Origin of the sequence: Paraglaciecola chathamensis S18K6 (assembly GCA_000314955.1) — a bacterium.
GTDB classification, from domain to species: Bacteria; Pseudomonadota; Gammaproteobacteria; order Enterobacterales; family Alteromonadaceae; genus Paraglaciecola; species Paraglaciecola chathamensis.
Map to the genome: position 1 here is coordinate 1 of BAEM01000062.1, position 53,348 is coordinate 53,348.

A 53,348-nucleotide genomic window follows, 5' to 3' on the forward strand; every position below is an offset into this window, starting at 1 on the left:
AGACGGTCACTTATTAATGCGGATTGGTATTAACTTTCAAAAAATATAATCGCTACCTGTAATTCTTTCTTTAAACGTGAGTTTATTTCTCACCTGTTTTGTAAAACGTTGCACTGCAGCGCTTTATGCTTTCGCTACCTGCTGAATTAAAAAATCTCATTGATTACTCTCTAAACGCCCTACCGCCTTTCTAGGCCATGACCTTCCTCGGCTCGCTTGGCACAAAAACCGTCACAAGCTTAAGCAAAAATTTAATTAAAAACAGTTGGGACGATAATTGCTTTTAGCTCTTATAGGTTTCGAGCTCTTCGTCCTATGTAGGCTTCACAGGATATAACGTCATCTTAATAGGGTGAGAATGAAGGTTCGTACAGATGAGACTCTCGTCTCGTATCAAATTGAAAAGGAGAAGTGAATATGAGCGCGACAAAATACGTTACCGTTGAAGGGCATCAAATAGCATATGAAGAAATGGGGGAAGGCACACCTCTGTTACTGATACACGGTATCCCTACCAATAGGTCATTGTGGCGAAACGTCATGCTAGAACTCTCTTCTCAATATCGTGTTATCACTCCAGATTTACTCAACTATGGTGAGTCTGACATGCCACAAGATACTGATGTCTCTATTAATGCCCAGAGCCGGATCATGAGCAAGTTTATGGGTGCGCTTGGGATCTCCAGAGCCGACATTGTAGGACATGATATTGGTGGGGGCGTGGCTCAACTAATGGCCGTAAAACACCCTGCGAAAGTAAACTCAATCGTGCTTATAGACAGCGTGTGCTTCGATTCTTGGCCAATACCTGAATTTGCTCCCTTGCTGGAGCCTGGTGTTGAAGAAAAAACCAGCCCCGATGAGCTGATCGATATATTAAATGATTTCATGCCTAAAGGCGTGCACGACCAAAGTGTCATGACAGATGAATTAGTACGAATGTATGTAGGACAATGGAGCAGCGAACAGGGAAAAGCAGCGATGTTCAACAATATGCGCAGGCTCAACAAGGAATACACCCAAGCCATCGCTGGCGAGTTAAAGCGCTTACCTCACCAAACATTAATATTGTGGGGCGACAAAGATAATTTTCAAAAACCCCAATACGCACCACAGTTAGCAGAAACTATTCCAAATGCATCGCTAGTATGGCTGGTAAACGCTGGACACTGGTCAATTGACGAGCAGCCTGAAAAGGTAACGAAGTTGATTAGCGATTTTTTGCAAAGTAACGATAAATAACCGTTCATTGCTGCAAATTAGGGAAAGCTGCTCTTAGTATAGGACTCAGAGCCTAGGTTCACTGTTGCATTTGGCTATCGATACATTTGGTGTCGACACATTTAGCCACAGCATGCTTCAGCGAACTGGCTGCGCAGCGCAAGCGATTAACACTTATCCGGCTCTCATACATAATAAATCTCTCAGGCTAATGCTTTTGAACTAAGCTGTAAATTCGTTTCTATCCAAGGACGGTTTAGCTATGTCAATTTATACCCGCTTAGTTTTGATTTATTTAATATGTATTCCGCTCTCCTATGCGTTTGCGCAACATAAACCTGAAATCGAGCTCGCTAATCGCTTTAATGACTCTGTTAACGTAGCTGAATATTTAGTAAGCGAGAAATTAGATGGCATTCGAGCTCGCTGGGATGGCACCCAGTTGCTCACCCGCTCAGGTAACCCTATATCCGCACCGCTATGGTTTGTTGAGAGATTACCTAAACATGTTCTCGACGGTGAGCTGTGGATAGGCCGTCAGCGTTTTGAGAGAACCGCTTCTGTCGTACTCAGTCACGAGCCAAGCGACGGCTGGCGGGAAATAAAATTTATGCTGTTTGATTTGCCCGGCTACACAGGTCCGTTCAGTGAACGCTTGCGAATGCTCGAGGTGTTAGCAATACAGGCAAACTTGGGTCATATGCAGGTGATCCCCCAGCGTAAGTATTCCAGTCATTCAGCGCTAATGGCGGCGCTAGATGAAGTTTCTCTTGGTGGCGGTGAAGGCTTGATGTTACATCATCAAGATGCGCTATATACTCCTTTGCGCAGCAACAATGTGTTAAAGCTTAAAAAGCATCGCGATGCTGAAGCTATTGTATTAGCGCACTTACCTGGAAACGGTAAATACCAAGGTATGATGGGCGCTATTCGCGTGCAAATGAGTAATGGCAAAGTGTTTAAAATCGGCAGCGGGTTTTCCGACCAAGAGCGTCGTTCCCCTCCCCCTGTCGGCTCAGTAGTGACCTTTAAGTATTATGACCTAACCGTTAACGGGATCCCTAAATTTGCCAGTTATATTCGGCGAAAACCAAGGCAATAACACCTAGCATGTTACATAAATGGTTGTTCACACTTAATTAGTCGTTATAATCTCAGCAGATTATTTATCAGCAACGATAAGCAGGGTGACCCCCTGACGTGGAGAAAATAGTGAAACGTAAATTTTTATTGTGCATGTTTTTAGGCTTAGCATCAGTTTTCACGGCTAATGCAGCAGTTAACAGTGATGACGAAATAAAATCACGCATTGCCCCAATAGGCAAAGTACATGTTGCCGGTGCTAAAGCAGAAACTGCTTCAGCGGGTGGACCACGTTCAGGCGCGGACATATACGGTACAGCTTGCGTGGCATGTCACAGCTCTGGCGTTTTAGGAGCTCCTAAATTCCAAGATGCTGCTGACTGGGCACCTCGCTTAGAAAAAGGTTTTGATACCGTGTGGCAAAATGCCATTAACGGCATCAATGCCATGCCTCCTCGCGGAACATGTGCAGATTGTTCTGATGATGAGATAAAAGCTGCTATTGAGCACATGACCGAAGGTTTGTAAGGCTCTTTTTACTAAAAATTGTTCATAAAAAGGCCACCTTAGGGTGGCCTTTTTGTAACGAATGGTTTATTTTGGCGCTATAAAAATAACTAAAAATAGACTGTTTGTGCACGCGTTCTCTAACCATACCTCAATTAATAATATTTCCGATAACTTATCCATAGATGAGTTACGTGAACTGATACCTCAGTTACAACAACTCACTGAGAAATATAAGCACTCGGAAGCGATACAGAAATCGCTATTTGATATTTCTGAACTAGCCAGTTCAGTGGGTGAATTGTCACGTCTGTACCCCGCTATCCATGAAATTATTGGCCGTTTCATGAATGCGCAGAATTTCTATGTAGCATTTTATGATCAAATAGATGAACTCATTGATTTTGTTTATTTTGTTGATCAGTTTGATGAAGTCACGCTGCGCCAAATCCCCGCCTCTGAATTAATGGAAGGTTTTACTGGCTATATATTACGCACTGGTAATCATCTTTTTTTAACCGAAGAAACGCGCGAAGCCCAACTTAAACAAATCAACGTAAAACAAATTGGTTCTGGGCCAGTAGACTGGATCGGTGTTCCGTTAAAACGCGGTAACCAAGTTATTGGCGCTATGGTAGTGCAAAGTTACGACAAATCTATTCGCTACAACCAAGAAGATTTAGACATACTATTGTTCGTTTCGCAGCATATAGTCAACACGGTAGATCGAGTGAAAAGCCGTGAAATGAATGAACAAACGATCCGCGAACGCACAAAACAACTGCAAAGCATCAACGAAGAACTACAAGAAGAAATCAACGAACGACAAAAAGTAGAAACGCTGCAAAACGCCCTGTTTGAAATCTCTGAGCTATCCGCTTCCGTAGATGGCAATATGGCTGATTTTTACGCTTCACTACACGAAGTTATCGCTCGACTTATTAGTGCACCGAACTGTTACATAGCAACAATTAGTTCAGACAAAAAGCGTCTCGAATTCCCTTACTACTCAGATGAAGTCAATACGCTTATTGCATCACGAGAAATCGGTTTAGGTTTAACTGAATTTGTATTACGTACTGGTAGTGCAGAATTGATTAACCCCTCTAGGGTCAAGGAGCTAACAGCAAAGAACGAGATTGACGCTGTTACTGCTCAAAACATGCTTGAACAAAACAATTCTTGGCTGGGCTCCCCCTTGGTCGTCGACGGTGAAATATCAGGTGTGATTGCCATTCAAAGTTACAGCCAAGATGAACACTACTCATTGCGTGATTTGGAATTATTACGTTTTGTTTCCCATCATATTGCCGTAGCGTTAGAGCGAAAGCGCTCTTCTGATGCCATTCAGAGGTATAACCAGCAACTTACCGAAATGGTTAAAGAGCGTACCGAAGAGCTGAATAAAACAAATCAGTATCTGCAAAAGCAAATTGAAGAGCGTAAAGCAATTCAACAGAAGCTGGTGCATGACGCTCATCATGACGCGTTAACCGATTTACCAAACCGGACAATGTTTAACGCGCGACTGAGTCAGGCTTTAGCGAATAAAAAGCGTTATCCGCAGAATAATTTTGCTGTCGTATTCATCGATTTAGATCGTTTTAAACAAATCAACGACACCATAGGCCATCATGCGGGGGATTCATTTTTAATTGAAGTCGCTAGTCGCATCAATCACTGTATTCGTGGCCACGATCTACTGGCTCGTTTGGGTGGGGATGAATTTGTCATCTTGCTGGATAATTTCGAATCGCCAGATGATGTTGAGATCATCTCGAATCGGATTATTAACTCTATAGCAGCCCCGTTTGTTTTAGACGGCCGAGAAATATTCTCGGGTGCCAGCATCGGCATTGCTTATCTTGAAAGTGGTTATCAAACTGCCAGTGAAATCGTGCGTGATGCAGATGCAGCCATGTATCAAGCCAAATCGCAAGGCCGCGGCCAATACGTGGTATTCGATTTAACCATGCGTAAAAAGTTACTTGAAGAGCTTGAAATAGAAACTGAATTTCGAAAAGCCCTTAAAAACGAAGCCTTCGACGTGTACTCGCATCCCGTGTTTGACATGAGCAGTGACAATCATATTTATGACGAATGCAGAGTGCGTTGGGTCAACCCCAAGTTGGGAGTGATGGATCGCGACAGCTTTTGGCAAATTGCTGAACACAGTGGCTTAGTGGTTGAAATGGATAACTTCATGCTCAAAGCTGCATTTGCCATGTTGAGTCAAACGCTTACCTCTTATGCCGGAAAATCGCACTACAAAGTAGCTGTCAATCTCTCCATTCATTACCTGACACACACCGAAGCAGCTGTTCAGTTAATTCAAGATATTAGAGAAAAGCAGATTGATCCGAAAAGACTCATTTTTGAATTTGATGAGAATGATTTAAATCGTCGAGCACAGTTTAGCTTGCCCGCCATTAAACATTTAAAACGCTCTGGCATTAAGATAGTGCTAGATAACTTTGGCAGTGGCTTAGCATCGTTAAGCTATTTGTATTCTTACCCCTTTGACTTTGTCAAAGTAGATCACCGCTTTGTGAAAACCGTTCCTCGTTCAGAACGCAACCTCAAATTAATCCAGTCTGTGTTGGCTATGTCTGAGCAGTTAAAATTCAAACTTATTGTGTCGGGAATAACAGATAAAGAGCAAGCAGATTTACTCAACTCGGTGGGCTGCCAGTTGGGACAAGGGCCTTATTTAGAGCCCCCGTCTCAAGTAATACTGCCTGATTAGCACTACTTTTTATTCATCATATCCCGCAAATTAGCAATACCTGTTTGCCCTTTTTGCTGACGGGCCTGTGCGCTGACTTTTGGTTTTTTCAATTCCCAGTGCACGTCATCAGCGGGCAGTTCGTGTAAAAAGCGGCTGGGCTCTGGTTGAATCACTTCACCGAATTGACGACGCTCTTTCGCTAAGGTGAAAAATAGCTCTTTCTGAGCTCGAGTTATCCCCACGTACGCTAAGCGACGCTCTTCTTCAATGTTGTCTTCATCGATACTGCTTTGATGGGGCAAAAGGCCTTCTTCCATACCCACCATAAATACATATGGAAACTCCAAACCTTTGGACGAATGTAATGTCATCAGCTGTACCTGGTCGGTTTCTTCAGTGTCTTCTCCACGCTCCATCATGTCACGCAGTATTAGTCGATTAACCACTTCTTGCAGGCTCATAGGCGCATCAAGCTCGCCGCCTTCAAGCATATCGCTGACCCAACCAAATAAAGTACTGATGTTACCCATACCCATCTCAGCAGCTTTAGGGCTCGTGCTGGTCTCGTAAAGCCATTCTTCATAGCCCATGTCTTTAATCATCTGACGAATAGCAGCAATGCTGTCACTGCGCTTTACTTCATCTGAGAGTTCTACAATCCAGCGCGCGAAACCCTCTACTGACTCAAGAGACTTTCCTGATATAACTGTGCTGAGCATAGGTGAACAGGCTGCTTCAAACATGCTGGTACGGTTTTGGTTGGCAAAATTACCTAGCTTTTCTAACGTCACTCGACCTATACCCCGTGTTGGAGTATTGATCACTCGCAGCAGCGCGTTGTCATCATCTTGGTTCACCAACAAGCGCAAATAGGCCATAATATCTTTGACCTCAGTGCGCCCAAAAAACGATGTTCCGCCATTTATTTTGTAAGGGATACGGTTGGCCATAAGCACTTTTTCAAACAGTCGAGATTGAAAGTTGCCGCGATACAATATGGCGTAATCTTTAAAACTGGTGCCCTGCATAAACTTATGTGCAATAAGCTCAGCCACAACCCGCTCAGCTTCATGTTCTTCATTTTTCGCTGTGATGATGCGCAGCTCGCTTCCATAGCCCAGTTCAGAGAAAAGCTTCTTTTCAAACACATGCGGGTTATTTTGGATCAAGATATTGGCACAATGCAAAATACGCCCAGAGGAACGATAGTTTTGCTCTAGCTTTATAACTCGCAAATCTGGGAAATCTTTGCTCAACAACACTAGATTTTGCGGCCTAGCTCCCCGCCAAGAATAGATCGATTGGTCATCATCCCCAACCACGGTAAAACGAGCGCGCTGACCCACCAATAAGCGTACTAATTCGTATTGGCTAGTATTGGTATCTTGATACTCATCCACCAGCAAGTAGCGGATCCGGCTTTGCCACTTTTGACGTACCGTTTCATTGTGCTTGAGCAGCAAAGTGGGCAACAAGATCAAATCATCAAAATCTAATGCGTTGTAGGCGCGTAAATGGTTTTGATAGCGCTGATAAAATTCAGCAAATTCTGCGTCTCCAGCAGAAGATGTACGCTTAAGTAATTGCTCTGGCAACAGCAGATCGTTCTTCCAATTCGAAATGCAGCTTTGCAGTAATTGCAGTTGGTCCTTGTCGCCGCCAAGCTCTACATCGGTTAAATCTTTCAGCAATGCCATGCTGTCTTTGTCATCAAACAGTGAAAAACCTGCTTTTAGGCCTAGAGTTTTGACTTCCGCTTTTATGATCCGCAAACCTAATGTATGAAAGGTTGACACCTTTAAGCCCCGGGCCTCTTTTCGCCCTAAGGTTTGCGCCACTCGCTCTTTCATTTCGCGAGAAGCTTTATTGGTAAACGTTACCGCCGCAATATAACGTGCAGGGATGTCACATTCGCGTACAAGATAAGCAATTTTATTGGTGATAACGCGAGTTTTACCACTGCCAGCACCCGCTAACACTAAGCAAGGGCCAGAGATATAATTTACAGCGTCATTTTGGCCGGGATTTAGTTTCATGCAATTCACTTTTGTTTTGGGCAGGGAATTGTAATATCAAACCCCATGCAAAGGCGAATGATCCGCGGGAAAATATCATCCGTTAAAGAAGGTTGATTGATTCACTAAGATGAGCGTTTTTATACTGCTAAGCGTTTAGGTATTCGCTACAATAAACCATCACCACTATCATGGAGCCATTGATGCTTGATCCAAAAAAATTAGAGGATATTGCCAAACAAATTACCGAAGCGATTCCTCCTGGTGTAAAAACCATGGCTGAAGGCGCTGAGTCGAAGGTAAAGCAAGTGCTACAAAGCCAACTGAACAAGTTAGATTTTGTTAGCCGTGAAGAGTTTGAAATTCAAAGTAATGTGCTTATTCGCACCAGAGAAAAGCTCGCTGTACTAGAAGCTAAACTCGAGGCCTTAGAAAAGGGCTTGCAAGACAACAAGACCGACTAGCGACCTTTTTGCAGTTGAGCGAGCTCGTTTTTAAGGGTGTTTACGACAACGAGTAAGTCTTCAGCTGAATTTTCAGTTTCCTGAGCTCCACTCATAGTGGACTCAGAAATTGATGTTATTTTAGTGACTTGTGATGCCACTGAACGCGTTTTCGTTGATTGCTCAGTGGCTATTATGAAATTTCGCCACTCATATCACTCTCTCCAGTGCCCCGGATGCCAAATTAAGGTATTAGATAAAATAGTGTCCAGCTATGCCAATGGCGATAGCCATGCCCACGTAATTATTGTTTAAAAACGCGGTAAAGCAGGCTTGTCTGTCTCGTTCATAGATCAAACGTTGTTGATAAACAAACAGCGCAACAGCGACCAACACGCCTAAGTAAAATGGCAACGTAAAATGCAGATATTGTCCCAGCGCGAGTAACATCAGAACAACGCTTAGTTGTAGCAAGCCAACAATCAACCTATCGTATTGTCCGAACAATATCGCAGTTGATTTCACCCCAATTTGCAAATCGTCATTTCTATCAACCATGGCATACTCGGTATCGTAAGCCACTGTCCATAAAACGTTGATACTAAACAGCCACCAGGCTATGCCAGGTACGGCTTCATTAACCGCCATAAATGCCATTGGGATCGCCCAAGCAAATGCGGCACCAAGCACCACTTGTGGTAAATGGGTATAGCGTTTCATAAAGGGGTAAACGGCAGCTAACCCGAGAGCCCCTATCGATAGAACAATGGTTTGCCAATTTAAGGCCAGTACGAGCAAGAATGCCACCCCTACTAGGGTTGCAAATAATCCTAACGCCTGCTTCTCGCTTACCACGCCGCTGACCAAAGGCCTGGCATTTGTTCTTGCCACTTTGCCATCGACTTTGCGATCTGCGTAGTCGTTGATCACGCAGCCTGCTGAGCGCATAACAAAAACACCCGCGACAAAAATAGCCGTAATCCACCAAGGTGGTAACCCTTGTGCTGCAATCATCAAAGCCCATAACGTCGGCCATAACAACAAGTAACTGCCAACGGGTTTGTCTGCCCGCATTAATAGCCAAAAACCGCGCATGACTGGGCGAGTTAATAATTTATTGGTCAAGATTCAAATCTCTGTATGCGGGAGCCTGAGGTAAAAACACTTCGGCGACCATCATGGCATGTTGCTGAAAGCGAAATACGGAGCGACGGCCCCAAATGTTCGCGAGTGGCGCGTCCCCATATTCGGCGATAAAGGTGTCATTAGGTTGAATGCACGTTAGTTGAAAGGGCTGGCGCTTGAATCGGTCATCGTTAAAAATCAGATGGCCTAAAGGTTTGTCACCTAAGTTTAAGAAATCCGCTTCACATAATGCTTGGGGAATAATCGAGCGGGCAAACACCCAAGGCTGGTTATCACCATGTAGAATCACCTCACGGATTTGCCATTGCTGTGCACATTGGGATGCAAAAGGCGTTGCTAACTGCTTATATTCATCTGCATTAGCGACACCTTGTTTTTGACTGACCACCTGTACTTTGAAGTCTTGGCAATGGCCTTGTAACCTTTGTGTTAGCGAGCCTGTATTAAGTAACCAACTTTCAAGTTCCAGATTAGGGATAAGCGCCTGTTCTTGATTAAACCAAGAAACGCCATCTAGTGACAAACCGTATGAGTGAGAAAGAGTATTTAGCATAGCCCCACATAATATCAATTGACGAAGCTAGACTAAAGAGTGAATAAATAGTTTTAGCGATTCCGTGAATTCTTGGTAAGCTATTGACACTAAGGAAATTAATATACCGGCCAGTTGAAGAGGTAGAAATGCGCATTGTCAGATTATTTGCTACTTGCCTAGTGCTACTTAGTACACTGCTATCGCCTTCTTTTGCGCAAGAAGCGCCAAGCAAGCAATTTGCCTATTTTGGCCTAGAGCCTGATATCGTGACGAATTATTTAGGCAACAGTAATCGTAAGTTAGGCTACGTGCGCATTACCATCGAATTGATGCTTGAAGATGTGAACGATTTAGAAAAAGCAGATCATCACTCTCCCTTGCTACGCGCCACCGCCATTGAAATCCTTGGCCGTCAACCGGAAGAGCGAGTCAAATCTCTTACTGGTCGTGAAGATATTCGACGCACTTTTTTAGATACCATGCGTAAATTGATGAAGGAAGAAACGGGCTCGAATATGATTAAAGACGTTATCTTCACCAAATACATCTATTACGGTTAAAATCATTTAAGGGCGCTTCAAAAATCGCTCGTTGCTTACCTGCACCCAACCTACCTCAGTAGCAAAACAGAGATAGGTTTTAGCCCTACCCTTTTTTGCTCGTAAAACGGCTTAATATAAATGCAAAAAAACAACCACTTATCAAGCCAACTGTGTGAGCAGTATTGGCCATACTGACCCAAAGAATATCGGCATAGCCCACTACCAACCATACCAATAAAAAGCCAATTAACGGTTTAGGCATCATGAGGCCCCAAGACGGCCGCAACCACCCTAACCACCACACGCAGCCAACCAATGCATAAACCACACCTGATAAACCACCGAAATTTTCACCGCTGACTAACAATTGGCCAATGTTTGATAATAAAGCTGAAAACAGAAACAGCATGACCAGTGTCGCACGACCTAGCAGGCGCTCTATTTGACCGCCGAGAGTCCACCACCAGAGTAAATTAAATACGATGTGTAGTACCGAAAAATGAATAAGCGCTGGGCCGATTAAACGCCACCATTGGTGATTTTCCAACAGCTGTGGCAGAGGCTCTATTGCCAGCACCTTGTATGGCCAAAAAAAGCCGACCATAGCCAACAAATACACCAGCAAACACGTGAGCAAAATACTCGTGGTGACGGGTATATCGCGCAGCTGCTGCCACATACCGTTTAAAGAAACACCCGAGTTTCTGTCGCTTAACGTCACCGTTTGGCCGCTATCCCACGCCGCTTGCTGATATTTTTTGTCCTGAGGGAATTGAATAAATTCACTGGCGATATCGCTGGCAACATCCTTGTCTGACTCATTGAGAAGTTGCACAGCGTGCTCGCCACTTTGAAAAGAGTATTGCGCCACAATACCCTGACTATTCAAATAGTTAGTTAGTAATCGAGCAGCGCGTTCTTGATTAAAACTAACCAGCAGGAAAGGCATGGACATGCGCTATTCACCACTAACGAAAGGCAAGCTTTGACGCCAGGCTTCAAAGCCTCCGTCCATGCTATACACTTCTTCAAACCCTTGATGAATCAAGAACTGAGCAGCTTGTTGACTACTGACACCGTGATAACAGCAAACGATAACCGGCGTATCAAAATCCGTTTTCTGGGTGAAGTTTACTAACGTTCCATTGGTTAAATGCACTGCGCCTTCAATATGTCCTGCTACAAACGATTGTTCGTCACGAATATCCACCAACCGAGCTTGTTTCGCTGCCAGTTTTTGCTGTGTGTCCTGCACTGAAATGTGTGCGAATTGCTCCATTGTTCTACCTTTTGATTACCAGTTTAATATGACTTTGCCTGAATGGCCTGAGCCCATGGTATCAAATCCTTGCTGAAACTCATCGATATTAAATTGATGAGTAATAATCGGTGCTAAATCTAACCCGCCTTGAATAAGACTTGCCATTTTGTACCAAGTCTCAAACATTTCTCGGCCATAAATCCCTTTAATCACCAGCCCCTTGAAAATCACCTTATTCCAATCAACGGCAACATCTCCGGGGGGAATACCAAGCATGGCCACTTTACCGCCATGGTTCATCTTGTCTAACATATCGCGAAATGCTGCTGGCACACCTGACATCTCAAGTCCGACATCAAACCCTTCGCTCATGCCAAGGTCATTCATGACGTCTTTTAGGTTTTCCTTGGCAACATTCACCGCACGGGTAGCACCCATCTTACGCGCCAAATCTAAGCGATATTCATTGATGTCGGTAATGACGACGTGGCGGGCTCCAACATGCTGAGCCACCGCAGCGGCCATAACGCCTATGGGACCGGCGCCTGTAATCAATACATCTTCCCCGACTAAATCAAATGACAGTGCGGTGTGTACCGCATTACCAAATGGGTCAAAAATCGCAGCTAAATCATCTGAAATATTGTCTGGAATTTTAAACGCATTAAACGCTGGAATAGACAAATATTCAGCGAATGCGCCCGGACGATCAACCCCGACGCCTGATGTATTGCGGCATAAGTGACGGCGACCTGCGCGGCAATTTCGGCAATGACCACAGGTTATGTGTCCTTCACCTGAAACACGATCACCGATTGAAAAACCTCGGACTTCTTCACCGATTTCAACCACTTCTCCCACATATTCATGCCCCACCACCATGGGAACAGGGATCGTTTTTTGCGACCACTCGTCCCAGTTATAGATGTGCATATCAGTGCCACAGATAGCGGTTTTACGAATTTTAATCAATAAGTCATTGTGGCCTACAACCGGCAATTCACTGTCGTGAAGCCAGATGCCTTTTTCCGATTTGAGCTTGGCGAGGGATTTCATTTAATCACTCCTAACTCTTTTCCTACTTCGATAAAAGCATCAACCGCGCGGTCAATCTGTTCGATACTATGAGCAGCCGACATTTGCGTACGAATACGCGCTTGATCCTTTGGTACCACTGGGAAAGAAAAACCGACAACATAGATGCCGCGTTCGAGCATTTTGTCAGCCATATCACTGGCTAATTTTGCATCCCCTAACATCACCGGAATAATAGCGTGGTCTTTACCTGATAGCGTAAAACCTGCTTGCTCCATGCGGGTGCGGAAATGAGTGCTATTACGTTTTAACTGAGCTCGTAACTCGTGCCCCTCAGCTAACATATCAAACACTTTAAGCGATGCTGAAACTATAGGCGGCGCAACAGAGTTAGAAAACAAATAAGGACGAGAGCGTTGACGCAGCCAATCAACCACCTCTTTTTTACCCGACGTGTACCCGCCCGAAGCACCGCCTAGCGCTTTACCTAAAGTACCAGTAATAATGTCTACACGGCCCATCACGTCACAGTACTCGTGGCTACCTCGTCCTTGCTCACCCACAAAGCCTGTGGCATGACAGTCGTCGACCATCACTAAAGCACCGTATTGATCGGCTAGGTCACAAATACCAGCTAGATCAGCAATAACACCATCCATGGAAAACACCCCGTCGGTTGCAATCACTATCGTTTGCGCACCTTCACTCTTGGCTTTTTCTAATTGGACCGCCAAGGCTTGCATATCGTTATTGGCATAACGGTAGCGCTTTGCCTTACACAATCGCACACCATCAATGATACTGGCATGATTAAGAGCATCGGAAATGATCGCATCGTCTGGGCCTAAGATGGTTTCAAATAACCCTCCATTTGCATCGAAACACGAGGGATACAAAATAGTATCTTGCATACCTAAAAAGGCGCTAATTTTATCTTCCAGCGCTTTGTGTATGTCTTGAGTACCGCAAATAAAACGTACCGAGGCCATACCGAATCCATGGCTGTCCAAACCTTCTTTTGCAGCGTTGATTAGCTCTTGGTTATTAGCCAAACCAAGGTAGTTATTGGCGCAAAAATTCAGTACTTGCTGGTTATCACTCACTTGAATATCAGCACTTTGTTGCGACTGGATAACCCGCTCAGTTTTGTAAAGACCTTGCGCTTTAGTATCGCTAAGCTGCTGCGCTAAGCGATCGTAGAAGGCTTGTTTCATGAACTGTCCTCGAAAAATAGTAAGATGCGCGAATATTAAAGCATAATGAGGGCCCGACGCGAATAATCAATTCAATTATCGCCGTAAAGGATCGCAGAGAACGTCATCGTTGTTTTACATTACTTCGTGGTTAAAATGACAAATCGAAACGCTTCCACACTCCGTCATTAAGTTTGCTAGGCAATGCTGGATAAAGTTCTTCTTCCAATACGGGCTTGGAAATATAGTAGCCTTGGGCTATGTCGCAACGCATGGTGCTTAAGGTACTGAGCTGCGTTTCGGTTTCAACACCTTCCGCAACAACTTTCATTCCTAGTTTTCGAACCATAGCAACAGTGGATTTTACAATTTGCTTGTCTGCACTACTGTTTTCCATACCTGCAATGAAGCTTCGATCGATTTTAATAATATCCACGGGCAACTGGGATAAATAGGCCAGAGAAGAATAACCGGTGCCAAAATCATCTATGGAAAAGCTAAAACCAAGCGCTTTTAGTTGATGCATTATGCCTTTGGTTTGTTCGATGTCAGCAACAACGGTACGTTCGGTCAACTCTAACTCGATTTGATCAGCTCCCTGATCACTTTGCGCTAATTGCTCTCGCATAAAATTGATGAGATTAGGATCTAAAAACTGACTAGCAGACAAATTTACAGCGATGCGATAGCCGCTCATACCCAGGCTTTCTAGATGAGCCAAAATGCTAAAAGCTCGCTTGATCCCCCAATAGCCTAGGGTAATCATGCTCTCTGAATTTTCCATAATAGGAATAAACTCATCAGGCATAATGTAGCCACTTTTCGGGTGAAGCCAGCGAATTAGTGCCTCAAACCCAACGAGCTTACCTGTGGTAATATCGATTTGTGCTTGTAATGCGAATTTAAACTGCTCTTGCAATAGGGCATCTCTGACATCATGCTCGATCTCAATATGCCTCATTACTTGGGTGCTCATCCCCTCATTGAACAAGGTGTAACGATCACCGCCTGCATCCTTTGACGCGTACATCGCGATATCAGCTTGACGCACTAAATCATCTACCGTGACATTTTGCCCATCGCACGAAGTAATCCCAAGACTTACTGAGGTGTAAAAGCGCTGAGCACCTATCTCCACTGACTCGCGAAACTTAGCAACTAACTTTTCAGCGAGGGTGATGCCGTTACTGACCTCATCAATTTCCTGTAACACGATGACAAACTCGTCTCCACCAAAACGACTAATCACATCTGACTCTCGCAAATTACTACGCAATCGCTGGGCAGCTGCCATTAAAAATTCGTCTCCGATACCATGGCCGTAACTGTCATTGATTTTACGAAAGTTATCAAAGTCCAATAAAATGACCACGAGCGACCCGGGAGCGCGCGATAAAGCTGCAATTTTTTTACGCAACACAAAGTTAAGCATATTGCGATTTGGCAGGCCCGTGAGTCGGTCGTACATTGCGATATTTTCCAGTTCACGGGTGTTCTGTTCTATTTTTCCATCCATGGACTCTAACTGTTCACCCAACAAATTTGTCGAATGTTGCACGTCATCTATCTCATCTAAAAACATACGACTACGGGTAAACTGCAAGGTATTAAACTCATCGTATTTTTTTTGCGCTAATAACGGTAAGCGTTTCGCGACAATGAGCAAGCGCCTACGTAAACGCTCCGCCATCACAAAAAAGGCTAAAATGCACAATAAAACTGTGATGGCAGAGATAATAATCACTCCCTTTTGATAACTTTCGTGTCTGGCCCACTCATCGCTGATATCGTGCACAGCCAATAGGTAGGCACTGTCCGCTTGAGTGTCATCAACAGGCAGTAAATTCAACAGGAATGCTTGTTGGCCCATGACTAAGCGATACCCTTTGTCTAGCACCATATCAAATGAGACTGTTTCAGGGATTAACTTGAGTAACGCACTAATTTCTTGTCGCTTAATATAGGAAATCGGCGACTGTATTTGCGCGTCGCGAAGCGCGGGCGCCTCGGACGACTTATCTCTCGCCACTAGGGCTAACTCTGCCAATGTAGAGCGATTCAGAGCAGCCATCATTTCCAGTAAAGATGTACTGGCGGTTAACACCAGCAACTCGCCACTGGCGGATAAAATAGGCATGCTAATTAAATGAAAGCATGATTGTTTACACAAAATATTAGTAATGGAGGATTGATTAACTAGCGTTTGCTGAACACTGGTTCTCACATAATCTGGCACATGCTCATGGTTGGCAAATATAACGCCTTGCTGATGATCAAATAACCAAAGACTGTTCACTTGCCAATTTAACTGCAAATAGTCAAATTCTTCTCGAATAAACTCAGCGGTAGCCTGAGGGTTATCAGTGATATCTTCATGCAGATGAATAAACGATTCAAACCACAACTCAATTCGATTGCTTAGCATCTCTCGAATAAGATGCATTTGACTTAAATCTTTATCGTGTAGCGCTTGTTGCTGACTTAAATAATCTTGGTCATTTTTGTCAATCCAGATGAATGTCAAAAGGACACTGGCAATCAGTAAAAAACCGATCAGCAGGCCCATGATCTTCCATGGCAAGCTAACAAATATACGCATCGTTAAAACCAATAAATAATTTGCAGCGCCCAAATATCCCAATACTTGGAATCATTGGCCACAGTATCAGGAATAAAAACAGGTGCTAAACGCGCACGCCCTTTCACTTTATGAAACTCACCTCGAATTCGCCAATTGTTGGCGAAATCCCAAGACGCACCTAATGTGAGCTGATCGCGAAAGGCAAAATAAGCTGGTACAGCCCCGCCACTTGCTTGCTGGTATGCACTGCCATTACGATCGCGGTTATTCGCATCGAAAGTATCTATTGTGGCTAGTAACGTCACATCTGGGCTGACAAATAGTCGCCCTTGCACATACAAGCCTTCAGCAATGGCATCTGCGTCACGCTGATCAAAGAAAAAGCCCTGAAAATCAGTTTTTTCACGCATGGCTTCAGCGTTAATATCCCAATATTCGGCGCTGTAAGACAGACTAAGCATAAAGCGCTCTAAAGCTACTTTTCCATCGGTAAAGATATCGTTATCACCAGCGTCGTAGCTAAAATCTGTTTTTAGCAAACTTCCACCTAATGACAATCCAGTGCCTAGCGGGCTAAATGAAACGCTAAACTGCGTATCAAAATCATGATTAAGTTCACCAGTGGCCAAGGTAGACATTAAGTTTTCTGTTTGTTCTTGTTTGATTTGGGTATTGCCATAGCTCCAACGAATATCCCACTCGCCTAGGGAATTAAGATGCTGAGCGGTCAGAGAAATACCATCGCTTCCCAACGACGCATTGCGAAATGCATCAAAGTAGGACGATTGGGGTAGCACAATCGAGGGCATCGTATGCGGCACGTCTCGAGTGGCGGAGTATAACCAATGATAATTTTTATAACGGCCAAAGTGAGCGTTGATGTTCCAGCGCGGGGAGTTAAGCACTTGGTAATCCAAAAACAGATAATCGATACGCACCCCCTCATCAAATCGATTGCCGCCATTGATGTATATCCCTTGTGCTGACACCCGAAGTTTTTGATTGATACGATAGGAGGTGTTCAGGCCTACTTCTGTTAATCGATATGACACATCACCGTCATCATTTATATAATTACTGTCGTTAGCCTGAATAACACCCTGGGCACCAAACCCGTGCCACACAAGGTCGCCAGCAAGGGTTAATCCTGAAAATGTTAAACTGGATAGGAATAAGAGAAGAAACACGTTTTTTTGCATCATCTTATCCCTCTTTACTGATTTTTAATTCGCGCATACCTGGCGGTAGCGAACCAGAAATGACATAACCAATGGCTCCAGGCTCTTGACTCACCATATCAATCATATCTTGGCTATCGTCCACCAAAATCGGCTTCTCTCCTAACCCCGAATAAGCCAATTTATTCCACATTCTTTCAAGTTGATAAGGAAACATGCCGAGCACATTCTTGCAAAAGTGCTGATGAATAGGGTCTTGCTCGTGCAATACATATACTTTAATTGCTGAACCGTCTTCCCAGGTGGTTTGGCGCATTGAAAAGATCCAGCGCACGCGGCTCTCACTTAAAGCGTTAATATTGACGTTATCGTTCACAATCACGCGTACTTTGGCTTGGTCAGCGTAAGTATGGTGTACCCCAAATAGCATCACTAGAGCGAGCAACAGGCGAAAGCCGATGCGGCGAATATTCAGCAAAAAATACTCCTAATTAAATACCATTTTCTGAGAGTCAAAAACAACTGAAAGCACAACTCCTTGTAATTTGAATAAGTTACAGAGTAAGTATTACTTGTTATTGTCTTTTATTACAGGAAATTTTTTATCCTATTCAAGGTATTGCACGTACTTCAATGCTCTCAAGCTTAGTCGAAAATCAACGAAATACTGTTAAAATGCCAACTGAACCTATTTGATGGTAATAAGATGAAGTCCAGTTTCACTCCCAATACAAAAGAAATATTAAGCCTATGGGGCTACACCTTGCTACTGAGTATTTTGTTACCCTTTGTATTTTTACATTTTTGTTTTCAATACGTCACTAAAAAACCCACCTCTCCAGGGGCTCGAATTCAGCGATTCGGCGTAAAATTGCGTACGGCAGAAACGGGGGGGCTATTATTTCACTGTGTATCTGTAGGTGAAGTTGTTGCGGCAGCGAACGTCATAAATGCTATTCGCAGACATCAACCGTCTATCCCCGTGACCATTACGACCACCACGGCTACAGGGGCTAAACAAGTGACCAGTTTGTTTAAAGACACAGTAACCCACTGCTATTTACCGTTAGATTTGCCTTGGATGATGAGCCATTTACTAAAACAAGCTGCGCCTGCCCACGTTATCATTACTGAAGTGGAGCTTTGGCCGAATATGATTGACCAATGTTGGCGCAATGGGATCCCTGTATCGGTAATTAATGCGCGTATGACCAGTAATTCTATGCGTAGTTACGAAAAAATTTCGGCACTTTTTAGCCCTATGCTGCACAAACTATATAAAATATGTGCGCAAGGTGATCGCGATTTCAAAAACTATCAGCAACTTCGCACTCCAGAGCAAACGTTGCTGCTGACCAATAACATTAAATTTGAGCAAACGGTGCACCCAGAAGCCCACCAACTAGCCAGTGAATTTGCCCAGATGTTTAATCTTGTTGACCGAGCCATTGTGGTTGCCGGTAGTTCTCATGCGCCAGAGGAGGCGGTCTTGCTAGAAGCTCATAAAACCGTGCTTCAACAATATCCTAAAACGCTCCTTATTATTGTGCCTCGTCATCCTCAGCGCTTTGATGAGGTATATCAAATTTGCCAATCAAGTGGTTTACGCTGCATGCGCAGCTCTGACCAAAACCCATGTGATGAAGACACACAAGTTTTGTTAGTCGATGAAATGGGTAAACTACAAGCCTTGTACGCATTGGCAACAATCGCGTTTGTCGGGGGCAGCATTGCTGATAGAGGGGGGCACAATGCGCTTGAACCCGCCGCATTTGAAGTGCCAATTTTAATGGGCCCCCACCGCTATAACAATCCAGCTATATGCCAAGTACTCAGTGATGGCGGTGCATTATTTGAAGTGAATAATCCCCAGCAAGTCAGTCACAATGTTTTGCAATGGTTAGATGATGACGCATCTCGAACTCGCGCTGGGCAAGCCGGAAAACAGGTTTTACAAGAAAACAGTGGCGCGCTGAGCGCCACATTAGAGGCATTGGGTTTTAGCTAAAACCGCAAAACAAGGTTTACTGCAAACCTCTAAACAAATCGACTAAGGCTTTCGCTTCACGTTCCACCGTGTAATGCGCTAACACCCGTTCGCGCCCCGCCAAGCCTTTTTGCTTTAACACTTCAGGGTCGGATAATAGCGAGTCCATTTTAGCCGTTACTGCTGGCTGGTCATTAACAGGCACGACATGGCCGTCAACGTCTTCACGGATAATTTCCTCCCATGCGCCAGCTTGGGTTGCTAATACAGCGGCGCTGCAGCTCATGGCTTCAAGCACAGTTAAACCGAACCCCTCGTTATCACTCAAGGCAGACACCATAGACAGCGCACTAAAAATCGGCGGTATACGCTCGAATGGTAATTCACCGGTGAAAATAATCCGCTCGCTCAATCCCGCTTTATCAATTTTTGCTTTTAGTTCGTCCACAAACTCTTGATGACTAGAAGAAATAGCGCCCACCACAACAGCGTTGTACTCAGGATACTTAGGCAATACTTCAATACACGCATTTACAAATAGATGAACCCCTTTTTGTTTGCGTACACGACCTAAAATACCAATACCGTACTTACCACCGTACCCCAGATCTTGCCATGCTTGCTCTTTATTGGCCGCAGGGGCGAAGTTTTCAATTTGAATACCGTGGGGAATAATGGCGTCTGGCGGATCAGCCAAGTATTTAGCCGATGACTTACTGATAGCGACAACAGCATCCATCTGGCGCGTTAGCCATAAGGTTGAGCCAGAGCGATAACGCTGGGCTGCAGAACTAAACACCATTTTAATCTTGGCACCAAATACATATTTCAGCAGCACCGCTTGGATCATTTCATCCACTCGGCGAGCGTGAAAAACACGATACTTGCCGTTGCTTAATGGCTTGCGGCACATTTTGACTACCTGCCAAAACGTCATCGCTTGGCTTGCGTCAGGTAAATAATGCTTTCCCATAACACGCAAATTAATCAACTTTTGTTGATAAGACATGACCTGCAACATGGTTGAGGTTACGCCCGAAAAATTTGAATTCGAATTTCCCAGAATCAACTCAACTTCATCTTGCTTACTAATTTTCGTCACATCATGCTCCATAGTTAATGCTTACTCACTTGATTAATATTATTCGTTACACGGGTTGTGCTGCCACTTAGTGCATAAGCTCGCATTCAAGGGGGATACAGGTATACACTATGCCAAATTTTGCAACGCACTTTGTGTTAAATGCCAAACATTCAGCAAACATCGACAAATCGCAGCACCATTATATTTGATGCTGAAATATTCGCAGCCCCTGATTTAAATATTTTTGATGGCCAATATTGGCAGGCAAAACAACAACTCACTGGCAGCGCCACCGGCCGTGGTACTACGTATTTTTTTAAGCATGACAACCATGAATACGTATTGCGTCATTATCGCCGCGGTGGCTTAATCGGCAAACTAATCAAAGACAGTTATTTGTTCACAGGGCTGTCACGTACTAGGGCGTGGCGGGAGTTTACCCTGCTTGAACAAATGCATCGACTTGGGTTACCGGTACCTGAACCCGTTGCCGCACAAGTCACACGGCAAAACGTGATGTACAAAGGGGATATCATCATCAAGCGCATTCCTAACAGTCGAGACATGTTCAGTTTTTTGTGTGATGCCCCACAACCGGATACCACTTGGCAGGCCATAGGCGCCTGTATTCGACAATTCCACGACCACAATGTTTACCACCATGACTTAAATATTCACAATGTCATGCTCGACGACAATGGGAAAATTTGGCTTATCGATTTCGATAAATGTGCCATTCACGCCAGCAATAATTGGAAGAAGGCAAATTTAGATCGCCTTCTGCGCTCATTGCACAAAGAGCAAAACAAACAACAAACCTTTTATTTCAATGAGCAAAATTGGCAGACGTTATTAACTGCATACGGCGAGCCAGCGTAATAAAGTTAACCTACAGCCGTGCTGGGGATTGATATGATGAATAGTCATTACAAAGCAGATTACAATCTAACGTTGAATTGTTACACTCGATTTTTTGTCACCTGCCGTTTAGGATTGAATAAATAGATGTCACGTTATTGGATACTCGGCTGTTTGCTGATCGCGTCACAAGGATGGGCAAAGGGTCTATCTCCCTATCTTCCTCTGCAAATTTCACCCGAAATTGAATCTCAAATAGAGAAAGTGATGGCACTCACACCTGGCGCCCCGCTTACCAAGCCTTATAAAGCAGCTGATGTTATGCGCCGCAACAAACTGATTGCGTCGCGTTTTCCTGAGCTTCATCGCTCTGTAGACGCATACTTAGCGCGGTTTAAAGACACATTAGCCTTAACTCATGTCAGTGCTTCAGTTTCTGCAGGTGAGGACGAAAGTAGCCCAATACCGAATCAAAGAGGCATCAAGCGCAACTCGAGCTATCAAGTTTCAGCTTCTGGGGTAGCGTTTATCTCGCCCTATGCCTACGTGGCTGGTGGTGCCGTATATGCCGATGGCGAAGATGCCGTGTTATATAACACCCATGTTGCCTTCGGTTATGAATATGCGCAAATTGAAGCTGGCTACCGAGAGCATTGGTTCTCGCCTATGCAGGATTCAGCACTGCTTAGCAGCACCAATGCCAAACCTAGCGTGTCCGTCACGCTTAGCAATGCGACTCCTATTACTGACTGGGATATTCGCTATGAAGTCTTTTACGCGAAACTTGATGACACCATAGGCATTAGCCAACAAGGTGAGCTTTTTAATGGTGAACCCAACTTGTTGGGGCTACACCTCAGCATATCCCCTGTTGAAGCTTGGACAATAGGCTACAGCCGCACATTAAAATATGCTGGGGCTAATAACAATTTAAGTATCGGCGATGCATTTCAGGATCTGTTTAGCCCCTCCGGTGAAGACAACACCCCCAGCCTTAACCCACAAGCGCTTGCAAGTGACCAAAAAACGGCTATCTCTAGCAAGATAAACCTGCCTTTTGCGTTTCCTGTATCTGTATACGGTGAACTCGCTTTTGACCATGCTCCAGAGGTTAACGAACAAGAAACTGATGACAAAGCACTTGCGTTTGGAGTCTATTTCCCTATGGTAACCAACGACATATCATTACGTTATGAGTTTACCCGTTTAGACGAGCTTTTCTACCAGTCCGGTTTTTATACCGCGGGTTACACCAATGAAGGGCAAGCGCTTGGTCACTGGGCGGGAGATCTTTTTCCCTTGCAAGAACAAGTACAAAAAACCACACATTCGTTGAATATGAATTGGAGATTCGCATCTGATCAGGTTATCGATGTGACACTAAGAACTGCAGACGGCGATTCTAATTCCAACGCGCAACAAGCATTTAAAGAGCTAACAGTTCGATACAGCTACGCAACGCAATACGGTTTCTGGGGCCTTGATCTTGATGTAGGCGAAGACCGTTTTGGCGAACAATTTAAACGAGTAAGTGCATTTTACCGCTGGTAAGCATTTAACGAGGCGGCAAAAGCGGCCATATTGATAAGGTATAAAATTATGCACACAAAAGCTGTCTACCCGGGCACATTTGATCCGATTACTAATGGTCATGCGGATTTAATTGAGCGCGCTGCTAATATGTTTGCCCACGTCATTGTTGGTATAGCAGCAAACCCAAGCAAAAAACCTTTGTTTAGCTTGCAAGAACGGGTTGAATTGATAAAAAAAGTGACAGCACATCTACCTAACGTTGAAGTGATCGGCTTCGAAGGTTTGCTTGCTGACTTTGCGGATAGCCAAGGTGCCACAGTGCTCATCCGCGGCCTTCGCGCAGTATCTGATTTTGAATATGAATTTCAGCTGGCCAACATGAACCGTCGTTTAAACCCTAATTTAGAAAGTATTTTCTTAACGCCAGCAGAAGAAAACTCTTTTATTTCATCAACACTGGTTAAAGAAGTGGCGCTGCACCGAGGGAAAGTAGACCAGTTTTGTCACCCTGCGGTACAAGCTGCGCTGAAAGAGAAGCTACAGCAATAACTTAGCACACTATATTTCTACACGACTTCGCGCTTACCTTGTTAAGCGCGTGACCAAGGATCCAATTGAGAAAACATGGCAAAACATTACCTTTTTTACATATCTGAAAATTACTCATTTCAAATACTGCGCCCGTTGCAAGATGAGATACACCGAAGAGGCGACACCGTCGCTTGGTTTGTAGAAGGTAACAACGTTAATAAAGCTTATTTCCAACCACAAGAAACACAATTACCCAATGTGCAGGCTGTCATCGATTATCAACCTGTTGCCGTATTTGTTCCTGGCAACATGGTGCCTTCATTTATTCCCGGTTTAAAGGTGTGCGTACGTCACGGTTTTATCGGTTTTAAAACGCGTAAAAAAGATGGTTTAAATTATTCATTTATCATTCGTGATTGCTTTGATTTGTATTGTACTCATGGTCCGTCAATGACCGATACGTTTAAACTACTTGAGAAAAAACATCAGTTTTTCAAAGTCGTCGAAACCGGTTTTTGTAAAATGGATCCGTTCTTCAATAACCCTCCTAAGATCGACAAAACAGACCCGCGCCCTGTTGTGTTATTTTCATCGACTTTCTCACCTAGAATGTCCCAAGCAGAAGCACTGTTGCCAACCATAAAACGTTTATCTCAAGATACGAAGTGGCGCTGGTTAGTAACCTTCCACCCTAAAATGGCGCAAAGTACCGTAGATGCCTACAAAGCGGCTCAGCATGATAATTTGACCTTTGTTGAAACTGACAATGCGATGCCATTGATGTTAGAGGCCGATTTAATGCTGGGAGATAACTCATCCATGCTGGTTGAGTTCTTGATGCTGAATAAGCCAGTAGTAACGATGAAAAACCAATACCCCAAGCCGCATTTTATTAATGTGACCGACCCAGCCGATCTTGAGAAAAGCATTGAATACGCATTAACAAGACCTGCAGAATTGATGGAGAAATTGGGCGACTACGCAGCGCAAACTCATCCTTATACAGATGGGCAATCAAGCGCACGCATAGTAGATGCCACTCAAAACATGCTCTGTAACCCCCCTAAGCTAAAGAGAAAGCCATTTAACTTAATTCGCAGTATTAAAATGCGTAAAAAACTCGGGTATTGGGGCAGATAAGAGCTCAGACGCCAAGCTTAAGGCTATTAGGTTTGGCACTGCTCACAAAAGAAAGTATTACGCTGCCCTAGGGTAACTGACTGTATTTCACTCGCGCAGACTTCACATGCTTTACCTTTGCGCCCATACACGCGCAGGTGCTGTGCAAAGTATCCAGGGTTGCCATCGGCTTGCGTAAAGTCTTTTAAGGTCGTACCGCCCTGCTCTATGGCTTTCGCCAAGACGTCTTTAATAATGTCACCGAGCGCGAGGTACGTTTTTTTGCTGACTTTTTTAGCCGCTTTTCTGGGATCAATGCCGGCTATAAACAAGGCTTCATTCGCGTATATATTCCCAACCCCAACGACCACTTTATTATCCATAATAAAGTTCTTTACGGCCACACTCTTGGTGCGGGAAAGATCATATAAACGCTGCCCATCAAAGTCCGCTGTTAGTGGCTCAGGGCCGAGGGCCGCAATCATGCCTATCTCTGGTTCACTGACATCTTGCCACAAGCAAGCACCAAAGCGCCGCGCGTCGTTAAAACGCAGGCACACACCGTTGGTTAATACGACATCAAGATGATCATGTTTGATAACGGGGGTATCACTGTTCACAATCCGCAACTTACCCGACATGCCTAAGTGCAAAATAATGCTGCCTGCATCCGTATCAATAAATAAGTACTTAGCGCGGCGTCGCACATCATTGACCCGCAGCCCTTCGGCTAGATGTACTTCATCAGGTACCAACCAGCGTAATTGCTTGTGACGCACAACGACCTGCTTAATTTGCTGGCCAATTAAGTGAGGGCTAATGCCTAAGCGGCTGACTTCAACTTCGGGTAATTCAGGCATTTGGGGTATCCGTTAAAAAGAGCTGTGACCAGGTCATATTGGTAATTTTATATAACTGAGCGCCTTGGGTTGGGTATTGTACAAGCATATCTTCCCCTACCTGAAAAAACAGGTAGTGCCTAGGCGCACTTTCTCCCGCTAGCCATAGATTAACCTGTGTAGCTCCCGTCAGCGTTGCATTACCAATGGGGGCAAGTTCAGCGTTTTGCCACGCTATAACAAGGTCTGTAAGGGTCTGATTGTCAATAACGGTTTGATTCTCACGCGTTACCTGGTTTTCTTCGCTAACTAAGTCGTTTGATGGCGGTACAAAGCGCCACCCCCTGCCTACTCGCTCAATAGTATAAGCGTGGGTCACAATGCTAGTGAGCATGGCATCATGGGGAATAAGTACATCGATAGCTTCATCTGTAGCGCCCTCATTTGAAAAGAGGTTTCCGCTTAGATTAAACATTAAGATAAGCAACAGCATGGAAATAATCAGGACGTTATTCCAAGCGCGAGAGGTGAGTCGGATCATGATGAAATAAAGTAAAGTGGCAGTGTCATCTACTGATTATGTCATGTAATGCACAACACAAAACAGTCTATTTGATCGCTTTACATGGAGAAATATAACGCAAAAAACCCGACATAAGCCGGGTCTTTCGGGAGACAAAACAAGTATTAATTACTTAATTTTGGCTTCTTTAAACAAAACGTGCTGACGTACTTTAGGATCAAACTTTTTGATCTCCATTTTGCCAGGCATGTTACGTTTGTTTTTATCTGTGGTGTAGTAAAAACCGGTACCAGCAGAAGACACTAACTTGATTTTATCACGCATAATCTGTGTTCCTTAAATTTTTACGCCATTGGCACGGATATCAGTCAATACTGAATCAATACCTTTTTTATCAATAATACGCATACCTTTAGCAGATAAACGCAATTTAACGAAACGGTTTTCGCTTTCAACCCAAAAACGGTGGGTTTGTAGATTTGGCAAAAAACGACGACGAGTCGAGTTTTTAGCGTGTGAACGGTTGTTACCTACCGCTGGACGCTTGCCTGTCACTATACATACTTTGGACATCGTATTTGTCTCCAAACAATTCTAAAAATACTTAGCTCCGACAAGCATGCAAATACGCGTGCCAGCTTTAGCTATCAACAAGAGGGCGCATTTTATACAGCAAACTGCGAATTAATTCAACGATTAACTGAGAAAAACCCTAGTCTTTTATTATGCCATAAGCAGTACGGGTTAATTTATTGGATTTCGTGGTCGCGCGAATTGCTTTATTTTTAGCGATCATTTCTGGTTTAACATAACTGTGATCATGCTCTAGGTGCAGACAAGCCGCGGAATAGCGAATTTGAATACCACGTACACCTCGATTCATTAGACGCTCACCAAGCTCCCTATCTTGGCCACCATACTGCATTCGCTCATCAAAACCATTTACAGCAAAAATATCTTCGCGCCAGCCCGATGCATTATGCCCGTTCCAGGTAGGTTTAGCAGGCGTGACTGAATTTAATATGACGCGCTTCCATTGCAAGGTGGTCAATTTTCCGAGTTTTCGATTACGTTTGACGCCATTTTTCACTAACCAATCTCGCTCAAACGCTTGGCCCGATGCAATATGTTGCTGACTGATTAGATCACTGGTAGGCATCGGGAGTTTAAAATAACCACCCGACAAAAATTTGCCCGGGCGGGCGTGCGCTTTATGCACAGCAACAAAGTCTCGACGAGGAATACAATCTCCATCGGTAAACAGCACATAATCACAGGTACTGACGAGCAATGCTTTATTCATAATGCGCGACTTTTGAAAGCCTTCGTCCTCTTGCCATACGTGTTTGATATCTAAATCTGAGCTTTGAGAGAAACGGTCAATACAGGCTTTTGTATCAGTAGTTGAACCATCATCTGCAATAATTAACTCAAAATTTTTATCTGTTTGATAATGAAATCCCCACAGCACTTTTTCGAGCCAAACAGGTGAATTGTAGGTGGTAAAAATGACAGATATTTTCATGGTAAAACCGCTTTAAATGATAAGATTGCTCCTGACATCTAAGCTTGTTTTTTTGACAACCTTATGACCGCCACATGACACTTTTGTGGTAATTGCGTCTCCTTAGACCAAAGCTAAATTAAGCCCCGCTCAGCGAACGAAACGGCAACGCCGTCACCCACCACCAGATGGTCAAGCACTTTGATGTCTAGTAGGCCCATGGCGCTTATAATACGTGCTGTAATGTGCTCATCCGCTTGGCTTGGCTCGGCCACGCCTGATGGATGGTTGTGAGTCAAAATCACTGCAGCTGCGTTATCTTCTAATGCTTGTTTCACTAACACACGTGGGTAAACCGACGCACTGTCTATGGTGCCAAAGAACATTTTTCTGAATTTGATCAGCTGGTGCTGACTATCGAGTAATAGCATCCCAAAGACTTCATTGGGTTCGTCGCGTAATTGAGATATCAAAAAATGTTTGGTTTGTTGGGCGCTGTTGAATACCGTTTCACGTTGGAGTTGTTCGGCGAAAAAACGTTGGCTTAACTCAATCGATGCTTGCAACTGAACAAATTTCGCTTCACCTAACCCCTTGGCTAAACAGAAATCTTGCTGACTTGCGCTTATCAAGCCACGCAATGAACCGAAGGTATTTAACAGATTGCGCGCCAAATCAACGGCACTGAGGCCTTTAATGCCAGTACGCAAAAATATTGCCAGCAGCTCAGCGTCAGACAACGCACTCGGCCCCTGGGTGAGTAACTTTTCTCTTGGTCTTTCGTGGGCTGGCCATTGGGTTATTTTCATACGTCCCTGTCTTGTTAAACGTTTCTATTTTGCGCCAACCACACGCACAAAATGCGAAATAAGTGAAAATTAAGCCTAGCAAAAGCGGTCTATTCCAGCCAATAATGGCCCCATAAAGTGAGTAATATAGTAAAATGATCCCTATGCAATTAGCCCAAAAAAAGATACTGCTTGGCATTACAGGTGGTATAGCAGCCTATAAAACCCCAGATTTAGTCAGAAAACTTACTGCGCTTGGTGCACAGGTGCGCTGCGTGATGACTGCATCTGCTGCTGAGTTTGTTAGCCCGCTAGCCTTACAGGCTGTCTCAGGCCACCCTGTAGGTGACGATTTATTAGACCGTAATGCAGAAGCCGCAATGGGACATATAGAATTAGCCAAATGGGCCGACAAAGTGCTCATTGCGCCAACCACAGCAAACTTTATGGCCAAATTAGCTCACGGTTTGGCGGATGATTTATTATCGACTTTGTGCTTGGCCACCAGCGCGCCCATTTACATCGCGCCTGCAATGAATCAGCAGATGTGGCATGCCAAAGCGACACAGGCAAACCTAGGCGTATTACAACAAAGAGGCGTCACGATTCTAGGCCCTGCTCCAGGTGAGCAAGCTTGCGGCGATGTTGGCTTAGGCCGAATGTTAGAGCCGGTCGATATAGCCAACATGTTAGCCCAAAGTTCAATGGAGCCTTTACTTGCCAACAGGCATATTGTTATTACAGCAGGGCCAACGCGGGAAGAAATCGATCCTGTGCGTTTTATCAGTAACCACAGTTCAGGGAAAATGGGTTACGCACTGGCAAGCGCTGCTGTAGCCTTAGGAGCAAAGGTCACTCTAGTATCAGGACCGGTTAACTTGCCTTGCCCAGCGGGTGTAGATTTGGTCAACGTAGTCAGTGCTGAGCAAATGCATAGTGCAGTGATGAAAGCGGTGGGCGCGACTCAGTCCGATACAGCTAGCAATAACATGCAGCCAAATTGCGACATATTCATTGGCTGCGCCGCCGTAGCAGATTACAAACCACAGCAAAAAACTGAGCAGAAAATTAAGAAGTCCGATACTGAGTTAACACTTACTTTTACTAGAAACCCTGATATCCTTAGCGACGTTGCCCATTTAGCTCAACCACCTTTCACGGTTGGCTTCGCCGCAGAAACACAAGATGTGGCCCATTACGCCCAAGATAAGCTGAAACGCAAAAAGCTCGATATGATCGCCGCAAACGATGTATCGCAAGCTGGTTTAGGCTTCAACAGTGAACGAAATGCACTCAATGTTTATTGGAATAATGGTGGAAAAAACCTTGGCGTTGCCGATAAGAGTCAGTTGGCGATTTCGTTAATGACATTGGTCGCACAGCGCCACGCAGTAAAATAATATAAAACACACCAAGGATTAGCTCGTTAGGTAATAACGCACATAGAGGTCTCGTTAGGATAGAAAATGGCTATAGCAAAAAAGATAAACCGCCGTGCACAAATATTACAAGCACTTGCCAGCATGCTGCAAACCAACCCGGGGCAACGCATTACCACCGCAAAATTAGCAGCCCATGTAGGCGTTTCAGAAGCCGCACTGTACCGCCACTTTCCCAGTAAAGCACGCATGTTTGAAGGCTTAATCGAGTTCATTGAAGAAACGCTTTTTTCGCGAATAAATAAAATTATCAACGAAGAGAAAGACTCTACAACTCGGTGTCAGCTTATTCTTCGCTTGATTTTAGGTTTTGCAGAGAAAAACCCAGGGATCACTCGTATTTTAAATGGTGATGCCTTAATGGGTGAACAAGACAGGTTAAGAGATCGTATCGCACAATTATTTGAACGTTTAGAGACTCAATTAAAACAGGTGCTTAGAGAAAGAAAGTTGCGGGAAGGAAAATCACTACCGGCAGAAGAAGCGATCATTGCGAATTTCTTAATTTGTTATGTAGACGGGCGAATCAATCAGTTTATTCGCAGCAAGTTTACCCGTCGCCCTACTGAGGGCTTCAACGATCAATGGCAATTAATCAGTGCCCAGTTCTTTTTGAACTAGTTTCTCATCGTCAAACATTAAAAAGCCTGTTTAGTATCAGCTAAACAGGCTTTTTGTTTTTACTCAGTTAGCCTATTCCACGTTCGCGACCCAGTCTTTTACTTTCTGCTCAAGAATATTCAGTGGTACTGGTCCGTCTTTTAGCACAACAGTATGAAAAGCGCGGATATCAAACTGATCGCCCAATTCTTTGTTCGCCCACTCGCGTAATTCCATGATTTTTAATTTGCCTATCATATAAGCTGTTGCTTGACCTGGCATGGCAATGTAACGCTCAATGGCTTTAACAGAGTCATTTTTCGGGTTCGGCGTGTTCTCAATTAAATAGTTAATCGCTCGCTCGCGGCTCCACTTTTTACTATGAATACCTGTGTCAACCACTAAGCGGCAGGCGCGCCATAATTCCATTGCTAGACGCCCAAAATCAGAATATGGGTCTTGATAGAAGCCCATGTCCTTAGCTAGCTCTTCTGTATACAGCCCCCACCCTTCTGTGTAAGCGGTAAAGGAACTGTATTTTTGAAACTCTGGGATGCCGTCAAGTTCTTGCGCTATCGCGCGCTGCATATGATGGCCAGGTATCCCCTCATGATACGCTAAGGCTTCCATTTGATAAGTAGGCATATCATTCATGTCATACAGGTTTGCGTAGTAAATTCCGGGGCGCGAGCCGTCTTTCGCTGGACTTTGATAAAATGCTTTGCCTGCTGATTTTTCGCGAAATGGCTCTACCCGCTTAACAATCATGTCAGCCTCAGGTATTAAGCTGAAATACTCAGGTAATTTGTCACGCATGGTATCAATGAGAGCCTTGGCTTCAACTAAGTATGCTTCGCGTCCTACATCGTTATTCGGGTAATAGAATTGTTTGTCGGTGCGCATAAACTCGAAGAATTCGTTCAAGTTGCCATCAAATTTAACCTTTTTCATGATACTACGCATGGCTTGATGGATACGCTCAACATTCTCTAAGCCGATTTTGTGTACATCATCCGCTGTCAAATCAGTGGTGGTAAACCATGCTAAGCGGTTTGCATACCACTTATCACCATCCGGTAATCGCCATACACCATCACCTTCTGGGGATAGTTCACGCTGAACAGTTAGCTCGTTAATCAAGGCCTCATAAGCTGGCTCTACAGACGTTAAAAGTGCCTCTTTAGCATCATCAAGTAACGTCTTACGCTCACTGTCAGTGATGTCTAGTTTGCTTACCTTGTCTTGAAAGTCCTGCCAAATGCTAGACGCCTCATCAGTGTTATCAAAAGGCGCACCAGAGATTACATTTTTTGACGCTTGTAGCATTTGATCGTAAGACCATTTGGGCGGGAACACGCCTGTTTCTTGCCTAATACGTAACTGCTCAATCACTTGCGAAAATAACGTTTTTACTCTTTGTAAGCGACTGATGTAGGCTTGAGCATCTTTTATGTCAGTAACCCGATGCATATTGATTAGAAAGCTGGGTACCCTGGTGTGATAAGCACTGAACTGGTGCATTATATAAGTATGATGACGAAATTTATCGTTGGCCAGTTTACGCTCCAGCGACACTTTATTTAATGCCAAGCTCACTTTCTCTTCTTGGCTTAACTGACTTTCGTCAAAGTTTTTTAAGCGCTGTAACTGTTTCTTAGTAAGCTCGCTGCTTTGCTCAATAAACGTTTCACTGATGTTGTCCCACTTATCGTAATCCCACTTATAACCTAAACGGCTTTGAAATTGGGGCGAGCGATGCAAGCGCTGCTGGAAGTTATCAGCAAAAAAAGCAGCTAGTCGTTGTGATTCTGTTTGAGCGGCTTCGGCCGTTTGAGAGTTGGTTGCTTTAGTTTGACTGGTTTGCGCGTTCAGTGACGTAAGCGTCATAGATGCTGCAATTGAAAGGGCGAGAATGGATAATTTCATATTAGCTCCCTGATATTTTTTACTATGAATTTGAATGCGTTTGAGGTCGTTCCTTACCATTTGTAACCATGTTTATAGTTACACAAAGCAAAATGAGTGCAAGTTAGTGAGCTTGCACTCATTAGCAGATAATGCATAAGACGGTAACGCGCCTTATACGCTCTTAGTTAGAGAATGTATCACCAAAGAAGTCGCCTTCATTCCAACGTGAACGCTCTTCTTGATTAGCCAAGGTGAGGCCAATGTAATAATTCACTTCGGCGAATTTAGTTGCTGCTTTCCAGTTAAAAGGCTGGTTAAAGTCGTCTCCTGGTTTGTGGTAGTTAGTCCCCAGGAATTCACCGAATTTTTTACTGCCATCAATAGCAGGATCCGCTGATTGTAAGCCGGGCACTAAAAATACTGATGGAACGCCTTGTTTTACAAAGCTGTAGTGATCAGAACGGGTAAACAATGCTTGCTCAGGCCACGGATCAGGGCTTAGGGTTAAACCAATTTTTTCTGCAGCCAAGCTAACAGACTCTTTTAAATCACTGTGATCAGCACCAAAAGCAATCACGTCGTTAAATTCGTAAGTCAAAATGGGCATGTCTAAATTAACATTCGCTACCATAGCGTCTTTTGCCACTGTAGGGTTTTGTGCAAAGTAATCTGAACCAAGTAACCCCTTTTCTTCTGCTGTGACCGCGACAAACAAAATGGAACGCTTAGGACGCTCAGGCATTTGGCTAAACAAGCGCGCAGTTTCAAGTAACACAGACGTGCCAGATGCATTATCCATGGCGCCGTTGTTGATCTTGTCTTTCTTAACTGTTTTGGCGATACCTATGTGATCAGAGTGCGCTGAGTACACTACGTATTCATTTTTTAGCCTTGGGTCTGAACCTTCTAAGATTGCAGCTACGTTAGGGCTACTAATGGTTTTGTGTTCGCTGCGCTTGCTAAAATCAATGCTGACTGGCAAAGAAAAACCTTTAGGTGATTGGTCTTCTTCGAGCAATTGATAAATTTGCTCTAGGTTCATGTCGGCATTGGCAAACACCATTTCAGCGGCTTCTTTGCTCAAATAGGCGCTGTTTTTAAGCGCAGGATACACATTGGCAGGTTGGCCGCTTTTGTCTAACCATCGCACTGTTGGGGTATGAATATAATTTAATAGATTTTGATAAGGACGAACCTTCTCAGCAGTAGGCGTGCTGATAGTCACGTAGCCTATAGCACCATGCTCTGCTGCGTGGCGTTTCTTTTCATTGGTGGAGCCAAAGTGTGCTCCTTCTTCACTAGGGAAAGACGCAGGCTTGCCGGAAAGGACAACTACCACTTTACCTTTTACGTCTAAATCGGCGTAATCATCATGGTCAAGTTCAGGGGCAACTATACCGTACCCAGCAAAGATCAATTGACCTTTGACGTTAGCCAGTTCGCTAACTGGGCTAGCACTGGTAATGTATTGCTTGGGGTACGCTAACTCTACTGTTCCTTTAGCCGTTTCAAGTACAAATGACGGCGAGGCTTGATCAAGCGAAGCTTGGCGAAAAGGCGCGCGCTGCAAAAAGCTGCCGTTATCACCAGCCGGCGTTAGGCCATAACCTTCCAGTTCCGAGGCTATATATAAAGAAGCAATTTCGTGTCCACGGGCACCAGTATCACGCCCTTCAAGTAAATCATCAGATAAAAAACGTAAATGAGATTTGATTCGCTGTGCATCAGCATGAACACTTTGTGAGTTGTTTTTGTCAGCGTTAGCGTTTTGCGTAGTTGATTGACAACCAGCAAGCATAAGCCCAGCTGAGAGCATGCCTAAATACATGATTCGGCGCATTATTAATCCTTTCTATCGTTGTGTGTATATTATTTTATTAACAGATTGACGAGCCACGTACCTATTGGCAAGCAGCGAGGGCAAAATAGCCGTTGCTCTGTTGTTCGATAAATTGTACGGCAAAGCCAACACTAAACAAAACAAAGTACGTTCAACGAGAGGTTTTATCGGCTCACCTGTCCTTTGCTGCACATATTCACCCTCTAATATCACCCTCTAATCACCCTCATTCTTTATTTGCGAGTACTTGGCGAAAAGACAAGGACTGGGTAGACTGCAGCACCTTTTTAAATGTTTTAATTTTAAAGCACTATTTCTAACCTTTAATGACTCAATATTATGCCAAACAATACTTCTCTTTTTAGAATTCAATTTATCGCCAATGGGGTACGTTACGAGCTGTATGTGCGCGAGCTATGTCAGGGCAGCTTATTTGGTTTTATCGAAATAGGCGATTTTGTTTGGGATAACCACACCAGCGTTGTGGTGGATCCAAGCCACGAAAAACTCAAAGATGAATTTGCTGATGTCACCACAACTTATATTCCCATGCATAATGTTTTGCGTATCGATGAGGTAAAAAAACAAGGCACAGCTAAAATCAGTGAATTATCTGATAAGGTAACAGCTTTCCCAAATCCTATTTATACCCCGAAAAAATAAATACCCTGAACGCAAATAATAATCACAAGACAATGAGGGAACACTATGTATAAACGCAGTTTGATACTCGCGGCGCTAATGTTTAGCCTTTGCTTTGAGCAAGCAGCCTTTGGGGCAGGCCAGGCTGCACAAACGCGTAAACTTAGTGCCCTTTTGGAGCAAATTTGGCAATACCAGTTATCTGTTGATCCTATAAAAGCGACGCGTTATCAAAACAATCGCTACAACGACAAACTAAAAGATCTTTCTCCCGAAGCTTTAAAGGCAAACGTGCAACGTAATCAGCAGTTTCTGGCCCGGCTAAAAGAGATAGACGATAGCGAGTTAAACCACCAGCAAAAAATCAATAAACTGATGCAAATGCGTGAATTACAAAATGACATCGATTTGTATCACTATAATGCGCATTATATGCCGATCACATCGGAATCAGGTTTTTATAGCTCGTTGGCCTTTTTACCAGCCTCTGCCCCTTTTAAGACAGAGCAAGACTATCGTAATTACCTAGCTCGCTTAGCTGAATTCCCACGTTATTTTGACCAGCAAATTGCCTGGATGAAAAAGGGCATTGAAAGCGGTCGTGTTCAACCAAAATCCGTACTCGCTGGATTTGATAACACGATTAAAAAGTTTATCACTGACGATGTACACGACAGTCAATTTTTCGCACCCTTTAAACGCCTTGCCGACTCAAGCTTTAGCTCTAACGTACAAGCCAGTTTATATACCCAGGGCGAATCTGCCATTAACCAAAGTGTGCTACCAGCCTATCAGCGCTTTTATGATTTTTTAGTCGACCAATACATTCCTAATGCGAAACAAGATATTGCGGCCAGCACATGGCAAAACGGTGCTGAGTTTTATCAAAACCGCAGTGACTATTACACTAGCACCACGCTAGATGTAGCCGACATTCATCAAACCGGATTACAAGAGGTGAAACGCATCCGCAGTGAGATGCAAAGCGTGTTAGACACCCTTAATTTTGACGGCGACATCAACCAATTCATTCAGCATTTACGCACCTCTCCCGAATTTTATGCCACCAGCACTGATGAGCTTCTTATGCGCGCTTCCTATATCGCAAAGCGCATTGATGCCACACTTCCTCAATTGTTCTACACGTTACCGCGCATACCTTACGGCGTGGCCCCAGTACCGGATAATATTGCCCCTAAATACACTACAGGGCGTTATATTGCTCCCACAAGGAACGATCAACCTGGCTACTATTGGGTAAACACCTATGCGCTTGATAAGCGCCCTTTGTATGCCCTACCCGCACTAACGTTACATGAAGCCGTGCCTGGCCATCATTTGCAGATATCACTGGCCAGTGAAATGCAAGACTTGCCCCCTGTACGCCGCTATACCTACATTTCAGCTTTTGGTGAGGGTTGGGGCTTGTATTCTGAATATTTGGGTAAAGAAGTGGGTATTTACACCACTCCTTATGAAGAGTTCGGTCGTTTAAGCTACGAAATGTGGCGCGCGTGTCGTTTAGTGGTAGATACGGGCATGCATATGCAAGGTTGGTCACGTCAAAAAGCAATTGATTACATGCTAGAAAACACCGCATTATCAGAGCATAACGTAACAACAGAAGTCGATCGTTACATATCTTGGCCTGCCCAAGCCTTATCATACAAAATAGGTGAATTAACCATTAAGCGTCTGCGTAAAAAAGCCGAAACAGCATTGGGTGACAAATTTGATTTACGCGCCTTTCATGATGCCGTGCTCGCTTACGGCTCAGTGCCCTTGTCGATTCTAGAGCAGAATATTGATACGTTTATTGAGGACAACTCTAAATATAAATGATGCTTGCTGGCATATGTGAAGATATGCCTTTCACTTTTTTACACTCTCAATAAAAATTGTAGCTAATTGGATACATTCCATTTACACTCATTCTCGAAGAATTGGGTAATTAATTTAACATTAAGTTAAATATCTCTGCCTATTGATTCAAATTCTAGATAAAAGCCACCAAACACCAGCTTGTTTTACGCGAGCATAAAGTTAGGTGAAAAATAATAATAAAAATTGCTAAGGGACTAACCATGCTTAATTTTCGTCATTCCGTAAAATGTCTATTCATCGTCATTACCACTTTAATTCTTGCAGCTTGTGGAAGCACACCTCAGCCACTAGTTGAAATAGAAAGTAATGTATTCACCAAACCTGAAACTTCTGTTGGTTACGTATATATATTGCCTGAAGAAAAAGCGACGACCCATATTTACGGTGCAAGTTGCTTACTGTGTTATGGCGTAGCTTCCTCATTAACAAGCAAATTGGATACGCATTTAGAGGGAACGATTGATCAGCAAGAACTGAATAATATAAGTGCTCTTGTTTTAGAGGAGTATTCAATAAGAACATCAAATATCAAAGAAGTTACTTTAGCCGTACCTATTTCGAAATTAAGTAAATTTAAAGGTGAATTAGGGTTTGCCAAAAAAGATTTCAGAGCACTTAAGGATTCTTTAGGAGTAGATATTTTAGTTGTTTTGGAACTACATCGACATGGCGCTTACAGAAGCTTTAGCAGTTATGTGCCTAACGGAGATCCACAAGGTTATATAGCTGGGCTGCTTTATGCTGTTGACCTTAATTCTAATGCATACATTCAATATTTAGAGTTAGATGAAAAAGTTCAGCCAGAAGGTGAATGGGATGAGCCAACAACATTTCCGAGCGTCACTACTTCCTATTACCAAGCGGTAGAAAATATAAAAAATAGAATTCGCAACGCTATTTAATTGACGAGTATTAATACGTTAATGCGCTTCTTATTTTTATCAGTCTTCTTTCTCATTCTTGGGTGTAATAGCACGCCCAATAGAGATGATTATGCCAAACACGTAAATACGATGGGCAAGGCATTTCATGGTGAAAATAAACTAGCCTTTAGCTTTACTCAAAGCGAAGGAATTGATTTAAGAGGCATTCACAACCGCGATGATTCAACCAGTTCGACTCCAATACTTTATCAAGGCGGTGCTGGTTTAGTAGGAATGTTTGCCCAGATTGGCGCTCATGCTGCCTTTATTAATTCATCTCGCAACGCTAAGTTAGCCGAAGAGCAGGAGCGAGCCGACAGTAAAATTTCACCTCTAATTAATTTGATCAGTGGTGTTTCTATTTTTAGTTTGCTTGATAGAACTGATTCTTTATTTGTCAAAAATAACGACGTCGATAACGAGACTCTTAGATTGAAACCCATTTTTTTCTCAAATGAGAAAATGAATCAAGTTATTTTAAAACTCATTGCTTGGTTGCCAGACGAGAGAGGACGAACAAAAAATCTTCGTTATCAGAATATGATTCAGGTATTCAGCCCTATCCTTTCAGAAGATGAGCACGCTTTATTCATCGACAAAGATAATGATGACGTTAAGCGAATGATGGCAAGGCAGTTAAACACCGCAATCCATATCCTTCAGGGTGATTTAACAGGGCGTTACACTGGTCTTAATGAGCCACAAAACACTTTTACTATATTGAGAAACAACAGATCTAAAGTTGTACGAGGAAGTGTTGTAGATAATAGGTGTGGCTTTCAAGTGGTTCAAGATTTACATTCATGGTACATCGCATTCCCAACAGAAACACCGGTTCAACAAGTTACACTCTCCTCGCCTGAACAGTGCTAAGGTAAAAAACGCTCTTATCGCGAAGCAGCTAATAACGCTGAAAACTCTTGTTCATTAACCGGCATTATCGACAGTCTATGGCCTTTTTTGACTAGGCCTACTTCGCTTATCTCAGGCATGGTTTTGATCTTTTTAAGCGCTAATACATCGGGGAATTTCTCAATGAACGTTACGTCCACCATCACCCATCTCGGGTTTTCGGGGGACGACTTAGGGTCGTAGTAATGACTTTCAGGATCGAATTGGGTGTGATCAGGGTAAGCTTCTTTTACCACTTCAGCGAGTCCTGCAATGCCAACCTCTTTGCAACTTGAATGGTAAATAAAAACCTTATCGCCTTGCTTCACTTCATCACGTAAAAAGTTGCGCGCTTGATAATTACGAATACCATCCCAATGCTCGGTTTGATTCGGCCTTGCGGCTAAATCATCGATACTAAAGGCATCGGGCTCTGTCTTGAATAACCAATATTGCATCTGGGGTCACTTATGAGGAATGAAGAGGCAATTATGCCCCTTCACAACAGATTTTCAAGCTGTGGCATAGGCGAGTTTTAAGCAGCCGTTTATAACCAATGACGAATGAGTTGAGCAATTTGCGTTGCATCCACCAGCTTAAAATTTTGATTAAGACTTGGTATAACGTTGCGCCCATCTTGCGCCACCATTAAACCATTAGGAAAGGCATCACCAAAGCTTAATGAGCTGATTTCAAGGCCGTCAGTTTCTGATACGCCATCAATATTCGCGGGCAGGTTCATGTCGATAGTAAAGCTACCTAGATAACGATTACGATCATCTAATGCGAAAACCCCATAGCTATTGTTTCCTTGACTAGATGCAACCAAGTAGCGCTTTTGATCTAGGTGATAAATCCCCATGCCCTCTACATCTGCTACAAAATCGTCGTTTAGAGGCGCAATCAGTCTCGGTAACGCTTTGCTCACCGTTGCATCCACTTGCCAAATTCCTTTGGCTTCTTCCCCGAAGTAAAGCTGAGCATACTCATCATCTACCACGCATCCTTCTGGTTGACTGGCAACCTGAAATTGCCGTACCAGCGTGCCTTTAATTTGGCTGCCTTTACCCTCAAGTTGGTACTGCTCAAAATGCCCATCTGTATCGTTAATAAAGACATAATATTGGTTATTTACATGCGCCATACATAAGCCATACACATCATTCAGATCAGTGGCAACATCTTGTAGGTACGACACCTCACCTGTGTGTGGTTCGATAGCAAATAAACTAATACTGCGCTTGCTTCGGTTGCTCGCAGCGGCAATGTCGAATGTTTTCCCAGCCAGTGTAAAACCATGACGAACATCTACATTATTCACACGACCTACCGCCAAACTTTGCAACAACTCACCCTTTAAACTGTAAACGTTCAAGCCGCGTTTTTTATTGGTACCAAGAATACGCGACTGATCAGGAGCCTGAGCATTATGCCAAATGGCGGGATCGTCAGCCGCATCGCCTGACGTTGCTACCGCTTCAGTTTGCACCGTTGGCAATACGGCGTTAAAGCGAGGGCTAACGGGGTCTTGAATAGCTTCAGTTATAGGTAAAACGGCCTGTTGATACACACCTGTTTCATCATCAAATAGCCCTACCAGTAGGCCTTGCTTGGTGCTTAACCCATGAACACTTTCAACCCCTAATGTACCTTTCAGTGCGATCAATTGTGCTTCATTAACTTGCCTTGGGTCGATATACCAAACGCCGTGCTGCTCAGGCGTGGCCACCAGTAAGCGCCCATCGGCTAAGGTGTCAACAGAGGTCACTTCACCTTTTAACCGACCATGCACACCTGAAACTGCCACAAGCTCGCGCACAAGTTCGGCTTCGGGCTCAGCGGCGTAACGCCATATACCGATGTTTTCTTCCGCTAGGTATAGAGATTGGCTTGCGTCATCCACCGCGCAGTCTTTCACTTGTGGTACGCCGACAAACTCGCGCAACAAAACATTGCTTAGGCTTTTTTGCTGACCATCAACCATTATGCGCTGGGTTAGCTTGCCCTGATCATCTGCAAGTATGACGGCTACATTGAGCGTTGAACCGGGTTGATGAGGCAGTGTCTGTAAGCATAACGCCTCAATACTTGAGGGGTGAGTAATAGTCGTTAGCAGCTTAAATGCCTGATTTTTCCAATCTAAGCCTATGAGTAACGCAGCGCCGCTTTCATTGTCGACAGTGGCTAACAGATCCCACTTTTTATTTGCGATATCAATATCAGCGCGCCGGTCAAGTACCTCAAAATTACCTGGGTATTGAGCTAACGTGACTCCGTTTTTATCGGTTAATAGTAAGCCTTTCTGCTCGCTGGTCATTAACCAATATTGTTGCTTGTCGTGCGTAATAGGTAACACTACTTTGCCGGATACAGCGGCATTTTCACTAAAAGACTGCGGGCTTACCTGCATGGTGTAAAATGAGGTACCTGAAGGCTCTTGAGTCTTTGCGCTGTCAATAGGTGCCATTTGGCAAGCACTTAACACAAGGGGCAAACTTGCCCATAAAAAAATGTTTCTCACGAATTGTCCTTCTTGATTTTATACTGATAAAGCAGTTTCCCTTCGGCGCTAATGAAGCGCACATTCATTTGCGCTTTGTCTATTCCCACCGTGGCAAAGCCTGCTTGTGAAATGGCGAATTTGGTAAATTCGCGCTGGGCGACTGGGCGCACTTCTGACCCGGCACCTGATACAAAATGCGCAACGCGGGTGCCCTCTGGTTGGTTGTGCTGTAAATCATGCTCATGTCCAGCAAAGTAGGCATCAACTTGATGACCTTCAAGAATAGGCTCTAACACACCTCGAATACCGCTAGTTTTCCCATAGCGCTTGCCACTTGAGTACAATGGATGATGACCGATAACCACCTTCCAGGTGGCATTTGAGTTAGCAAGTTGATGCTTCAACCAAGCCAGCTGTTTGCTAGCATCTTGTTGCTGAGTAGCGGCATATTTAGCTTCGTGCTGATACTCAGGGTTGAGTGGGTTAGTATCCAGAAATACCATCAACACGGAAGCACCATCTTCTAGCGCAATGTTTTTGGCATAATATTGCGCAGGCATTTGCCAGCGCCGACTAACATGCGTGTAGTCAATTTGCGCTTGCCAATTACCTCGGTAATCATGATTTCCCAATATTGCGTACCAATCTTCAAATAAATGAGGCCCTTGGTATATGTGTTCAAATGAGCTTTGCCAATAGGGGTCATTAACCGACGCAACCCCGTTTGAATAGAAGTTATCGCCTGTGGTGACAATAAAATCACCATCAAGTTTCTGCATGGCCACATCCATCCACATGGCGACTTGCCTTTGTTGATAGTGACCATTTCGCCCCCAATCACCTAGCACCAAAAAATCAAGCCCTTCTGGGGTTTCCTGCAATTGCTTAATGTGATGCTGTTGGTAATGGGCTTCGTCGTAAACCTGCGGTCCGCTTTGTGCCAAAGCCAATGAACTCAATACGCACAGCAAGCCGCACACGATTGCATTACATCTATTTAAGAACATGAATTAACTCCCAAACCGCCTATTTGGCGGTTATTTAGAAGATTGAGTTTGAGCACTTACTTAGCTAAGTGCTCGGTACACTATTTACAGAGTCCAGTTAAAACCTAGCTCTAGGGTACGGCCATATTCTTCATACTGCGCATTTACACTAGGGGTATCAAAGTAATTGTAATAAGGCTCATCATTGATATTAATGGCGTTAAAGTAGACGTGCATACTCTCATTGATAAAGTACTTGGCGGTAAAGTCTATTTGCTGATGGCTGTCTTCCATGCGAATCAAGTCACCATCAATCTCTTCAAGGTTTTCGCTTTTGTAAGACATGGTTAAGCGCAAGCTCATTTGGTTATTTTCATACCCCAACGTAAGGTTGCCTATTCTGTCTGATTGATTAGGTAAAGAGGTTTTATAAAGCTCACCATCTAACAAGGTTTCTGCTTCAGAGTCGGTTATTGTCCCATTAGCTGAGATTAAAAAGCCATTGTTGAAGCCTTTGACCCAAGATAGTTCAATGCCATCTACGGTTGCGGTATCGCCGTTTATGGCTTGGGTGACTTCTTCGTACCCTTCCCAACCTTCTGTTCCTGCCACGTCTGCGATAATAATGAAATTATCAATACTCTTGTGGAAATAACCTGCCGATAGCACCCCGATGTCGCCTGGGTAATACTCGATAGATAAGTCAATGTTCTCTGACTCATAAGGCAGTAACTCTGGGTTACCCGCTTCAGCTTCGCGCTCAGTCACGAAGACTCCATCGTCTTCTTCTGTTTTAGTTTCAATAATTTGATACGCAGCTACGTCTTCGAATTTCGGGCGAGAAATAGTTTGGGTATACGCAAAGCGTGCTACTAATTTGTCACTAAACTCGTATCGCGCATTTAAACTTGGCAGTAGATGATTGTAGCTTCGATCACTTTTCCAAAGGGTATTTACCACTTCTTCAACATCGGTTTCTTCATTCTCAATGAGTTCAACTCGCATACCTGACGTACTGAAGTCAGTGTCTTCGTAGCGCAAACCAGCCACAATGCGCAGGTCATTAATGTCAATTTTACCCATTAAATAGACGGCTAGAATATCTTCTTCATTACTATAGGTAGCGCCGTTTGATTCGACCTCAGAATCTAACTCTGCTAATTCAAGCGCATCTTCTTCTTGGTTGAAGTAGTCGCGCATAGCGCCCTTATGTAAACCTGGCCCGAAGTCCCCTAGCCCCCAATCTGGCGCTGCCGCTTCAAATTGGCTAGGGTCAACGCCGTCAAAGTCTCCATCGTAAAGAGAAACAATGGCATCATTGGTTTTTTCTCTATCGCGGTATTTTCCACCAAATTTAATTTCGGCGCTGTGTCCGCTTACTTCTAGAGAGCGGGTGACGTCAAACTTGAAACTACTTTCTGTGTCTTGTGCATAATTTTGGCTAAGTTCTATTTCATCAAGCTCATAGTTGGATAAATCCATGACTGAGGCATCTTGCACGATAGTCGGTATCTTTCCCTGCATAACTGAAGATATATCCATTTCTTCGCCTACGAAGGTGTAGTACAAAGAGCTCGGCTCATCTTCATCTGCTTTCGAGTAACCTAATTGATATTCAATTAACCAATCATTAAGTTGATGTTCGGCACCTGCCGTTAGTGACAAAATACTTTGCTCTTCGTATCTGTCTTTACTCCCTCGCTCCACTTCAGAGTCATCATCATCGAAAGTAAATGTGTTTGCTAAACGATACTCATCATCAGAAAATCGGCTGTATAAAGTACGCAAGTAATATTGATTGTTAAAATCAGGACGGTAATCAAAATTAACTGCCGCGCCCAATCTTTCACGGTTGATACTGTAATAACGCTGCTCTATCTCGTCGTCACCATTGGACTCTATGTTGTCAGAACCAAAATCACGATCGTAATACGATAGCGCGGCGGCCACCCCAAATGTGTCATTAAGCACATTTGTCACGCTACCAGATAACTTAGGGCTGACTTCATCACGTAAATCGTTGTGACTGACCTGAGCGGTTACACTGGCACTTGTGCCTTTTTTATCAAATGCACTTAGGCTTTTAACTTCAACAGACCCGCCGATGGCATCGCCATCCATGTCTGGCGTGACGGACTTTGATACTTCCAAGGTTTGAATGAGTTCAGATGGTATAACGTCAAGCGCAACCGAGCGTGCGCCACCATCTGGAGAGGGTACGTTTAAACCATTAATCGTTACATTATTTAAGTTAGGGTCAATACCCCGTATTCCCACGTAGCGCCCTTCGCCTTGGTCACGTTCGATAGACAAACCAGGTAAACGTTGTAAGGCTTCTGCGGCGTTTTGATCAGGAAATTGACCAATGGCATCTGAAGAAACTATCGATTTAATGCTATCAGCACTGCGCTGTTGATTTAGTGCGCTTGCTTGCCCCGCTCGTTGACCATAGACGATAATATTTTCTAAATCTGCGCGCTTCCCTACTAGTACAAAGTCTTTCGCTAAGGTCTCACCAGACTTAATATCAATAGGGACCTCAAGCGTATCAGCACCTAAGTATGTTATCTCTAGGGTATATTGCCCTTCAGGTAGATTGGTAAAACGAAATGAACCATCACGCCTAGATACCGTGCTCAAACCCAATTCTTTTACTGTGATTTGCGCGCCAGAGAAATAGCTTGTTTGGCTGCTATCTGTTAACAAACCTTGTAGCTTCCCCGCTTCTTGGGCTACGGCCGATAAACTGAGTAACGCACTCATGCACGCTATAGTGAGAGTCGACTTTTTGATTGGCATCCTGTTTCCTCGATTTAATGGTGTCAGTGATATAGCTGATTAATTGCCCGTCAAACTAGTCAGGGCGTATGACAGTTTCATGAACACCTTGTCTGTCATAACGCCATTTCAGCGACTTAGGCGCATATTCGAGGTTAATTTGCTGGTAATTGAGCCTATTTGACCCCTCACCGTTCACGTAAATACGCTTGCTAGGCGCTATTTTCACGTAATTATAATGTGTGAAAGTTCATTCAACTGTCACTTAGCTGAGCCAATATGACCTCTTTAGTGTTAATGCTTTATGTCAGGATCAGGTTTTGTTGTTTGAGAAACCCACTATGAATATATCTTTATTAAGTCGTCACCAGAATTTGGTGTCGCTCATTGCGGCATGCCTTTCGCTATCAATAAGCTTGAGCTTTGGTTTAGGGCAATTGAAAGACTGGCAAGAGATCAGCTGGCTAGATATTTTAGGCGAAGGCAGTATCGCCTTGCTCTCACTGTTCTGGTTGTTTTTTATCTTAATTAGCCGCCCACCAGGGCGTGTGACGACAGGCTTAGTACTGGGTTTAAGCTGCTTTATGTTTTCTGCCTTGCTGGATTTATTTGATGAGTTTGTGCATTACCAAGCAGCCGCCGCTGGGCTGAGTTTAATTGAATCTATCCCAGCAGGTATCGGCATGCTGATCATGAGCTATGCACTGTGGCATTGGCATCAAGAACAACTTGCGTTAAACCGTCAGCTATGTCGCCGTGAAGCGAATACCCGTGAGCATGGGCAAATTGATTTCATTACCCAACTGTACCGCGCCGACTACATGCGCGGGCAAATAGACATGCAACTGCGTACTAAAGACGACAGCCCCTTTTCGATCATGATGTTAGATATTGATAATTTTGACCGTTTTAACCGTCAATTTGGCCCTCAAGAAGGTGACAGGTTATTGCGTGAAATATCAGAGCTGATTTTAATGAACCTGCGCACTACAGACTTGGCATGTCGTTATGCTGGTGATCGATTTATTTTATTGCTGCCAGGTACCGACTTAACGCTTGCCAATGAGCTAGCACAGGATATTCGCCAAGCTATCTCTCATCTTGCCTTTAAGCCTTATGAGCAAGCATCACCGATTTTCCACTCTATGACGATTGCCACTGAAGTTGCTCGAGCCGGGGACGCGGTTGACAGTATTATTAGTCGGGTTAATCGACGCCTTGATGACTCTAAGCAGCACGCGTAAATGACGCAGCAAGTGACAGCATTTCGCCCACGATACCTCAGCCTAGAGGACAAATGCTTACCTGCCCATCAGCTTGCGGCAAGTTTGATGGACTTGGCAATCAGCCGAGGGGCGAATAAAGAACGCTTGTTACGAGGCACAAAAATTTTCTATCAAGATATTAAATCAGGACGCGCTCTGCTAAGCCCAGCCCAATTACTAGGGTTAATGGCCAACGTTCAATCTCAGGTAGCCAGCCATGATTGTTCATTTTTGCTTGGCCGGCGAATATTCCCCAGTAATTACGGGCATATTTCCAATGCCTTGCTACACAGTCGTGACTTAAAAGATGCTTTGCGTTTATTGCAGGTCTTTCGGTTGCAGATTTGCCCCTTTATGCACGCTTATACCTACCGGGATAATCAACAGCTGCACCTTGTATTCAACGATGCTTTAGGGTGTGCGGCTCAATGGCAATTTATTACCGAAAGTTATTTTACCGCACTGGTGGCCGGCACTCGCCTCTTGCTTGATCGTAGAGTGCCCTTTCATTTTGACTTTCCCTTTGCCAGACCAAGGCATATACAGGAATATGAAGAGAACCTAGGTTATCGACTTAATTTCTCTCAACCGTTATTGCGTATTCGCGTTGATTTACCTTGGCTAAATGCGCCTTTTTTACAACAAAGTCAAAGCCTTAAGTGGCACGCTATTCAGCAATTAAAACAGAACCAGTCAACACGGCTTGGTTTTATCGAAGCCGTCAGAAACCATCTGCGTCATCATCGTCAGCAAACCCTACAAGATACAGCTAACGCCTTTGGTATGAGTCCAGCGACGCTAAAACGTAAGCTAAAGCTTTACAATATACGCTTCCAGCAACTGCAAGATGAGTTAGGTATGCAGCAAGCTATTCATTTACTACAAGTGAAAAAACTGAATAACGAAGACACAGCGCACCTAATGGACTTCTCTGATGTGCCCAATTTCAGGCGCGCCGTTAAACGCTGGACAGGCTCAACCCCAAGTCAATTACGCCTATAATACTAATTCAGGTTAATAAGTGAATACTTGTTAATGCTGCTTGGTATTTCCCCTTCGCAAAAAATAAACGTTTTAAAAATCAATCGAGTTTACGATCTTGTAGCTGTGCCTCACGGCAAATCCTTGCATATCTTGCCATGTTTCATATACTGTATTTATATACAGTAAAGGTGGCGTATGAACTCAACAATCGATCAACTTAAAAACAAGCGATTACTTTGGCAAGCAAGCCAAGTGAGTGGTGCTCACAAAACCTTATCTAGCGGTTTTGATAGTCTTGATGCTTATCTAGAAGGAGGTTTACCTGAACAAGGCGTCGTAGATATCAGTAGCCCAATTGGCATCGGTGAATTGCGACTATTGCTGCCTAGTTTTGTATTACGCCAACAAAATAGTCAAAAGTTACTCGTTTTTATTGGGGCTCCGGCACGATTGAATGCGCCCATGTTGGTAAAAATGGGCTTTGAGCTATCGCGTATTTTGATTATCGAACCTAAAAATGCAAAAGAGGCGCTGTGGTCAACAGAGCAGTGCTTAAAAAGTGGTTGTTGCGACGGCGTGTTTTTGTGGCATCAAGGGTTAGAAGTACATCAAGCGAAACGTTTACAGTTTGCAGCTGAAACTGGGGAAGCATTGAGTGTTGTTTTGCGTCAGCAGCAACCTATATCGTTTTCTCTTCCAGTTGCTCTAGCCCTAGAATTAGCTCCTTGTCCAGAAGGGATACAGGTCACAGTAACCAAACGTAAAGGGGGAAGCCACAGCCAGCCATTTACTGTGAATATGGCTCAAGCTTGGCCATCACTAACACGGCAACCAAAGTCATCTAATATTGTGCCTCTACCTAGGGTCCATAGCCTCACAGGCTAATAAGACTGCATGCAACCTTTATGGCTTTATCTGCATTTTCCTAACTTGCAGCTCGACTCTTACCACACTCTAGGCCCCTCTAGAGCGCGCCCTAACGAGCAGTTAGAGCCAGCTCAAGATGGCGTTGAGACACCTGTGGTCATCCTTGATATGCAACACGGCATTGTTCAGCTTAATCAAGCTGCTAGATTTGCTGGTATCAAGCCTTATATGAGTTTAGGCACAGCGGCTGCTTTACATGGGGGGTTACAAGTTGTGCCATTCAACCCAGAGATTGAAAAGCAGCAGTTGAGTATGATCGCACATCGCTTATACATGGTGGTTTGTGATATTTGTTTTTTCAGTGAGCAAGGGCTACTGCTTCGAGTAGACAATATGCTGCGCTTATACGGCGGCTTACTGCAGTTGTGGAATATAATACAAACACAGCTAGCGCCTTTAAACGTCGAGTTTAGTTTTGCCACAGGCAGTTCGCCATTAGCCGCTAAATTACTTGCTCTTAAAAAATGGGATCACATTACTGACGATCCCAAATTAATGAAACAGGCACTCAAACAGGTCGATTTAACCTTTACCGAATTATCTCAAAAAGACATTACTAAACTCAATAGTGTAGGCGTGAGCACGGTTGAACAATTATTTGCTATTCCCTTTAGCGATTTACATAAACGTTTCGATACTCAGGTCATCACTTATTTAGGGCAATTAAGAGGAGACTTTAAACATCCGGTCGACTTCTTTCATCCTGCACAACGCTTTGAACAATACATTGAGTTTTTGTATGAGATTGAACGCAGCGATTTATTACTTCAGCCAATGCATAAGGTACTTTCAAATTTAGAAAACTTCTTACTATTAAGAGATGAATTGACTCAAGAATTAAGCATTACCTTGTATCAGCGAGACAAAGAAAATATCGAATTTGTAGTGGGAGCCCAACAGGGTGAATATCGCGCTAAAGATTGGTTAGGGTTGCTCGCTTTAAAGTTAGATAACCTAATATTGAATGCCCCTATCGTTGGCCTGCAATTAAACGTGAAAAACACCTTTGTACGTAGCCCAGACAAGCATGATTTATTCTTGGGTAAGCAAGGGGCAATTTCTCGACTACAGCTTATTTCGTTACTACAAGCCAAGTTAGGTGACGATGCGCTTTTTAGCCCCATGACCGTCAACGACTATCGACCAGAACGAGCATCTCAGTATTGTTGCGCTTTAACCGTAAACGAGCAAAACCCTATTTACCGCCCCCCACTAAGGCCAAGTTTCTTACTACCTGAACCTAGTTTGCTTACTCAGCATGTATCGATCGTGCATGGCCCTGAACGCATCAGCACAGGTTGGTGGGATCATCACCCTGTTGTGCGAGATTATTTCATCGCAACCAGTGAGCAAGGACAATGGTTTTGGGTATTTAAAACACCCGATAATAAATGGTTTTTACAGGGCATATTCAGCTAGCTATGCCCTTTGGAAACACCCGATATGCTGAATTGTTTTGTCAAAGTAATTTTAGTTTTTTACAAGCGGCATCACACCCAAGCGAGCTTATTTATCAAGCTGACTACTTAGGTTATCAAGCACTTGCTATTACTGATGAATGTAGTGTTGCAGGAATAGTACGTGCTTACTCCGAAATAAAAAGTAAAGATCTTAAGGTCAAACTAATTGTGGGCAGCTTGCTCCATTTTAATGCTGAACTAACCCTAGTCTTACTATGCCCAAACCACCGAGCTTATTCTGAGCTCTGTCGAATTATTACCAACGCTCGGCGCCGCGCAGAAAAAGGTAAATACCAACTTGATTTATGGGATCTAAAAACCACTAAACACTGCTTAGCAATTTGGCTTCCTAGTGGAGACCTAGCGTCTGATAAACACTGGGCTAAATGGTTAGACAAGAATTACCCTGCCCGTTTGTGGCTTGGCTATCAGCGCCATTTACTTTCAGACGAACATCTATATCAGGCTCATTGTGAAATGCTTAGCGAGCAATTCAGTATTCCTATTACCGCTTGCGGGGGTGTTCTCATGCATTCACCCGAACGCTACGAACTACTTTGTGTATTAAATTCAATACACAAAGTTAATAATATCGAACATTCAGTGGAAAAAATTCCACAAAACGCTGAGCGCAGTCTAAGGCCTATTAGCAAGCTAAAAAGACTGTATCCAGCGAAGTGGCTGGCTGAAAGCGCCAGCATTGCAAATTTATGCACGTTTGATTTAAGTGAGCTGAGTTATCAATATCCTGCTGAGCTTATCCCAAAGGGGGCGACTCCCACTTCGCATCTGCGCGATTTGGTTAAAAGAGGCATGTCAATCCGATTCTCCGAAGGGGCAAGTTTTGCAATAAGACGCATTATTGCAAAAGAGCTTAAACTCATCGAAGCATTGAAATATGAATTTTTCTTTTTAACCATTTCAGACATTGTTCAGTACGCCAAAGCTCAGCACATTTTGTATCAAGGCAGAGGGTCTGCAGCTAATTCTGTGGTCTGTTATTGTTTAGAAATTACCGCCGTCGACCCTAGACAAATCTCTGTTTTATTCGAGCGTTTTATCTCAAAGGAACGAAATGAACCACCGGATATTGATGTTGATTTCGAACACGAAAGACGTGAAGAAGTCATTCAATATATTTACAAAAAGTATGACCGAGAGCGAACCGCAATTGCAGCCACAGTGATCTCATATCGTCAAAAAAGTGCGATCCGCGATGTAGGAAAAGCATTAGGTATTCATGAGTCTCAACTCGACTTTTTTATAAAAAATATTAATCGGCGAGATAAAGCACTTAACTGGCAAGCACAAATCTCAGAGCTCGGGTTAGACCCAAGTTCTGGCAAAGGTAAGCATTTCATTCACTTGGTAAATGAAATTAAAGGCTTTCCCCGTCACTTATCCCAACATGTTGGGGGCTTTGTGATCTCAGCCAATCCACTTTATCAACTCGTGCCTATTGAAAATGCCTCTATGGCTGAACGTAGTGTCATCCAGTGGGACAAAGATGACTTAGAAAGCTTAGGACTACTTAAAGTAGATGTACTGGCACTGGGTATGTTAACCGCCATACGAAAAACGTTTGATTTAATTAGGCAGCATCATAATAAAACGATTTCAATTGCTGATATTACCCGGCTGCCTAGTGATCCTGATGTTTACGCCATGATACAAAAAGCAGATACCGTGGGTGTATTTCAGATTGAATCCCGCGCGCAAATGACCATGCTGCCCCGCTTACGCCCTAAGTGCTTTTACGATTTAGTCATTCAGATAGCTATTGTCAGACCTGGACCAATTCAAGGCGATATGGTGCATCCTTTTCTAAAACGTCGCGACGGCTTAGAGCCTGTTGAGTACCCCTCTAAAGAAGTAGAGTCAGTGCTGTCTCGTACTATGGGTGTCCCCATATTTCAGGAACAAGTAATAAAGATTGCTATGGTTGCAGCAGGCTTTAGTGGTGGCGAAGCAGATCAACTGCGCAGAGCAATGGCCAGCTGGAAGAAAACCGGTGAGTTAATTAAATTTAAAGACAAACTCATTAAAGGCATGCTGGCAAGGGGTTACAAAGTTCAGTTCGCTGAACAGCTATATAAGCAAATATGCGGCTTTGGTGAATATGGATTCCCTGAGTCACATTCCGCCTCTTTTTCAGTACTGGCCTATGTATCTTCTTGGCTAAAATATTATTACCCAGAAAGTTTTTATTGCGGGCTACTAAACAGTTGGCCAATGGGTTTTTATACGCCTGATCAGCTGATTCAAGATGCTAAGCGTCATCACATTGAAGTTTTGCCTGTGTGCATCAATGCTTCGTATTATGATCACATTATAGAAACAGCAGACAACCAACTTGCTCTTCGTTTAGGCTTTCGATTAATTAAAGGCTTATCACGCAGAGAAATTGAAGAATTTGTTGATTCACGGCCAAACCAGGGCTATAGCGAATTGGCTCAACTTAAAGAATCAGGTTTAACCAAGGCATCCTTAGAAGCATTGGCCAGCGCCAATGCCTTTAGCAGTCTTAGTGACAATCGTTACACGGCCAAGTGGTCACTCATGGACTCTCAAAGCGATCTCCCCTTATTTAAACAATTGACCATGGACAATGATTTTAACCCTGAACAACCTAGTGAATTCAGCGCCTTGTTAGAAGACTATCGAACTACGGGTATGAGCTTACATTCACACCCAATACGCTTACTAAGCGAAGCTAACTTGTTAGGTCATTATACGCCTGCAGCACAGCTAGACACTATTACGCATAAATCCGTGATTAAAGTCGTTGGTTTAGTAAAAGGAAGACAGAGTCCAGGTACTGCATCTGGCGTTACCTTTATCACTCTTGAAGATCATACAGGCAATAGCAACGTGATCGTTTGGCAAGCAACGGCGCGCGCTCAAAAACAAGCGTATTTAAAAGCGCAAATACTCAAAGTCACCGGAATACTAGAAAGAGGAGATGGCGGCGTAACGCATATCATCGCCGGAAGACTAGAAGACCTAAGCCATTTAGTAGACGAACTAGCCATTCACTCAAGAGATTTTCATTAATACCAATTCCATTAAATAATTAGCCACTCAGCGAATATTTAAAGGGACTTAATTAAGGCAATTGAACGACCTGAGCTATGCGAATGGCTGGGTGAAAACGGGGTTCTCTGGAGCACAGCTCCAGCCGTTTGAACGGGCAGCATGGATGCTGCACTGGAGGTAGCCCCATGGATGGGTGACACCTAGCCGTCTACTACGTTAACCAGCTTTGAAATGTGATTGTGACTACAGTTGATTTTCCTTTAGCGCAGAAACGAAAAAAGCCACCCGATTAAGGTGGCTTCGTTCTAAATGGGAGTCTGGCGTTGTCTTCCGGCAACCGCGTTGTCTTCCGGCAACCGCGTTGTCTCGCAACGCGGTTGTCGCATGGGGGTGAAGACGGAGGCTTTTGCGAAGCGAAGCTTTGCCCGTCTGAACGACACGCCATGGATGGCGTGGCTGGTGCGCAACACCAGGGATGGGTTGTTCTTCAGATTTCATGCAAAGCGCTAGAGTTGAATGCCACTCGATGGATTTGGTTTCTCTATACGGGAATAGCTTTGCGCGACAGCGCTTAGGATGAAGCCACCTTATCAATGTTGTTTAGATAGCCTTTGATTTCTTCTATAGCGCAGAAACGAAAAAAGCCACCCGATTAAGGTGGCTTCATTCTAAATGGGAGTCTGGCGGTGTGCTACTCTCGCATGGGGAAACCCCATACTACCATCGCCGCTAATGCGTTTCACTTCTGAGTTCGAGATGGGATCAGGTGGGGCCGCATCGCTATGGCCGCCAGACATAAACTGTTATTTATCAAGCCTTAGCTCAATAAATCAATATGTAAAAGCTGATGCCGTTCCTGTTAAGGTCTGGCTGTAATCGTCGCTAAATCTCTTTAGTCTTACTCTTGATTAAATACTTGTCATACATTCAACGTACAAACTTCTATCTACCTCTAACTTTAGCGAGTAGGTAAATGGTCAGGAAGGTCTCCTTCCGTTTAAGCCATTTAACACGACTCGTTCGCTAGAACGATATAAAAAAGTCATTT

At 43.9% G+C, this 53,348-nt stretch carries 45 protein-coding genes and 1 rRNA gene; 22 read left to right on the forward strand and 24 right to left on the reverse strand.

Annotated features, from left to right (window positions below):
- Positions 1 to 417 precede the first annotated feature (417 nt).
- The 4 genes from GCHA_RS21420 (at position 418) to GCHA_RS21435 (ending at position 5,557) form a co-directional block, all read left to right on the forward strand.
- Positions 418 to 1,242: an alpha/beta fold hydrolase gene (locus tag GCHA_RS21420; RefSeq protein ID WP_007992096.1), complete on the forward strand. Its 825-nt coding sequence runs from the start codon at positions 418 to 420 to the stop codon at positions 1,240 to 1,242.
- A gap of 241 nt (positions 1,243 to 1,483) precedes the next feature.
- Positions 1,484 to 2,323 (forward strand): DNA ligase, encoded by an 840-nt coding sequence (locus GCHA_RS21425; protein WP_007992098.1) that lies wholly within the window; start codon positions 1,484 to 1,486, stop codon positions 2,321 to 2,323.
- Positions 2,324 to 2,433: 110 nt separating this feature from the next.
- Positions 2,434 to 2,832 (forward strand): c-type cytochrome, encoded by a 399-nt coding sequence (locus GCHA_RS21430; protein ID WP_039992898.1) that lies wholly within the window; start codon positions 2,434 to 2,436, stop codon positions 2,830 to 2,832.
- A gap of 61 nt (positions 2,833 to 2,893) precedes the next feature.
- Positions 2,894 to 5,557 (forward strand): bifunctional diguanylate cyclase/phosphodiesterase, encoded by a 2,664-nt coding sequence (locus GCHA_RS21435; RefSeq protein ID WP_007992100.1) that lies wholly within the window; start codon positions 2,894 to 2,896, stop codon positions 5,555 to 5,557.
- 2 nt (positions 5,558 to 5,559) lie between these two features.
- Here GCHA_RS21435 and rep read toward each other — a convergent pair whose 3' ends face one another.
- Positions 5,560 to 7,575: a DNA helicase Rep gene (gene rep, locus GCHA_RS21440; RefSeq protein WP_007992101.1), complete on the reverse strand. Its 2,016-nt coding sequence runs from the start codon at positions 7,573 to 7,575 to the stop codon at positions 5,560 to 5,562.
- Positions 7,576 to 7,757: 182 nt separating this feature from the next.
- On the opposite strand from rep, the gene ubiK reads away from it, so the two are divergent.
- A complete protein-coding gene (ubiK, locus tag GCHA_RS21445; RefSeq protein ID WP_007992102.1) occupies positions 7,758 to 8,018 on the forward strand; it encodes a ubiquinone biosynthesis accessory factor UbiK in 261 nt (86 codons plus the stop codon).
- A 231-nt stretch (positions 8,019 to 8,249) separates the two neighbouring features.
- Here ubiK and ubiA read toward each other — a convergent pair whose 3' ends face one another.
- Both ubiA and GCHA_RS21455 read right to left on the reverse strand, forming a co-directional pair.
- Positions 8,250 to 9,071, reverse strand: coding sequence for a 4-hydroxybenzoate octaprenyltransferase (ubiA, locus tag GCHA_RS21450; protein ID WP_052018013.1), 822 nt, complete (start codon positions 9,069 to 9,071; stop codon positions 8,250 to 8,252).
- Between the two features lie 40 nt (positions 9,072 to 9,111).
- Positions 9,112 to 9,696 carry a chorismate--pyruvate lyase family protein gene (locus GCHA_RS21455; protein ID WP_007992105.1) on the reverse strand — a complete coding sequence of 195 codons (585 nt, stop codon included), beginning with the start codon at positions 9,694 to 9,696 and terminating at the stop codon, positions 9,112 to 9,114.
- 128 nt (positions 9,697 to 9,824) lie between these two features.
- On the opposite strand from GCHA_RS21455, the gene GCHA_RS21460 reads away from it, so the two are divergent.
- The gene (locus GCHA_RS21460; protein WP_007992106.1) at positions 9,825 to 10,238 is read left to right on the forward strand and encodes a flagellar basal body-associated protein FliL; all 414 of its coding nucleotides are present in this window, start codon (positions 9,825 to 9,827) and stop codon (positions 10,236 to 10,238) included.
- An 85-nt stretch (positions 10,239 to 10,323) separates the two neighbouring features.
- On the opposite strand, the gene glpG is transcribed toward GCHA_RS21460, so the two are convergent.
- From glpG to GCHA_RS21495, 7 genes are all read right to left on the reverse strand, one after another.
- Positions 10,324 to 11,175 carry a rhomboid family intramembrane serine protease GlpG gene (gene glpG, locus GCHA_RS21465; RefSeq protein WP_007992107.1) on the reverse strand — a complete coding sequence of 284 codons (852 nt, stop codon included), beginning with the start codon at positions 11,173 to 11,175 and terminating at the stop codon, positions 10,324 to 10,326.
- A 3-nt stretch (positions 11,176 to 11,178) separates the two neighbouring features.
- Entirely contained in the window at positions 11,179 to 11,499 is a 321-nt protein-coding gene (glpE, locus tag GCHA_RS21470; protein ID WP_007992108.1) for a thiosulfate sulfurtransferase GlpE, read from the reverse strand.
- Between the two features lie 15 nt (positions 11,500 to 11,514).
- Positions 11,515 to 12,537, reverse strand: a complete 1,023-nt coding sequence (gene tdh / locus GCHA_RS21475; protein ID WP_007992110.1) for an L-threonine 3-dehydrogenase — start codon at positions 12,535 to 12,537, stop codon at positions 11,515 to 11,517.
- Positions 12,534 to 13,730 (reverse strand): glycine C-acetyltransferase, encoded by a 1,197-nt coding sequence (locus tag GCHA_RS21480; RefSeq protein ID WP_007992111.1) that lies wholly within the window; start codon positions 13,728 to 13,730, stop codon positions 12,534 to 12,536. Before GCHA_RS21480 ends, tdh begins: the two co-directional genes overlap by 4 nt.
- 130 nt (positions 13,731 to 13,860) lie before the next feature.
- Positions 13,861 to 16,275 carry a putative bifunctional diguanylate cyclase/phosphodiesterase gene (locus GCHA_RS21485; RefSeq protein ID WP_007992112.1) on the reverse strand — a complete coding sequence of 805 codons (2,415 nt, stop codon included), beginning with the start codon at positions 16,273 to 16,275 and terminating at the stop codon, positions 13,861 to 13,863.
- A 35-nt stretch (positions 16,276 to 16,310) separates the two neighbouring features.
- A complete protein-coding gene (locus GCHA_RS21490) occupies positions 16,311 to 17,492 on the reverse strand; it encodes a hypothetical protein (RefSeq protein ID WP_007992114.1) in 1,182 nt (393 codons plus the stop codon).
- 1 nt (position 17,493) lies between these two features.
- Positions 17,494 to 17,946 carry a type 2 periplasmic-binding domain-containing protein gene (locus GCHA_RS21495; protein ID WP_007992115.1) on the reverse strand — a complete coding sequence of 151 codons (453 nt, stop codon included), beginning with the start codon at positions 17,944 to 17,946 and terminating at the stop codon, positions 17,494 to 17,496.
- Between the two features lie 228 nt (positions 17,947 to 18,174).
- Here GCHA_RS21495 and GCHA_RS21500 point away from each other — a divergent pair, with 228 nt between their 5' ends.
- Positions 18,175 to 19,476 carry a 3-deoxy-D-manno-octulosonic acid transferase gene (locus GCHA_RS21500; protein ID WP_007992116.1) on the forward strand — a complete coding sequence of 434 codons (1,302 nt, stop codon included), beginning with the start codon at positions 18,175 to 18,177 and terminating at the stop codon, positions 19,474 to 19,476.
- A gap of 16 nt (positions 19,477 to 19,492) precedes the next feature.
- Here GCHA_RS21500 and GCHA_RS21505 read toward each other — a convergent pair whose 3' ends face one another.
- The gene (locus GCHA_RS21505) at positions 19,493 to 20,569 is read right to left on the reverse strand and encodes a glycosyltransferase family 4 protein (protein WP_007992118.1); all 1,077 of its coding nucleotides are present in this window, start codon (positions 20,567 to 20,569) and stop codon (positions 19,493 to 19,495) included.
- Positions 20,570 to 20,698: 129 nt separating this feature from the next.
- On the opposite strand from GCHA_RS21505, the gene GCHA_RS21510 reads away from it, so the two are divergent.
- The 4 genes from GCHA_RS21510 to GCHA_RS21525 all read left to right on the forward strand — a co-directional run bounded on the left by GCHA_RS21510 (position 20,699) and on the right by GCHA_RS21525 (position 24,601).
- Entirely contained in the window at positions 20,699 to 21,418 is a 720-nt protein-coding gene (locus tag GCHA_RS21510) for a 3-deoxy-D-manno-octulosonic acid kinase (RefSeq protein WP_007992119.1), read from the forward strand.
- A gap of 126 nt (positions 21,419 to 21,544) precedes the next feature.
- Entirely contained in the window at positions 21,545 to 22,948 is a 1,404-nt protein-coding gene (locus tag GCHA_RS21515) for a capsule assembly Wzi family protein (protein WP_007992120.1), read from the forward strand.
- A gap of 48 nt (positions 22,949 to 22,996) precedes the next feature.
- Positions 22,997 to 23,479, forward strand: coding sequence for a pantetheine-phosphate adenylyltransferase (coaD, locus tag GCHA_RS21520; protein WP_007992121.1), 483 nt, complete (start codon positions 22,997 to 22,999; stop codon positions 23,477 to 23,479).
- A gap of 75 nt (positions 23,480 to 23,554) precedes the next feature.
- The gene (locus GCHA_RS21525) at positions 23,555 to 24,601 is read left to right on the forward strand and encodes a CDP-glycerol--poly(glycerophosphate) glycerophosphotransferase (protein WP_007992122.1); all 1,047 of its coding nucleotides are present in this window, start codon (positions 23,555 to 23,557) and stop codon (positions 24,599 to 24,601) included.
- 26 nt (positions 24,602 to 24,627) lie between these two features.
- On the opposite strand, the gene mutM is transcribed toward GCHA_RS21525, so the two are convergent.
- The 6 genes from mutM to radC all read right to left on the reverse strand — a co-directional run bounded on the left by mutM (position 24,628) and on the right by radC (position 28,255).
- Complete coding sequence (gene mutM / locus GCHA_RS21530; RefSeq protein WP_007992123.1) at positions 24,628 to 25,440, reverse strand: bifunctional DNA-formamidopyrimidine glycosylase/DNA-(apurinic or apyrimidinic site) lyase; 813 nt, start codon at positions 25,438 to 25,440, stop codon at positions 24,628 to 24,630.
- Entirely contained in the window at positions 25,433 to 25,960 is a 528-nt protein-coding gene (locus GCHA_RS21535; protein WP_052018011.1) for a hypothetical protein, read from the reverse strand. Before GCHA_RS21535 ends, mutM begins: the two co-directional genes overlap by 8 nt.
- Before the next feature lie 150 nt (positions 25,961 to 26,110).
- Positions 26,111 to 26,266 (reverse strand): 50S ribosomal protein L33, encoded by a 156-nt coding sequence (rpmG, locus tag GCHA_RS21540; RefSeq protein WP_006993456.1) that lies wholly within the window; start codon positions 26,264 to 26,266, stop codon positions 26,111 to 26,113.
- A gap of 12 nt (positions 26,267 to 26,278) precedes the next feature.
- Complete coding sequence (gene rpmB / locus GCHA_RS21545; RefSeq protein ID WP_006993455.1) at positions 26,279 to 26,515, reverse strand: 50S ribosomal protein L28; 237 nt, start codon at positions 26,513 to 26,515, stop codon at positions 26,279 to 26,281.
- Positions 26,516 to 26,654: 139 nt separating this feature from the next.
- Positions 26,655 to 27,467: a glycosyltransferase family 2 protein gene (locus GCHA_RS21550; RefSeq protein ID WP_007992128.1), complete on the reverse strand. Its 813-nt coding sequence runs from the start codon at positions 27,465 to 27,467 to the stop codon at positions 26,655 to 26,657.
- Between the two features lie 113 nt (positions 27,468 to 27,580).
- On the reverse strand, positions 27,581 to 28,255 hold the full coding sequence (gene radC / locus GCHA_RS21555) for a RadC family protein (RefSeq protein ID WP_007992129.1): 675 nt from the start codon (positions 28,253 to 28,255) through the stop codon (positions 27,581 to 27,583).
- A gap of 143 nt (positions 28,256 to 28,398) precedes the next feature.
- Here radC and coaBC point away from each other — a divergent pair, with 143 nt between their 5' ends.
- Both coaBC and slmA read left to right on the forward strand, forming a co-directional pair.
- Positions 28,399 to 29,634: a bifunctional phosphopantothenoylcysteine decarboxylase/phosphopantothenate--cysteine ligase CoaBC gene (coaBC, locus tag GCHA_RS21560; protein WP_007992130.1), complete on the forward strand. Its 1,236-nt coding sequence runs from the start codon at positions 28,399 to 28,401 to the stop codon at positions 29,632 to 29,634.
- Between the two features lie 66 nt (positions 29,635 to 29,700).
- Positions 29,701 to 30,294: a nucleoid occlusion factor SlmA gene (gene slmA / locus GCHA_RS21565; RefSeq protein ID WP_007992131.1), complete on the forward strand. Its 594-nt coding sequence runs from the start codon at positions 29,701 to 29,703 to the stop codon at positions 30,292 to 30,294.
- Positions 30,295 to 30,366: 72 nt separating this feature from the next.
- On the opposite strand, the gene GCHA_RS21570 is transcribed toward slmA, so the two are convergent.
- Both GCHA_RS21570 and GCHA_RS21575 read right to left on the reverse strand, forming a co-directional pair.
- Entirely contained in the window at positions 30,367 to 32,199 is a 1,833-nt protein-coding gene (locus tag GCHA_RS21570; RefSeq protein ID WP_007992132.1) for a DUF885 domain-containing protein, read from the reverse strand.
- 163 nt (positions 32,200 to 32,362) lie between these two features.
- Positions 32,363 to 34,021, reverse strand: coding sequence for a M28 family metallopeptidase (locus GCHA_RS21575; RefSeq protein ID WP_007992133.1), 1,659 nt, complete (start codon positions 34,019 to 34,021; stop codon positions 32,363 to 32,365).
- A gap of 339 nt (positions 34,022 to 34,360) precedes the next feature.
- Here GCHA_RS21575 and GCHA_RS21580 point away from each other — a divergent pair, with 339 nt between their 5' ends.
- The 4 genes from GCHA_RS21580 to GCHA_RS21595 all read left to right on the forward strand — a co-directional run bounded on the left by GCHA_RS21580 (position 34,361) and on the right by GCHA_RS21595 (position 38,343).
- Positions 34,361 to 34,684: a DUF1820 family protein gene (locus GCHA_RS21580; protein WP_007992137.1), complete on the forward strand. Its 324-nt coding sequence runs from the start codon at positions 34,361 to 34,363 to the stop codon at positions 34,682 to 34,684.
- Between the two features lie 45 nt (positions 34,685 to 34,729).
- Positions 34,730 to 36,505, forward strand: a complete 1,776-nt coding sequence (locus GCHA_RS21585; RefSeq protein WP_007992138.1) for a DUF885 domain-containing protein — start codon at positions 34,730 to 34,732, stop codon at positions 36,503 to 36,505.
- A gap of 242 nt (positions 36,506 to 36,747) precedes the next feature.
- The gene (locus tag GCHA_RS21590; RefSeq protein ID WP_007992139.1) at positions 36,748 to 37,449 is read left to right on the forward strand and encodes a hypothetical protein; all 702 of its coding nucleotides are present in this window, start codon (positions 36,748 to 36,750) and stop codon (positions 37,447 to 37,449) included.
- A gap of 21 nt (positions 37,450 to 37,470) precedes the next feature.
- Entirely contained in the window at positions 37,471 to 38,343 is an 873-nt protein-coding gene (locus tag GCHA_RS21595; protein WP_007992140.1) for a hypothetical protein, read from the forward strand.
- A gap of 14 nt (positions 38,344 to 38,357) precedes the next feature.
- Here the strand turns inward: GCHA_RS21595 and GCHA_RS21600 are convergent, their stop codons facing one another.
- From GCHA_RS21600 to GCHA_RS21615, 4 genes are all read right to left on the reverse strand, one after another.
- Complete coding sequence (locus tag GCHA_RS21600; RefSeq protein WP_007992141.1) at positions 38,358 to 38,819, reverse strand: EVE domain-containing protein; 462 nt, start codon at positions 38,817 to 38,819, stop codon at positions 38,358 to 38,360.
- Positions 38,820 to 38,908: 89 nt separating this feature from the next.
- Positions 38,909 to 40,828 carry a phytase gene (locus tag GCHA_RS21605; protein WP_007992142.1) on the reverse strand — a complete coding sequence of 640 codons (1,920 nt, stop codon included), beginning with the start codon at positions 40,826 to 40,828 and terminating at the stop codon, positions 38,909 to 38,911.
- A gap of 50 nt (positions 40,829 to 40,878) precedes the next feature.
- Positions 40,879 to 41,871: a purple acid phosphatase family protein gene (locus tag GCHA_RS21610; protein ID WP_007992143.1), complete on the reverse strand. Its 993-nt coding sequence runs from the start codon at positions 41,869 to 41,871 to the stop codon at positions 40,879 to 40,881.
- 84 nt (positions 41,872 to 41,955) lie between these two features.
- Positions 41,956 to 44,649 carry a TonB-dependent receptor gene (locus GCHA_RS21615; protein WP_007992144.1) on the reverse strand — a complete coding sequence of 898 codons (2,694 nt, stop codon included), beginning with the start codon at positions 44,647 to 44,649 and terminating at the stop codon, positions 41,956 to 41,958.
- Between the two features lie 320 nt (positions 44,650 to 44,969).
- Here GCHA_RS21615 and GCHA_RS21620 point away from each other — a divergent pair, with 320 nt between their 5' ends.
- The 5 genes from GCHA_RS21620 to GCHA_RS21640 all read left to right on the forward strand — a co-directional run bounded on the left by GCHA_RS21620 (position 44,970) and on the right by GCHA_RS21640 (position 52,318).
- On the forward strand, positions 44,970 to 45,872 hold the full coding sequence (locus GCHA_RS21620; protein ID WP_318249029.1) for a GGDEF domain-containing protein: 903 nt from the start codon (positions 44,970 to 44,972) through the stop codon (positions 45,870 to 45,872).
- Positions 45,873 to 46,895: an AraC family transcriptional regulator ligand-binding domain-containing protein gene (locus tag GCHA_RS21625; protein ID WP_007992149.1), complete on the forward strand. Its 1,023-nt coding sequence runs from the start codon at positions 45,873 to 45,875 to the stop codon at positions 46,893 to 46,895.
- A gap of 177 nt (positions 46,896 to 47,072) precedes the next feature.
- The gene (imuA, locus tag GCHA_RS21630; protein ID WP_007992152.1) at positions 47,073 to 47,762 is read left to right on the forward strand and encodes a translesion DNA synthesis-associated protein ImuA; all 690 of its coding nucleotides are present in this window, start codon (positions 47,073 to 47,075) and stop codon (positions 47,760 to 47,762) included.
- Positions 47,763 to 47,771: 9 nt separating this feature from the next.
- On the forward strand, positions 47,772 to 49,223 hold the full coding sequence (locus tag GCHA_RS21635; RefSeq protein ID WP_007992153.1) for a Y-family DNA polymerase: 1,452 nt from the start codon (positions 47,772 to 47,774) through the stop codon (positions 49,221 to 49,223).
- Positions 49,224 to 49,225: 2 nt separating this feature from the next.
- Complete coding sequence (locus GCHA_RS21640; protein ID WP_007992155.1) at positions 49,226 to 52,318, forward strand: error-prone DNA polymerase; 3,093 nt, start codon at positions 49,226 to 49,228, stop codon at positions 52,316 to 52,318.
- A 660-nt stretch (positions 52,319 to 52,978) separates the two neighbouring features.
- Here GCHA_RS21640 and rrf read toward each other — a convergent pair.
- Positions 52,979 to 53,094: ribosomal RNA gene (gene rrf, locus GCHA_RS21645) — 5S ribosomal RNA — on the reverse strand.
- Positions 53,095 to 53,348 lie beyond the last annotated feature (254 nt).

Excerpts from the sequence above, each read along its gene's own strand:
- GCHA_RS21420 (WP_007992096.1), top strand. The coding sequence starts at position 418 with ATGAGCGCGACAAAATACGTTACCGTTGAAGGGCATCAAATAGCATAT.
- GCHA_RS21425 (WP_007992098.1), top strand. The coding sequence starts at position 1,484 with ATGTCAATTTATACCCGCTTAGTTTTGATTTATTTAATATGTATTCCG.
- GCHA_RS21435 (WP_007992100.1), top strand. The coding sequence starts at position 2,894 with ATGGTTTATTTTGGCGCTATAAAAATAACTAAAAATAGACTGTTTGTG.
- rep (WP_007992101.1), bottom strand. The coding sequence starts at position 7,575 with ATGAAACTAAATCCCGGCCAAAATGACGCTGTAAATTATATCTCTGGC.
- ubiK (WP_007992102.1), top strand. The coding sequence starts at position 7,758 with ATGCTTGATCCAAAAAAATTAGAGGATATTGCCAAACAAATTACCGAA.
- ubiA (WP_052018013.1), bottom strand. The coding sequence starts at position 9,071 with ATGCGGGCAGACAAACCCGTTGGCAGTTACTTGTTGTTATGGCCGACG.
- GCHA_RS21455 (WP_007992105.1), bottom strand. The coding sequence starts at position 9,696 with ATGCTAAATACTCTTTCTCACTCATACGGTTTGTCACTAGATGGCGTT.
- GCHA_RS21460 (WP_007992106.1), top strand. The coding sequence starts at position 9,825 with ATGCGCATTGTCAGATTATTTGCTACTTGCCTAGTGCTACTTAGTACA.
- glpG (WP_007992107.1), bottom strand. The coding sequence starts at position 11,175 with ATGTCCATGCCTTTCCTGCTGGTTAGTTTTAATCAAGAACGCGCTGCT.
- glpE (WP_007992108.1), bottom strand. The coding sequence starts at position 11,499 with ATGGAGCAATTCGCACACATTTCAGTGCAGGACACACAGCAAAAACTG.
- tdh (WP_007992110.1), bottom strand. The coding sequence starts at position 12,537 with ATGAAATCCCTCGCCAAGCTCAAATCGGAAAAAGGCATCTGGCTTCAC.
- GCHA_RS21480 (WP_007992111.1), bottom strand. The coding sequence starts at position 13,730 with ATGAAACAAGCCTTCTACGATCGCTTAGCGCAGCAGCTTAGCGATACT.
- GCHA_RS21485 (WP_007992112.1), bottom strand. The coding sequence starts at position 16,275 with ATGGGCCTGCTGATCGGTTTTTTACTGATTGCCAGTGTCCTTTTGACA.
- GCHA_RS21490 (WP_007992114.1), bottom strand. The coding sequence starts at position 17,492 with ATGATGCAAAAAAACGTGTTTCTTCTCTTATTCCTATCCAGTTTAACA.
- GCHA_RS21500 (WP_007992116.1), top strand. The coding sequence starts at position 18,175 with ATGAAGTCCAGTTTCACTCCCAATACAAAAGAAATATTAAGCCTATGG.
- GCHA_RS21505 (WP_007992118.1), bottom strand. The coding sequence starts at position 20,569 with ATGGAGCATGATGTGACGAAAATTAGTAAGCAAGATGAAGTTGAGTTG.
- GCHA_RS21510 (WP_007992119.1), top strand. The coding sequence starts at position 20,699 with ATGCCAAACATTCAGCAAACATCGACAAATCGCAGCACCATTATATTT.
- GCHA_RS21515 (WP_007992120.1), top strand. The coding sequence starts at position 21,545 with ATGTCACGTTATTGGATACTCGGCTGTTTGCTGATCGCGTCACAAGGA.
- coaD (WP_007992121.1), top strand. The coding sequence starts at position 22,997 with ATGCACACAAAAGCTGTCTACCCGGGCACATTTGATCCGATTACTAAT.
- GCHA_RS21525 (WP_007992122.1), top strand. The coding sequence starts at position 23,555 with ATGGCAAAACATTACCTTTTTTACATATCTGAAAATTACTCATTTCAA.
- mutM (WP_007992123.1), bottom strand. The coding sequence starts at position 25,440 with ATGCCTGAATTACCCGAAGTTGAAGTCAGCCGCTTAGGCATTAGCCCT.
- GCHA_RS21535 (WP_052018011.1), bottom strand. The coding sequence starts at position 25,960 with ATGATCCGACTCACCTCTCGCGCTTGGAATAACGTCCTGATTATTTCC.
- rpmG (WP_006993456.1), bottom strand. The coding sequence starts at position 26,266 with ATGCGTGATAAAATCAAGTTAGTGTCTTCTGCTGGTACCGGTTTTTAC.
- rpmB (WP_006993455.1), bottom strand. The coding sequence starts at position 26,515 with ATGTCCAAAGTATGTATAGTGACAGGCAAGCGTCCAGCGGTAGGTAAC.
- GCHA_RS21550 (WP_007992128.1), bottom strand. The coding sequence starts at position 27,467 with ATGAAAATATCTGTCATTTTTACCACCTACAATTCACCTGTTTGGCTC.
- radC (WP_007992129.1), bottom strand. The coding sequence starts at position 28,255 with ATGAAAATAACCCAATGGCCAGCCCACGAAAGACCAAGAGAAAAGTTA.
- coaBC (WP_007992130.1), top strand. The coding sequence starts at position 28,399 with ATGCAATTAGCCCAAAAAAAGATACTGCTTGGCATTACAGGTGGTATA.
- slmA (WP_007992131.1), top strand. The coding sequence starts at position 29,701 with ATGGCTATAGCAAAAAAGATAAACCGCCGTGCACAAATATTACAAGCA.
- GCHA_RS21570 (WP_007992132.1), bottom strand. The coding sequence starts at position 32,199 with ATGAAATTATCCATTCTCGCCCTTTCAATTGCAGCATCTATGACGCTT.
- GCHA_RS21575 (WP_007992133.1), bottom strand. The coding sequence starts at position 34,021 with ATGCGCCGAATCATGTATTTAGGCATGCTCTCAGCTGGGCTTATGCTT.
- GCHA_RS21580 (WP_007992137.1), top strand. The coding sequence starts at position 34,361 with ATGCCAAACAATACTTCTCTTTTTAGAATTCAATTTATCGCCAATGGG.
- GCHA_RS21585 (WP_007992138.1), top strand. The coding sequence starts at position 34,730 with ATGTATAAACGCAGTTTGATACTCGCGGCGCTAATGTTTAGCCTTTGC.
- GCHA_RS21590 (WP_007992139.1), top strand. The coding sequence starts at position 36,748 with ATGCTTAATTTTCGTCATTCCGTAAAATGTCTATTCATCGTCATTACC.
- GCHA_RS21595 (WP_007992140.1), top strand. The coding sequence starts at position 37,471 with ATGCGCTTCTTATTTTTATCAGTCTTCTTTCTCATTCTTGGGTGTAAT.
- GCHA_RS21600 (WP_007992141.1), bottom strand. The coding sequence starts at position 38,819 with ATGCAATATTGGTTATTCAAGACAGAGCCCGATGCCTTTAGTATCGAT.
- GCHA_RS21605 (WP_007992142.1), bottom strand. The coding sequence starts at position 40,828 with ATGGCACCTATTGACAGCGCAAAGACTCAAGAGCCTTCAGGTACCTCA.
- GCHA_RS21610 (WP_007992143.1), bottom strand. The coding sequence starts at position 41,871 with ATGTTCTTAAATAGATGTAATGCAATCGTGTGCGGCTTGCTGTGCGTA.
- GCHA_RS21615 (WP_007992144.1), bottom strand. The coding sequence starts at position 44,649 with ATGCCAATCAAAAAGTCGACTCTCACTATAGCGTGCATGAGTGCGTTA.
- GCHA_RS21620 (WP_318249029.1), top strand. The coding sequence starts at position 44,970 with ATGAATATATCTTTATTAAGTCGTCACCAGAATTTGGTGTCGCTCATT.
- GCHA_RS21625 (WP_007992149.1), top strand. The coding sequence starts at position 45,873 with ATGACGCAGCAAGTGACAGCATTTCGCCCACGATACCTCAGCCTAGAG.
- imuA (WP_007992152.1), top strand. The coding sequence starts at position 47,073 with ATGAACTCAACAATCGATCAACTTAAAAACAAGCGATTACTTTGGCAA.
- GCHA_RS21635 (WP_007992153.1), top strand. The coding sequence starts at position 47,772 with ATGCAACCTTTATGGCTTTATCTGCATTTTCCTAACTTGCAGCTCGAC.
- GCHA_RS21640 (WP_007992155.1), top strand. The coding sequence starts at position 49,226 with ATGCCCTTTGGAAACACCCGATATGCTGAATTGTTTTGTCAAAGTAAT.